Here is a 54,756-nt window from a genome sequence, read left to right on the forward strand (position 1 = left end):
CGCACAGCCGCCAGCGGCTGGGCCGGGCCCCGGAGGGGGACTTGCAGCGTCCCCCGCAACCGGATCCACCCCGCCATCCCACGGAAAGCCCGCTGTTGCTTTTGCTGTTGCCTTGGATTGAAGCAGGTGCAGGGCGCAGCCCTGCCGAACCAACCCTACCGCCCCGGCAACTGCGCGAACGCGCGCTGCATGCAGTCCTCACGCGGACACACCCGGCACCCCGGCCCGATCGATACCGAGTTCCCCGGGCTCTGCACATCCAGCCCCAGCGAATACACCAGTCGCTCGGCATGCTGCAGATCGCAGCCCAGCGCCACCGCGAAGGTCTTGCGTGGCTGGCCATGGCCGACCGGGCCGCTGCTGACCTGCCGCGCCAGCCAGAAATGGCGGCGCCCGTCGGGCATGCGCGCGGTCTGGGTAAGGATGCGGCCGGGCTGGTTGAACGCCTCGTAGACGATCCACAGCGGGCACGAGCCGCCCACCTGCGAGAAATGGAAATCGGTGGCCGAATGACGCTTGGACACATTGCCGGCGCGATCCACGCGGATGAAGAAGAACGGCAGCCCGGGCGCACTGCGCCGCGCCAGCGTGCTCAGCCGGTGGCAGACCGCTTCGAAGCCGACGCCGAACTGATGCGCCAGCAGTTCGATGTCGTAGCTGCTGGCTTCGGCCGCACGCAGGAAGCGCATGTACGGCATCACCAGCGCGCCGGCGAAATAGTTGGAAAGACCGATCCGTGCCTGCGCGATGCGCGCGTCGTCGGTGAACCCGGCGCGCGCCACCACCGCATCGATCTGCGGCAGGTAGCCGTGCAGTGCCAGCTCGGCCGCCATCTGGAACGCCTGCTGGCCGGGCTCCAGGTAATCGGGCAGCCACAGCCGCCGCGCACCGGCATCGTATTGCCGCTTCTCGCGCCCGGCCTGCAGTGCGGCCACTTCCACCAGCACGCCATGGCGGTCGGCCAGCAGCTGGCGCAGCCGCGGTGCCACGTGCCCGGGCGACAGCCCCCACTCGGCGAACAGCTGCTCGGCCAGCTCGTCCAGCTCGGGAATGTGGTTGTGCATGCGGTTGAAGAATTCGCGTACCTGGTCGCCAGCGGGCAGGGTGCTGCCGGCACCGGGCTCGCCCAGCTGGAATTCCAGCGCCGCGGCATGCTCGCGCAGCGCCAGGTGGCGGCGGTGCAGGTCCAGCAGCGCGCGGCTGACCTGCGGCAGGTTGCCGGCCAGCGCGCGCAGTTCGGTGGCGCTGACCTCGGCCAGGCCCAGATCGCGCAGGGTCTCGCCCAGCGCTTCCTGCAGGGCGGCGGGCTCATCCTCGTCGAACAGTGCGGAAACGTCGCCCAATACCTCGCCCAGCTTCTTCTGCACAGCCGGGGTCAGTGGGCGCTTGTTGCGCTCGATCTGGTTCAGGTAGCTGGCCGACAGCCCCAGCGCCCGTGCCAGATCCGCCTGGCTGTAGCCGCGCTGCTCGCGCAGCCGCAGCAGGCGCAGGCCAAGTTGTCGCTGGGGGGCTGAATAATTCACAGAATTAACATGAATCGTCTGGCGTGTTGGCCAGATTAAGCGGATTCAGGCCGGAAATCGAGGAGGGTGCTGTGAATAATGCCAAGCATCTTTCGAGCCAGTGGGATTGTCGTCATGACTGTTGCAGCGCCCCGTATCCGCATGCTGATCGATGGCCAGTTCGTCGAATCGGCCACCTCCCACTGGCAGGACGTGATCAATCCGGCCACCCAGGACGTGCTGGCCCAGGTGCCGTTCGCCACCACCAGCGAAGTGGATGCCGCCGTTGCTGCCGCCAAGGAAGCCTTCAAGACCTGGCGCAAGACCCCGATCGGCACCCGTGCGCGCATCTTCCTGAAGTACCAGCAGCTCATCCGCGAGAACATGAGCGAGCTGGCCCACATCCTCACCGCCGAACAGGGCAAGACCCTGCCCGACGCGGAAGGCGATGTGTTCCGCGGCCTGGAAGTGGTCGAGCACGCCGCTGCCATCGGCAACCTGCAGCTGGGCGAGCTGGCCAACAACGTGGCCAACGGCGTGGATACCTACAGCATCATGCAGCCGCTGGGCGTGTGCGCCGGCATCACCCCGTTCAACTTCCCGGCGATGATCCCGCTGTGGATGTTCCCGATGGCGATCGCCACCGGCAACACCTTCATCCTCAAGCCGTCCGAACAGGACCCGATGGTGACCATGCGCCTGGTTGAACTGGCGCTGGAAGCCGGCATCCCGAAGGGCGTGCTGAACGTCGTCCACGGTGGCGAGGAAGTGGTCAACGCGATCTGCGACCACCCGGACATCAAGGCCGTGTCGTTCGTCGGTTCCACCCGCGTCGGCACCCACGTCTACAACCGTGCCTCGCTGGCCGGCAAGCGCGTGCAGTGCATGATGGGCGCCAAGAACCACGCCGTGGTGCTGCCGGACGCCAACAAGGAGCAGACCCTCAACGCGATGGTCGGTGCCGCCTTCGGTGCCGCTGGCCAGCGCTGCATGGCGGCCTCCACCCTGGTGCTGGTCGGTGAAGCACGCAACTGGGTGCAGGACCTGGTCACCAAGGCCAAGACCCTGAAGGTCAGCGGCGGCACCGTCGCCGGCACCGACGTCGGTCCGGTCATTTCCTGCAGCGCCCGCGAGCGCGTGGAAGGCCTGATCGCCTCGGGCGTGGAGCAGGGCGCCAAGCTGGTGCTCGATGGCCGCAAGCCGCAGGTCGATGGTTTCGAGAAGGGCAACTTCGTTGGCCCGACCATCTTTGCCGGTGTCACCACCGACATGCGCATCTATCAGGAAGAAATCTTCGGGCCGGTGCTGGTCATCCTCGAAGCAGAGACGCTGGAAGAGGCCATCGCGATGGTCAACAGCAACCCGAACGGCAACGGCACCGCACTGTTCACCCAGTCCGGCGCCGCAGCGCGCAAGTTCCAGGAAGACATCGACGTCGGCCAGGTCGGCATCAACGTGCCGATCCCGGTGCCGGTGCCGCTGTTCTCGTTCACCGGTTCGCGCGCGTCCAAGCTGGGCGACCTGGGTCCGTATGGCAAGCAGGTGGTGCTGTTCTACACCCAGACCAAGACGGTCACCGCGCGCTGGTTCGATGACGAGACGCTCAGCCATGGCGTCAACACCACGATCAGCCTGAAGTAACGGCAGGAGCAGCCATGAGCCACTCGATGACGACGGAACTGGAAGAAGCGCAGCAGGCGTACCGCGAAGCTGCGCGTGACTTCGCACAGGCCGAACTGGCGCCGCACGCCGCGCGATGGGATGCGGAGGGCATCTTTCCGCGCGAGGCGATCGCCAAGGCCGGTGAACTGGGCTTCTGCGGTCTGTACATGGACCCGGAAGTGGGCGGCAGCGGTCTGAGCCGACTGGACGCCGCCGTCGTCATCGAGGAGCTCGCCAATGTCGATCCGTCGACCGCGGCGTACATCAGCATCCACAACATGGCCTCGTGGATGGTGTCCACGTGGGGCCAGCCGGCGCTGCGCGATGTGTGGGGCACCGATCTGTCTTCGGGCACCAAGCTGGCTTCGTACTGCCTGACCGAACCGGGCGCCGGTTCCGATGCGGCCTCGCTGAAGACCACCGCCGTGCGCGATGGCGACTTCTATGTGCTGAACGGCTCGAAGGCTTTCATTTCCGGCGCCGGTGCCACCGAACTGCTGGTGGTGATGGCGCGTACCGGTGGTGCCGGTGCCGGCGGTGTCAGCGCCATTGCGGTGCCGGCGGACCTGCCGGGCATCAGCTTCGGCCGCAAGGAAGAGAAGATGGGCTGGAACAGCCAGCCCACCCGTGGCATCACCTTCGAAAACGTCCGCGTACCGGTCAGCCACCTTCTGGGAGAGGAAGGCGGCGGCTTCAAGCTGGCGATGAAGGGACTCGATGGCGGCCGCATCAACATTGCCGCCTGCTCGCTGGGTGCGGCGCAGGGCGCGCTGGATGCCGCGCGCCGCTACATGGGCGAGCGCCGCCAGTTCGGCAAGGCGCTGGCCGAGTTCCAGGCACTGCAGTTCAAGCTGGCCGACATGGTCACCCAGCTGGTGGCTGCACGGCAGATGGTGCACACCGCCGCGCGCAAGCTCGATGCCGGTGCCAGCGACGCCAACGTGTGGTGCGCGATGGCCAAGCGCTTCGCCACCGATGCCGGTTTCAACGTCTGCAACGAAGCACTGCAGATCCACGGTGGCTACGGCTACATCCGCGAATACCCGATCGAGCGCCTGCTGCGTGACTGCCGCGTGCACCAGATCCTGGAAGGCACCAACGAGATCATGCGGGTGATCGTTGCCCGTCACCTGCTCAACACCGAAGAGGAACTGCGATGAAGGATTGGCGTACCCAGGAGCACGTGGGGCTGAAGGTGGAGGTGGATGGCCACACCGCCGTGGTCACCCTGAACAACCCGCCTGCGCATACCTGGACTGTGCACAGCCTGTCGGCGCTGCGTGATCTGGTCGGCGCGCTCAACGCAGACCGCGAGATCTACGCGCTGGTGATCACCGGTGACGGCGAGAAGTTCTTCTCCGCCGGTGCCGATCTCAACCAGTTCGCCTCCGGCGACAAGGCCGCTGCACGTGAAGCCGCGCGCCGCTTCGGTGAAGCCTTCGAAGCGCTGTCCGGTTTCCGTGGCGTGTCGATCGCCGCGATCAACGGCTACGCCATGGGCGGTGGCCTGGAATGCGCGCTGGCCTGTGACCTGCGCATCATCGAAGACCACGCCCAGGTCGCGCTGCCGGAGGCCACCGTCGGCCTGCTGCCGTGCGCCGGTGGCACCCAGAACCTGCCGCGCCTGGTCGGCGAGGGCTGGGCCAAGCGCATGATCCTGCTGGGCGAGCGCATCAACGCCGACACCGCACTGCGCATTGGCCTGGCCGAAGAAAAGGTCGGCAAGGGCGAAGCCAAGGCGCTGGCGCTGGAATGGGCGAAGAAGGCCGGCAAGCAGAGCCCGACCAGCATCGCCGCCTGCAAGACCCTGGTGCAGGCCACCCGCACCGGCACCCACGCTTCGGCGCTGGTGGCCGAACGCGAAGCCTTCGTCGATCTGTTCGACACCGCCGACCAGGTCGAGGGCGTGACCGCCTTCCTGGAAAAGCGCGCTGCGCAGTGGAAGAACGCATGAGCACCGATACCGTTGCCGATGACGCACCGGTGCTGTTCGAAGAGCGCGCCGCCCGCAATGGCACGCGCATCGGCATCGCCACGCTCAACGCGCCGCGCACGCTCAATGGCTTCTCGCTGCCGATGGCACACCTGCTGCTGAAGCAGTTGAATGCCTGGGCCGACGACGATGGCATCGCCATGGTGGTGCTGCAGGGCGCTGGCGAAAAGGCGTTCTGCGCCGGCGGCGACCTGCACAGCCTGTACAAGAGCATGGTCGCCTTCCGCGAGGCCGGCCGCAGCGACATCCGCGAGAACGACTACGCGGCCGAGTTCTTCGACGTCGAGTACCGCGTCGATTACCTCATCCACACCTACGCCAAGCCGATCCTGTGCTGGGGCCATGGCATCGTGATGGGTGGTGGCATCGGCCTGATGTCCGGTGCCAGCCACCGCGTGGTCAGCGAGCGCTCCAAGCTGGCCTTCCCGGAAATCACCGTCGGTCTGTTCCCGGATGTGGGTGGTAGCTGGCTGCTGCCGCGCGTACCGGGCAAGGGCGGCCTGTTCCTGGCGCTGACCGGTGCGCTGCTCAATCCGGGCGACGCCATCTACGCCGGCCTGGCCGATGTGCACGTGGCCGAAGAACGCCGCAGCGCGGTGTTCGACGCGCTGCTGCAGGTCGCGTGGTCCAGCAACGCCGCACACAACCACGAACGGCTCAGCCATCTGCTGCAGTCGCATGCCAGTGACGCCGCCACCGGCCCGCTGCTGGCCAATGCGGCGCAGGTTGATGCGTTGTGCGAAGGCGATGACCTGCAGGCCATCATTGCGCGCATTGCCGGTCTGCAGACCGACGATGCCTGGCTGCAGGCAGCACAGAAGACCCTCGCCGCCGGTGCACCAGGCTCGGCACGGTTGTCGTACGAACTGCAGCGCCGCAGTGCCGGCCAGGGCCTGGCCGCGATCTACCGCCTGGAGTACATCGTCGCCCTGCATTGCGCCGCCCACGGTGATTTCGCCGAAGGCATCCGCGCGCTGCTGATCGACAAGGACCGCAATCCGCAGTGGAACCCGGCCACTCTGGCCGAGGCCACCGGCGCGTGGGCCGACACCTTCTTCGCTTCCCCCTGGGCCGATGCCGCGCATCCACTGGCCGACCTGGGCACTCCCCTTGTTGAAAGGAGCCTTGCATGAGCCGCATTGCATTCATCGGGTTGGGCAACATGGGTGGCCCGATGGCCGCCAATCTGGTCAAGAACGGCCATACCGTGCGCGTGTTCGATCTGGTCCCGGCCGCGGTGCAGGCCGCCGTCGATGCCGGCGCCAGCGCGGCCGCATCGGCGCGCGAAACCCTGGCCGATGCCGAGGTGGTGATCTCGATGCTGCCGGCCAGCCGCCACGTCGAAGGCGTGTACCTGGGCGAAGACGGCATTCTTGCCGCGATTCCGGCCGGCGCACTGGTCATCGACTGCAGCACGATCGCACCGGCCAGCGCCCGCAAGGTCTCTGAAGCCGCCGCCGCACGTGGCCTGCAGATGATCGACGCACCGGTGTCCGGCGGTACCGCCGGTGCCCAGGCCGGCACCCTGACCTTCATCGTCGGTGGCGAAGAGGACGCGCTGGAGCGCGCGCGCCCGGTGCTGCAGGCAATGGGCAAGAACATCTTCCACGTGGGCGCCAGCGGTGCCGGCCAGGTGGCCAAGCTGTGCAACAACATGGCGCTGGGCGTGATCATGGCCGTCACCGGCGAAGCCATCGCACTCGGCGTGGCGCACGGGCTGGATCCGAAGGTGCTGTCGCAGATGATGGCGGTCAGCACCGGCCGCAGCTGGGCCACTGAAGTGTGCAACCCGTGGCCGGGCGTGCTGGAGAATGCGCCGGCTTCGCGCGGCTACAGCGGCGGTTTCGGCAGCGACCTGATGCTCAAGGACATGGGCCTGGCGGTGGAAGCGGCGATGAGTGTCGGCGCCTCGATCCCGCTGGGCGAAGTGGCCCGCAACCTGTACTCGATGAACCACCAGGCCGGCCGCGGCAAGCTGGATTTCTCCAGCGTCGTGCAGCTCATTACGAGCGAGAAGTGACCTGGTAGTGCCGGCCGCTGGCCGGCAACCTCATGCCCCCATGTGGGACAACGAAGGTGGGATGGGCGGATGTTCGGTTTCGACCGGCATCCGCCCATTTTTTTGCTTTGGCGCGGGTAGTGCCGGCCGCTGGCCGGCATCACCCCATCAGGCAACGATCAGCGTCACGTCGATGTTGCCGCGCGTGGCATTCGAGTACGGGCACACGATGTGGGCCTTCTGCACCAGCTCTTCCACCTGCTCGCGCGGCACGCCCGGCACGTTGATGGTCAGCTCGGCCTCGATGCCGAAACCGGTCGGGATCTGGCCGATGCCGACCTTGCCGGTCACGGTGGTGTCGGCCGGCAGCGCGACCTTGGCCTGGCCGGCCACGAACTTCAGCGCGCCCAGGAAGCAAGCCGAGTAGCCGGCCGCGAACAGCTGTTCCGGGTTGGTGCCCGGGCCGCCGGCGCCGCCCAGCTCGCGCGGGGTCGACAGCTGGATATCCAGCACGTTGTCGGAGGAGACGGAACGGCCTTCACGGCCGCCGGTGGAGGTGGCCTGGGCGGTGTACAGAACCTTTTCGATGGACATCGGGATGCTCCTGGTCGGTGGGTGGGTGTTGCGATGGAGCCTACTTTGCCCGGTTTCCGCGTACGTTGGGTTGCAATGCGTACGAAAAATTTGATTGATCGTCCTGCCAGCCTAGATCGTCCATTCGCGGTCGGTGGTGAACATGATGGTCAGCCAGCGGTCCGGCGAGGCCTCGCCCAGTGCATCGCCGATCTCGTCGCGCAGCTGGTCCCATTCCACCAGGGGCCGCGGCGGGTCGTTTTCCGGTACCACGAAGAACAGCTCGATCTGCTCGCCACGCCCCACCTGGGCCACGTAGCTGCGGTGCTCGACGAAGCCGTGCTTGGCCACGATCCCGCGTGCCACTGCATCCACATGGGCTTGCAGTTCCGGCGGGGTGACCAGCAGGATGCCGGCCAGCGCCCGGCGCACCGTGCCGAGCGGGGCGATCATCACCAGCACGCAGACGAAGGCGAGGATGGCCGGGTCGATGTACGGCCCGACCCAGGCCCACGAGGTGCCCTGCACCAGCACGCCGCCGAGGAAAGCCAGCAGGTAGCAGGCCGACATGCTGGCCGCGATCACCCAGTTCTTCGCGTCCAATGCGATGAACTCCGAGCCGATGCGGCGGTTGGCGCGCAGGATGAACCAGGCCAGTGCGCCTTCGCCCACGATCGACAGCCCGGCGAAGGCAATGGCCGGGCCGAGGGCGATGTGGCGGCCCCCGGACATCAACGCGTCCACCGCATTGACCAGCGCATACAGCGCCGCACCGATCATCAGTGTGCCGCTCACCCCCAGCACGATCGGCTCCAGGTGCCAGAAGCCCATGGTGAAGCGCTGGTTGAGCCGCGATTGCAGCGCATCGGTCTGCGTGGACAGCGCGATCAGGCGTGCCACCAGCAGTGACAGCCAGGTCATCACCACGTCGATCAGGCCGTAGATGCCGTCGAAGATGATCAGCGAGGAATTGGCCAGCAGGCCGAACACCACCGCCGCCGCGGCCAGCACCAGAGAGGCGGCGATCGACAGGCGCAGCACGCCCTGTTCGGTGGTGGGGTCGAAGAACTGCGGGCGGTTGGCGGCCATGGTTCAATTGTAGAGCGGAGCCAGGCTCCGCTGCCTTTCGCTGCCTTCGCCGGCCAACCGCGCTACCCCCGTGGGGCCGCTTCCCGTAGACTGCGCCCCTCCCACGTACCGACGCTCGCCTGCAGTGATCACGCCACCCTGACCCTTGCCGCACATCGGCAGCCGGCCCGCCCGGCTCAGGAACCCGTGTCTTTCCACTGCAGCGCCATGCGGCTACGCCCGCCTGCGCGCGGAGCTTTCCCATGCAAACGTCCTACCCCCTGCGCCAGCAATGGCTCGGCAACATCCGTGGCGACCTGCTGTCCGGCATCGTCGTCGCCCTGGCCCTGATTCCCGAGGCCATCGCGTTCTCGCTCATCGCCGGCGTCGACCCCAAGGTCGGCCTGTATGCCGCGTTCTCGATTGCCGTCATCACTGCCATCGCTGGCGGCCGCCCCGGCATGATCTCCGCCGCCACCGGTGCGATGGCGCTGGTGATGGTCGACCTGGTCAAGGACCATGGCCTGCAGTACCTGTTCGCCGCCAGCATCCTGGCCGGCCTGCTGCAGGTGCTGGCCGGCGTGTTCAAGCTCGGCTCGTTGATGCGCTTCGTCTCGCGCTCGGTCATCACCGGCTTCGTCAACGCGCTGGCGATCCTGATCTTCCTGGCGCAGATGCCCGAGCTGATCGGTCGCGGTCCTACGGTCTACGTGCTGTGCGCCGCCGCGTTGGCGATCATCTACCTGCTGCCACGGATTACCCGCGCGGTGCCGTCGCCTCTGGTGGCCATTGTGGTGCTGACCGCCGTGGTGATCGGCTTCGGCGTGGACGTACGCAGCGTCGGCGACATGGGCCAGCTGCCCGAGAGCCTGCCGCATTTCCTGCTGCCCGATGTGCCGCTCACCTGGGAGACGCTGCGCATCCTGCTGCCGGTGTCGGCCACGCTGGCCGTGGTCGGCCTGCTCGAATCGATGATGACCCTGCAGATCGTCGAGGACATCACCGAGACGCCCAGCGAGCGCAACCGCGAATGTGTCGGCCAGGGCGTGGCGAACACGGTTACCGGCTTCCTCGGCGGCATGGCCGGTTGCGCGATGATCGGCCAGTCGGTGATCAACGTGACCTCCGGTGGCCGCGGCCGCCTGTCCTGCCTGGTGGCTGGCGTGTTCCTGCTAGTGCTGGTGGTGTACGGCAGCGATCTGGTACGGCAGATCCCGATGGCGGCGCTGGTGGCGGTGATGATCATGGTCAGCATCGGCACCTTCAGCTGGCGCTCGCTGCGCGACCTGCGCACGCATCCGCGCAGTTCCTCTGCGGTGATGCTGCTGACCGTGGTGGTCACCGTGGCTACCCACGATCTGGCCAAGGGCGTGCTCAGCGGTGTGCTGCTGTCGGCCCTGTTCTTCGCGCGCAAGGTTGGCCGCATGCTGGACGTGCAGCGCGACGATGCCGGTGACACGCAGGTCTATCGCGTGCGCGGGCAGGTGTTCTTCGCCTCGGCGGGGCAGCTGGGTGCAGCGTTCGATTACCAGCACGTGGCGCCGAAGGTGCAGATCGATCTGCGCGATGCCCACCTGTGGGATCTGACTGCCGTGGCCGCGCTGGAGCGGGCGCAGGAAAAATTGGCCGCGCACGGTGCGGAGGTGACGGTGGTGGGGCTCAATGCGGCCAGCCAGACGTTGATCGAGCAGGTGGGTGGCGCGCGCGCGGTGCATTGAGTCCGCAGCGCGCACCAGGTAGCGCCGGGCCATGCCCGGCGAGCGCAGTGGCTGCGATCAGGCGGTGCCAGCGGGTTGCTTGTCGGCTTGCACGATGAGATGCACCCCGAGCGCTGACAGTACCCGCTGCACGGTGTCGAAGCGTGGGTGTGCTCCGGGGCGCAGCGCCTTGTACAGGCTCTCGCGTCCAAGACCGGAGACCTCGGCAACGCCGCCCATGCCACGGGCACGTGCCACTGTTCCGAGTGCCTCTTGGAAGTGGCCCGCATCACCTGCTGCCAAGGCCTCGCTCAGATAGGTGGCGATTGCGACGTCATCATCCAGATAGTCGGCGGGATCGAAGGGAATCGTCTTCAGCTTGCTCATGGGGAGAGTCCTGGGAACGGCATGGAATCGAATGGTGGCTACAGCAACTCCGCGAGCCTGACCGCTTTCTCGATATCGCGACGCTGGCTCGACTTGTCGCCACCGTGCAGGAGCACGACGATGGATCTCCCGCGGCGTGTGAAATACACGCGATATCCCGGTCCATGGTTGATACGCAGTTCGCTCACGCCGTGACCCACCGATCGAACATCTCCCTCGAGACCGCGGGCGACGCGCTGCAGGCGTTCCACGATCACGGCCCGGGTCCCGCTGTTATTGAGCCCGCGCAGCCAGCGCGTGAACGTCTCTGTTGCCTGGAGGGTTGCCATCCATGAATCGTATCCATAAGGATACATCGTTCAATTGGTATCTGCGTCAATGCGTGGCGTACTGCGCTGAACCCGCTGGTCGTATCCATGGGGAACGCGAATCCCAAGCTCCCCGAGGGCAGGAAGCGTCTGCCGCCGCCGCCCAGCCCGCCCCGGCCGCCAGCGGGAGCCGGGCCCAACCGGCGCTCGCCGCGCGGCTGACCGGGCGCATTCAGCCGCGCGGTGTAAACTATTGATCTCACTGGCAATGCCAGTCTCCACGATCAATGTCCCGATGACGTCCGCCACCGCCCGTTACGCCGATTCCCTGCGCCTGTCCGTTGCCCCGATGATGGACTGGACGGACCGCCATTGCCGCGTGTTCCATCGCGTGCTGGCGCCGGGCGCGCGCCTGTACACGGAAATGGTGCACGCCAACGCGGTCATCCACGGCGACCGCGAGCGCCTGCTCGGCTTCGACCGCAGCGAGCAGCCGCTGGCGCTGCAGCTGGGTGGCAGTGATCCGGTGCTGCTGGCGCAGGCCGCGCGCATCGCCGCCGAGTGGGGCTATGACGAGGTCAACCTCAACTGCGGCTGCCCGTCCGACCGCGTGCAGGCCGGGCGTTTTGGCGCCTGCCTGATGCGCGAGCCGGCGCTGGTGGCCGAGTGCGTTGCGGCCATGGTCGATGCGGTTGATATCCCGGTGACGGTGAAGTGCCGCCTGGGCGTGGACGAGGACAACGACTACGACGTGTTCGCCGCCTTCGTCGACCGTCAGGTCGCCGCCGGTGCGGCGATGGTGGTGGTGCACGCGCGCAACGCGTGGCTGAAGGGCCTGTCGCCGAAGGAGAACCGCGAGGTTCCCCCGCTCAAATACGACTGGGCCTACCGCCTGAAGCGGGAGCGCTCGGCACTGCCGGTGGTGATCAACGGCGGCCTGGCCAGCATCGAGGCGGTGCAGGCGCAGGCCGCGCACGTCGATGGCGTGATGCTGGGCCGCGCGGCCTACCACGACCCCTACCTGCTGCATCAGCTGGAGGCGCTGCACACCGGCGCCCCGCTGCAGGCCCGTGGCGACCTGCTGCGCGCGATGCGCCCCTACATCGAGGCGCGGCTGGGCGAAGGCCTGGCGCTGAAGCACATCACCCGCCACCTGCTCGGCCTGTTCCACGGCCAACCCGGTGGGCGCGCATTCCGCCAGGTGCTGAGCGAGGGCGCACACCGCCCCGGGGCCGGCTGGAGCCTGATCGAACAGGCCTTGGCGGTCACCGACCGCGAAGCTGATCGCGCCGCAGCGTGACCGCAGTCACATTCCTGACTTGACAAGGGACGGCGATTCGTCCCGAATGTTCACTTAGCTGAACGACTCGGGCGCAGGGCCGGAAAAGTTCAGACCGGATTCACCGCTGTAAACCAAGAATTTGCAAAAGATTTGTAAAACGCTGGGTTTCGAACCCGGCGCCGGATTTACGACTTTTGAACGAATCGCCGTGCTCGGCTAGGATCGCATCGATGTCTTCCGCTCCCTTCCACCGCCGCATTGCCCTGGCCACCTGCGTGGTCCTGTCGGCTGTGCCGCTGTCTTCGGCGCTGGCGCAACAGCCGCCGCGCGGCGACCAGGGGCGGGCGGAGATGATGGAGCGGGGCGAGCGCGGCAACCGTGGCGACGAGCGTTCGCTGTCCGATGCCGTGCGCCGCGTGCAGCGCACCACCGGCGGCCACATCCTCGGCGCCGAGCGCGTGCCGTTCGATGGTCGTGATATCAACCGGGTGAAGTACATGGACGATCGGGGCCGGGTCCGCTACATGGACGACCCCGCGCCGTCGCGTTCACAGCCGCGCACGCCGCGGTCGGATATGTCATCACTACGCGGCGATAACCCCTGAACAGGGATAGTTGTCGCTATCAACCCGTACCCCACAGGCCTCCGGGCCATACCCAGGACACTAGGGAGAGTTCATGCGTATCCTTCTGGTCGAAGACGAAGCCCCGCTGCGTGAGACCCTGGCAGCCCGGCTCAAGCGCGAAGGCTTTGCCGTCGATGCTGCGCAGGACGGCGAGGAAGGCCTCTACATGGGGCGCGAAGTCCCGTTCGATGTCGGCATCATCGACCTCGGCCTGCCCAAGATGTCGGGCATGGAGCTGATCAAGGCCCTGCGTGACGAAGGCAAGAAGTTCCCGGTCCTGATCCTGACCGCGCGTTCGAGCTGGCAGGACAAGGTCGAGGGCCTGAAGCAGGGCGCCGACGACTACCTGGTCAAGCCGTTCCACGTCGAAGAACTGCTGGCCCGCGTCAACGCGCTGCTGCGCCGCGCCGCTGGCTGGAGCAAGCCGACGCTGGAATGCGGCCCGGTTGCGCTGGATCTCGCCGCCCAGACCGTCAGCGTCGCCGGCAGCAATGTCGACCTGACCAGCTACGAGTACAAGGTGCTGGAGTACCTGATGATGCATGCCGGTGAACTGGTCTCCAAGGCCGACCTCACCGAACACATCTACCAGCAGGACTTCGACCGCGACTCGAACGTGCTGGAAGTGTTCATCGGCCGCCTGCGCAAGAAGCTGGACCCGGATGGCGAGCTGAAGCCGATCGAGACCGTGCGCGGCCGCGGCTACCGTTTCGCGATCCCGCGCAACGAGGGCTGAGCCGGCTCACCCTGGCGATTACACGATGTCCGGCCGTCTGTGGTTCTTCCGACGCTGGCGGCCGCGCTCACTGCAGGCGCGCCAGATGCTCGCCGCGTCCGTGGGCCTGGTCGCGTTCCTGGCGCTGGCCGGTTACGCGCTCGACGCCGCCTTCGCCGATACGGCGAAGGCGAACCTGCGTGAGCGCCTGAAGAACTACGCGACGGCCTACGCGGCCGGCATCGACTTCACCCGCGACCGCTCGCTGTACATCCGCGAGCAGCCGCCGGATTCGCGCTTCGACGTGCCGGGCAGTGGCCTGTACCTGCAAGTGGTGATGCCGCACGGCAAGGGCAACTCGATGTCCGCCGAAGGCCCGATGCTGCCCACCGTCGGCGGCGGCCTGCTGGCGCCACGCCAGGAAGTGTTCGAAGGCCCGCTGCCGATGATCCAGATCGACGGCAGCCAGGGCTCGGTGTACCGCTATGGCCTGGGCCTGGTGTGGGACGCCGACGCCGATCCCGCCACCGAATTCCCGTACACCATCTACGTGATGGAAGACTCGCGCGCGCTGGGTGCGCAGCTGCGGGTGTTCCGTGGCCGGGTGTGGTTCTACCTGGGCGGCATCGGCCTGATCCTGCTGCTGCTGCAGACCGTCATTCTGCAGTGGAGCCTGCGCCCGCTGCGCCGCGTGATCACCGAGCTGACCAAGGTGCAGCGTGGCGAGACCGCGCGCATGAGCGAGCGCCACCCGCGCGAGCTGGAACCGCTGACCGACAGCATCAACGCCTTCATTGAAAGCGAGCGCGAAAATCTCGAGCGCCAGCGCAACACCCTGGCCGATCTGGCACACAGCCTGAAGACGCCCATTGCGGTGCTGCGCACGCAGATGGACAGTGGCGCGGGCGATGGCGCGCTGCGCGAGGAGCTGGACGTGCAGCTGCAGCGCATGAACAACCTGGTCTCCTATCAGCTGGCACGTGCTGCGTCGTCGGGCCACAAGCTGTTCTCCGCGCCGCTGCCGATCGAATCCAACGCCGAGGAAATCGTGCGTGGCCTGGAAAAGGTCTACGCCTCGAAGGGCGTGCTGTGCGAGTTCGACATCGACCCGGCCGCGCGCTTCCATGGCGAACCGGGTGACCTGCAGGAACTGCTCGGCAACCTGCTGGAAAACGCCTTCAAGTGGGCCAACCGCCGCGTGCTGCTGACCGCGCAGCCGCTGCCGGCACCGAACGCGCGCCGCGCCGGCCTGCTGCTGGCGGTGGACGACGATGGCCCGGGCATCGCCCCGGACGACATCGGCAAGGTGTTGCAGCGTGGCGTGCGTGGCGACGAGCGCGTGCAGGGCCACGGCATCGGCCTGTCGATCGTGCAGGACCTGATCAAGGATTATCGCGGTGAACTGGCTGTAGGCCGCTCCGAGGAACTGGGCGGCGCCCGTTTCGAAGTGCGCCTGCCGCCGGGGCCGTAATCCGCGCGTTCCCGTCCGCCGGGCATCGCCTGGCGCAACAACGCGTGGCGTTCCGGTGGTAGTGCCGGCCGCTGGCCGGCAACCTCATGATCTTCGGTGGCATTGCCAGGTTGCCGGTCAGCGGCCGGCACTACCGTGTTTCGATCGCCGGCGGCTTGCCATAGAACCGCCGCAGCTGCGCGGCCACCTCCGGCAACGCCTGCTGCAGCAGATCCGGCGCGGAGAAGTGGTACTCGCTGGTCACCGCGAAGAACTCTTCCGGCGCTTCGGCCGCATACGGATCGATCAACGTCTCTTCGCCGGCATCCACCCGCACGCAGAAGGCATCGTAAGCCTGCTGGAACGTGGCCGCCCACTCGCGCTGCCATGCGCGCGGCAGCGGCGGCGTGCCGTCCATCGCACCGTCCAGTGCATCCAGCTTGTGCACCATCTCGTGCACCGCCACGCAGTAGCCCTCGTGCGGCGCCGCCAGGTCGGCCTGCACATCGGCCCAGGACAGGATCAACGGACCGCTGTCCCACGATTCGCCAATCAGTTCGTCATCCCACTCGTGCAGCACGCCGGCCGCATCCATGTGGCTGCGGTGCACGCGGAACGCATCCGGGTAGACGATCAGCTGCGACCAGCCTTCCAGTCCTACCTCGCCGAATTCCAGCAGCGGCAGGCAGCACAGCGCGGCCAGCAGCACACCATCGCCGGCCTGCAATTGCAGGTCACCAATCGGGGTAATGGTCTTCTCATGCAGGAAGCGCGTGGTCAGCACACGCAGGCGTGCGCGGCGTTCGTCGTCCAGTCCGTGCAGCCAGGCTGCGCGGCGGCAGGCGTCATCCCAAAGTGCATCGTCGATCGGCCGCGGCGCAGGCCGCAGCCACTGCAGCAACGACTTGATCAGCGGAACATTCCCGGCAGGTAGCTGTGCCACTTCGGCGCGCGGATGCGCGGCAGCATGTCGTCGTCGCTGCCACCGCCACCGGTGGTGGTGCTGGCTGCCGGGCGTACCGGCGCCGCCTTGGTACTGGCGGCCGATGCGCTGGCGGTGGGCGCGCGCTGCGAGGCGGCATCGCCATTGGAGGACACGCAGGCCCCACGGCTGTCGTCCAGCGCTGCTGTCGCAGACGCCGCGAAGGGCATCAGCAGCAGGATCAGGCAATGGGCATAACGGCGCATTGACGACATCCACGTTAAGGGAGGGTGAGTTCCCGATTCTAGCCCGAACCCGGCGCCCCGTTGGAAGCCCCCGCGAAACCCAGCGTGGCGGGCGTCGCTGGCGGCTTTCCCGCATAATTCCTTCCTGACTTCGTGGAAGCTGCCGTGGACGATCGCCAATTGCTGGCCAAACTCGCTGCCGGTCGCCTGTCCGGCGACGCCCTGGCCCGTGAGCTGGGTCAGACCCGGGCGGCCATTTGGAAGCGTATTCAAGGACTTAGGGCCGCCGGTGTGGACATCGAGGGTCGTGCTGGCGAAGGCTATGGCCTGACCCGCCCGGTCGACCTGCTGGACCCGGACGCGATCCGCGCCTGCCTGCCTGCCGACGTCCAGGCCCTGCTGCACGACCTGCAGGTGGCCTGGACGGTGGACTCGACCAACGCTGAATTGCTGCGTTGCAGCGCGCCCCAGCGCGGGGTCAGCGTCCTGCTGGCCGAACGCCAGACCGGTGGCCGTGGCCGTCGTGGGCGTGCCTGGGCCTCGCCGCTGGCCGCGCATATCTACCTGTCGGTGCTGCGCCTGTACTCCGGTGGCCTCGGCCGCTTGGCCGGGCTGAGCCTGGTGGCCGGTATCGCCGTGGCCGAAGCGCTGCACGATCTGGGCTACACCCAGGCGCAGCTGAAGTGGCCGAATGACCTGATCGTCGATGGCAAGCGCAAGCTGGTCGGCCTGCTCGCAGAAGGTGGTGGCGAATACGCCGGCCCGGCACGCGCGGTGATCGGCATCGGCATCAACACACACATGCCGCCGTCGTTCGCCGAACAGATCACCCAGCCGTGGGTGGACCTGGACACGCTGGCCGGTAAGCCGGTGGACCGCAACGTGGTCGTTGCTGCCGTGCTGACGCGCCTGCTGCCGGCGCTGGAAGAATTCGATCGCGAAGGTCTGGCGCCATTCCTGCCGCGCTACGCCGCGTTCGACATGCTGGCCGGCCGCGAAGTGCGCGTGGAACTGGACGGGCAGTGGCAGCACGGCACCGCACTTGGCTTGGCTGACGACGGCGCGCTGCGCGTGCGCATCGATGGCCAGGAACGCCTGCTGCACGCCGGCGAAGTCAGCGTGAGGGCGGCATGAGCGATTGGTTGTTCGACCTCGGCAACTCGCGCTTCAAGTTCGCGCCGTTGCAGGGTGACCGCGCCGGCGACGTACAGGCCTGGGCGCACGGCGCCGAAGGCATGGCCGGACAGCCGCCGCACAGCCTGCCCAGCGGCACCACCGCGTTCGTGGCCAGCGTGGCCGCACCGTCGCTGACCAGCGCCATGCTGGACCAGCTGCAGCGCCGCTTCGAACACGTGCATGTGGTGCGCACCAGCGCCGAATGTGCCGGCGTGCGCATTGCCTATGCCAAACCGGAAAAGTTCGGCGTCGACCGCTTCCTGGCCCTGCTGGCCGCAGCCAAGGCGCAGCGCCCGGTGCTGGTGGTTGGCGTGGGCACCGCATTGACGATTGATCTGCTCGACGCCAATGGCCAGCATCACGGCGGGCGCATTTCCGCATCGCCCACCACCATGCGCGAAGCGCTGCACGCGCGTGCCGTGCAGTTGCCGGCCACCGGGGGTGACTACAGCGAGTTCGCCAACGACACCGCCGATGCGCTGGCCTCCGGCTGCGATGGCGCCGCCGTGGCGCTGATCGAACGCAGCGCGCAGCAGGCGCATGCGCTGCTGGGCGTGGCACCGTCGCTGCTGGTGCACGGTGGCGGCGCACCGGCGCTGATGCCGTTGCTGCCCGACGCCGACTACCACCCCTCGCTGGTGCTGGATGGCCTCGCCCGCTGGGCGGTGCACCAGCCCGCAGGCTAGTATCCGCGCATGCTGACCCGTGCCCTGATCGTCGTACTGGCCATCCTCAATCTTGGCGTCGCCTGCTGGTGGCTGCTGCGCGATGCACCGCAACCGCCCGCGCCGCCGCCGCAACCGGCTGGCGTAGCCGAGCTGCGGTGGGTGCCCGGTGGCGTGGATGCCGCTGCGGCCGCCCAGGCCACTGCTGCCGTCCCGACTGCACCGCTGATGGAGCGCGAACCGGCGGCGAAGACGGCTGTGGCTGCCACGCCTGCACCAGCTACGCCGGCCCAGCCGGAGGTCGCCAAGCCACAGGTGGCTGAGGCTACGCCGGTTGCTGCCGCTGCCAAGCCGGTAACGCCGCCTGCACCGGCCCCGGCGCCGGAGAAGCCCGCAACTCCGCCTGTGGCCGCTGAGCCGCCGCGCTGTGTCGCGCTCGGTCCGTTCGCCGACCGCGCTGCTGCGAGCAGTGCGCAAGGCAAGGCCGGCAACGTCATCAGTCAGGTGCGCCTGCGCGAACAGCCTGCTGCCAGCGGCAGCGCACGTTTCCGGGTGATGCTGCCGGCCGCCGCCAGCCGCGAAGAAGCCCAAGCCACGGTGAAGCGTATCGTCGCCGCCGGCCTGAGCGACTACTACATCATCAGCCAGGGCGAGGACATCAACGCCGTGGCGCTGGGCCAGTACCGCAACCGTGAAGGCGCCGAGCGCCGCATGGCGGCGGTGCAGGCCGCAGGCTTCCAGCCGCGCCTGGTCGCCAGCGGTGACGCCGGCCAGTGGTGGCTGGAAGGGCAGCTGGCGGCGGGCACGCAGCCGGCCCAGGCCCAGCAGCGCAGCGGGGCGGCACAGAGCCGGTCGCTGGAATGCACACGGTTGCGCTAGAATCCCCGGACCGAGGCGCTGCCGCCGGTGCACCACCCATGCCGCTTTAGCTCAGTTGGTAGAGCAACTGTCTTGTAAACAGTAGGTCATCCGTTCGATTCGGATAAGCGGCACCATCTTCGATTCCTTGGCATCCGCACATGTCCACGGGGAACAATCAACCCGCTGAAATGGCGGGTTTTTTGTGCGTTGCCGTTCCGGAAAGAATGCGGGTCTGCAGGCGTGTTCAACGCGACCTCGTAAGACCCCTTCTGAGTTGGTTGCAACGCTGGAGCATACGTTCGCCAGACTGTTCATTCATTCGAATGCGGCCATCGACGAGAAGGGGATAGGTCTCGAGACGGACACGATAGGCTGCTTGCGAAGACAGCTGCACTGCAGCGTCGTCCGTGCCGATGGCGGCTCCAGGCAGCGAATCCTCTCGAACAACGCCATTTACCTGAAGCTGTGCGCAGAGCCCGGCGTAGTAGGCGACGCGTTCATCAAGCGCCTGAGGGTGCCTTGTGGCATGACCCAGCGCATGGAATGTCTCGTGTGCGACCAGATCGACAAGGTTTGCAACTGTCCGTCCGCGGTCGTCATGTATCGAAGCCGCAAGTGCCAATGTCTTCCCACCCGAGAACGATCCCAAAGTACGCGACTGTATCGTCGCGGCGGTATCCGTTGGCGCGAGAAGAATCCGGTATCTGTTCGCCTTTGCTTCTATCCATGATTCGGAGAACTTCGCTGCTGCATCAATGCGCATGCAGGTATCGGCAACGTCAACCGGTGATCCAGCAGCCATCAAGAGCAGGATTTCGTGCTGGGTGTTGGGGCAGTGAAACGATTCCAGAGCGGGCAGGTCCTTGCGCCCTGGAACAATGGAGAGAGACCGGAAGTAGCGGAATGGCCCCAGAGGCGTGGACACCAGCTCGGTATAGCCATCCGGAGGGATGTCTTGTGGCAATCCAATCGTTGTGGCGCAGCCTGCCAGGATGGAGGCGGCGAATGCGACGAGTACGACTCCTTTCATCGCTTCTCCCAAAGGGGCGGGTGCTCAAGGTACACCCGCATCTCCTGTTGTTTACTACATCAGACCCTCACGCGCGCCGTCGCCGATATCGTCTTTCTCTTCTCCATCCACGCGAACGCGCTCGGCGGCGTGGTACAGCTTCGGCAGCGACAACAGGCCAACAGCGGCGCGATCCCTGCGCGACCATGAGCATCCATTCATACAGAAGCGCGATCGGGTGAAAAGTCCAGGCCTGGATCGGCAGTGCTCCATACAGCTTTCAAACTAATTGTATGGACCGGTGAGATTGATGCGGACAGGATCGTCTCTAGGCAATCAAAGCCCACCTATCTGCCTCAACAAGCACAACCGCATTGACGTGACTGTCGATTCGAGGGGTGCTCCAACGACCTTTATGCTCATTGCTGGTAGCCCAGCGTAACAGCGTGCGTAAGGTCCCACCATCGCCCCGACCAGGACCGTCCCTTGAAGCACGCAGCAGGTACATTGAACAGTGGCCGAAGCCGATGAGCTTCTTGGCGCGCCTCCTGATGCACGGGTTGGCATGCTTGGCGCTCCCAGTAGCCTTCGCTCAAGGCTACAGCTTCTGGGTAACGTGGATCGCCCCGCCCGTGGCGCGCGGTATTGCACTGGGTTTGGCAATGGAGCTGATTTTCTACTTCTTTGTTGCCCTCAACGTCTTCATGATTCTCTCTGGTAGCAGGAAGATCCGTTGCGGTCTGGCCGGCGCGGTGGTCGCAGCAATTCTTCTCTACCTGCTGCCGCAACACCCTATCCGTGGGCCTGGAATTGCCTTGCTCTGTGGCGGCCTGTGTTTGCTGGCGATTGCGTTGACGGATCCACTCGAGACCCTGCTGCGCAAGCTGCGACCCTCCGCGGAAGGTGATCCGTGACTGTCATTCTCACCGGATCCGTCCCTTTGTCCAAACACTCGCGATAAGCCGCGTCTCTCTGACGCATTGGATTGGCTGCCCCGTCTATCGCCGCCGCGCAGCAATGCAGGTCGCGACAATCCCCACCTATCCCGACTAAACACACCCGGCGCGATTCGGGAACACAATGAGCAGAGGTCACGATGAGCTGCATCGACGACATCGAGCGTGAGGTCGACAAGATCGAACTCAATAGCGCAAAAGGCCGGCCAGTCATCAGGCTTGGGCTGATTGCCACGCTCTACTTTCGACATGGCCACCAGCCTGCGGTCAGAAAGAAGATAGCGGCCTGCTTCAGCGAGTTCCATGCGGAGTTCGGTGGCGTCCTTCGCGCGATCGTATATCGGCGTCGTGGTCGGTTGACGCCCGAGAAATTGCACGGCGCGCTGGAGCGATTCAGCGCGGAGGGGGAAGGTCGTGAGCTCAACATCAACAGTGCGAGGTCGGTGCATGAAGCGGAATCGCATTGCCTGCAGGTGCTGACAGAGCGAGAAGTATGTGAGTCCGTCAGCCGCTCATACATCAAAATTACAATGCCTTGGCAGATGCTGAAGAGCCAGGATGATGTTGATCGCTTTCAGGCATGGGTGATGCGACTAGCCGACCGCGTCGATGCTGAGCATGGCTATGCCGGTCTGTCTCCTGTGCTGCCTTACGACTTCGACAGTTGTTCACACCTGGAGTATGCGATCGCGCGGACGTATCCGGGCCTGGAGGCCGATACGCACGCCTATGCAGCTTCGCTCAAGCTGGCCGGCTTCATCAAAGGGATCAACTGGCTCACCCTCGTGAGTCGCGCTCTGCTGGAGAGGTTGGGCGGATTGGATCTGGTTCGAACCGATCTTTCGTCGCACGAAGGCATCCAATGCCTGGAGTATGCCGGTGGATTGGCGATCAGGGCGGGTGCGCGGCCCGAGCTTGGCTGAGAGACTGAGCCGCCTGTGAGATACGTAACTGTCAATCGGGTGATGAGGCCATTGCGCTCGCCGGACCAAGACGAACTGCAATCCTACTCTTTCGATGGCGAGGACCGTGACAAGGACCCATCAAGTCGCTGGTACGCAAGGTTTGACCAGAATTGATGCGGGAAGCGCCCACCATTGATTCGGTGGGATAGTCAGTCTAGAGGCCTGCGCGGCGACGCACCCTGCAAGAAGGTAGAGTGCGCCGGGCATGATGAGCGCAGCGGCTTCGCTAGCGCGCTATCTGCAGGACTCGGGCCACTGGCTCGCTACCTTCAACCGAAGCGCTTTGCAATGCTGTATCAGCTCAGGCTCGGAAGAATCTTTGCGTCGCACCTTCAGCTCCTTTGCAAGCTCCTTGGCACCGACTACCTCATGCGGAGAAATCCTTGCCACGCATCCGCGATAGTGCGCAACGAAATCATCGCATTCTGCGATGCCGTTCATTCCATCCGCGACGGTGGACAAGGTCTGATAGGGCCAATCCTCGACCGCCATCCAGGCCTCTTTGAGTACTGTTCCGATATCTTCTCCAACCTGGGCTTGAGGCAGCACGCCGTTCATGCGATTGCTCTGCCAGGTAGCATCATCCGGTGCCATCAGCAGCCGTGTGATGCCGTGAACTTCTCGGAACGGCCCATCACGCAGCGTGGTGAGATACTTTGGCCAGAAGGTTTCGCCGTTCGAATCCTCATCATTGAAGATCGCTGCGTCGAAGAGGCTCTGCAGAGGCGTCACATCAGCGACATTGCAACTGAAGCTGACATCAGCGATACGATAGCCATCGGAAATGCGGTGCCAAACGTTGCTGTGCGTAGCACGACATTGCGTGTTGCGAAAGACCGTTGCGATAAACGCATCGGTGGACTCGGCAACGCTTCCGTTGTTCTTTGCCGAGGAGAAGTGTTGCAGTGGGAAGTGGGGGCTCGCTACCGGAAACACCTTGGACATGAATGCCTTGTTCTCACTCATGCTACGGAGCGTTATCAGAGAGGCGTCGACGTCCGAGACCAGCTGCTTCCTGGCAGCCTGGTCATCCTCCATGATAGTGCGCGCGTAGAGGTCAAAGGTCTGCTCGGCCGTCAGCGGGGCCGGGCCTGCATTTGCGAGAGTCGGGGTGAGCATCAGGATCGAGGTCAAAACATGGCGGGATGAGATCATCATTGGACAGCTCAAATTCTCGGGAAGTGCAGGCAGACGCAGTGGGCGAAACGATATCGAAGTCGGTTACGCCTGTAGCGTCGGAGCAGCATTGCGGAGCGAAGGCAGCGTAACGGCTACCTGGACGGGGGTTTGAACATGAGACGTTCACTCGTCCCAACGGGTGGCTCGACACGCGGCTGGGCATGATTTTCCATCGCACGCATCGCTCCAAGTGGCTCTGATATGCCGTCCAAGCGCTCGGCAGTCCTCCGTCAGCTCGTCCTCGGGGAGCTGCTTCTTCAGACGATTCAAGTGCTTTGCCAAGTCAGTGGCGCCTGTCAGTTCCTGCGGTGCAAGCAGTGCAGCGCATTGGCGATAGCCGTCCACCAGCTCATCACACTCTCTTATGAGCGTACGTTGATTGAGATAGGAGAGGCGTTCTGTAGAGTCGCTGATGTATGTCGTACTCCATGCGCGATCCAGGAGCCTGCCCATCTCGGCCGCGATCTGGTCGTCAAATACTCTGCCAAAGCGAACCCCGCTGTACGGCTCGCTGCGCCACATGGTGCTCCCGGGCGCGGCTACGAGTCTGGCCGTACCATGCGCCTGCCGGAAAGGACCGTTTTCCAGCAACGTCGTATATGCCGACCAGAAGCGATTGGAAGTGCTTTCCTGTTCGGTGATGAATGCTGCATCGTAAAGATTGCGCAACCGCTTGATGTCCGGGACCTTGCAACTGAAGCGGACATCGGCAACGCGATAGCCGGTTTCGATCCGATGCCAGATCTGGCTGCTTACTGCTCGGCATTGGCTGTTGCGCAGGACGGCTGCAGTCCACGCGTTCCTTGCCTCTTCAGCGTTGCCATCGCGCTCGAATGCATGATCCGGCATGGACCTGATCAGCTCGCTGGCGAGTATCTCGCTTGGATATGGAAGCTTGAGGTCCTGTCCACGGGCACTAAGCTCGCGTAGAGCGTCCTCATCATCCTCCAGTGCAGCACGTGCGTACAGGTCAAACGTCGCTTCAGGAGTGGGGGAGCTGGGGCTGCCCGCAGCAGGCAATGCAAAAAGCGCTAAGCAACAGATGAGAATTCGCATAGAGACTGGACGTTGGCGAAGGATCGGAGCGTGATCCGATGGTTCTTGACTGTCTATGCAACTATTCCGAAATAGCACTGGTTCGGGCAGGGCGCAGTCGTGAAAGCAGGGATTCACCACCATGCGACAGCGTGCTGCTCACCGTGGTCCGGCTACCGGCCAACTGTGTCACCCTGCGGTGACGAGCATTGGCGAGGCGGTGCACTGGCCAATGCTATCCTTGGCTGCCTGCTCACGTGGCGTACCGGTTCACGGGCGTCCACACGTTGTTTCTTGATACCGTCGGCGCAATGCTGGTGCCTTCGCATCACACCTTCGCGCCCTGTAACTTCAGCTGGTCGATCCTCGTTTGCGGCTCTCATTGGATGCTGCCCGCGATCCACTAGAAGCGCTTTCGCTTGTTCCTCTGGGTAAAGTCGAAGTTGATGAACAACAATTCAAATGGTGCAGGTAGCCACAAGTCTGGGCGGGCTGCACGAGGCGTCTTGATTTGCCTGGTTGCGTTGCTTCTATTGCTGTTTGCCAGCTGGCTGATGGTGCGGCAGATGGCTTCCGATGCCGGGAAAGAGCTGCGCAGCGCCGACAGCCAGAATGGCAGCTGCGTGCTCAAGACCTATACGCGGCGCTACAGTGCCATCGGACTCGCGGGGCGTATCGCATCGCCGTTCGGCAGCAGCTATTACTACCGGGTCTATAGCCGTGACGGACAGTTGTTGGCCACCTCGGAGTAGACACTATGGGAGCGCGAGTTTGGGGATATGGATGCCCACTGGATCAATCGAACTGCGATGTATCCCGGCCAAGACGGCTGGGCGGGTTGGAGGTTGGCGCAATGCGACTGATGAGAACGCAGGGTATTGCGTGTTTGTGTGAGGTGATCAGAGCGAGTAAACGCTGATCCCGGCAACGCGTTCTCGCTTTCGTTCTTGCCAAGTTCTCCAGCTTGGCGTGCGGCCAGCGATCTGAATTTTCCTGCGGGCTGCTGTTGCGGTGGAATTGTCCACCAATCTTCTGAGGAGCGTGGATTTTAGGCTACGGCCAGTAGCGTAGGAAGTTAACTTGTCTGCTGGCTAGAGGCGACAAGGGTTCACAGCAGCGCGATATCGAGAAGGCCAGGGAGATTGCGCGTGCCCTGTGAGCATCGAACTGGCTGTAGGCGAAATGACTCAATACTGAAGTACCGGAGCTGTCCCATCATGGCCATCAAGAGAAAAGTTGAACTCAAATCATTTGATGTGGCCGAGCATCTTCGGACGCCGGAGGAGATGGCGGCTTATCTCGACGCCTGCATCGAAGAAAGCGACGGTGATTCTGCATTTATCGCCAAGGCGCTCGGCGATATCGCTCGCGCTCAGGGCATGAGCAAGGTTGCGCGTGCGGCGGGCTTGTCGCGTGAGAGTCTGTATCGCGCACTGTCGGGCGAGCGCAGCCCGGATTTCGCGACCATCCTGAAGGTGACCCGGGCCTTGGGTGTGCGATTGCACGCCAGCGCTGTGTAAAGCATCAGGGCATTTCGCTCACGCTCGGCGATCTCAGAAAGTCTGGCGCGAACAGATTCAATCAAACCGGATGATGCGGATCAAGCCTCTTGTCGACGATCCGTCTCCGAAGGCGGCCAATGTGCCACAGGGGAACGCCTCCTTCGCACCTTCGTAATTGATGAATGAGATCGTGCAGTGTATCCGCGTGCCGGGACGGATTCGGGTGATGGCTCTGTCATTCAAGACGAAGCTATACCACATGAGTTCAGGACTCATGGAACGCGCCATGGGGCGTGCGGTGGACGCGATCATCTCGGCAACAGCGCCGCCGCGCGAATCCACTTCGTCCAGCCGCAGCTCAACGAGAACAGGTTTCAGGTTTGGGTAGGGTGTGCTCATTCCAGCAGCGGGTCTGCCTGATTCGTTAGCCGGGGTTGCGACGCGTTGTACCTGCACGTTGGGGATCTCAGCATTCCCCATTACTGAGCCCCGCCCACCTGCAACGCCACATACTCCGCCAACCCCCGACAGGCCAATATCAGCCCTTCGCGCGTGCCATCGCCGATATCGTCTTTCTCTTCCCCGTCTACGCGCACGCGCTCAGCGGCGTGATACAGCTCCAGCAGCGACACCAGGCCAACCGCAGCGCGGTCCCGGCGTGCGGCGGCCACTGCCTGGCCGGGTGTGCTGGCGGGCCCCGTCCACGGCTGTCCGTCGGCGGCATCACCGGCGCGGATGCGCTGCAGGCAGCCGGGCAGATTGATCGGCGCGGGTGCCTCGTTCGCAGCGGCGAAGGCCGCTTCCAACGGCTGCGCCAGTTCCGGCGGCAGGCGCAGGGCGGCCTCGCCCAGGGTTGCGGTCAGGTAGGGGTGATGGGCGTTGGACATGCGGGCATCCTCGTCAGGAACAGAGGTGCCACCCGAAGAGGGTGGCGGGCGATGCGTGGCTTCCAAGACCGGAGATCGATAAGCCGGCGGGCACAGGGCCCCCACGCACCGCCCGCCGTCGATCGGCGAACGGATTGCCAGCCGACGCCGCTCTTGGGAGGACGACGCCGGCTGGCAAGCGTATACAGCTTCAATCAAACGGGCTTGGAAGTCCCGACCACCTTTGCGGGTGGCGATTCATCATGCGCACGCCAAATCCCCGCCTACCAGTCGATTGTTTCGATGGCATCGGGTGATCTGAAAGGAAAAATGAATTATCGCGATTGGCTTGTTCTGCGCAGTTGCATGGCAAAAGCGACATATCGCGCAGCGCTGGAACGTGCGGGCAAATGGCCCATCGCCGCGCAGCCACCTGCGCGCAGGGCGAAACGACGTGTAAAGCCAACTTAACTGCCCGCGCAGTTCACCCACCGGATCATCATAAGCGGCCAATGGCATCGGTGCTGCACGCCGGTACAAAGTGGCCCCGGCGTTGCGATGACACTAAGCTGCCGGGCCTGTGCCAACCCTATGGAAGCCCCCCCATGTCCCACCTCCTGGCCAAGGCGGCCGAACAACAGGATCTCGACCGTATCGATGCGCTGCTGGATGCCGGCGCGGACATCGAGTGGCGGTACAAAGGCACCGGACGCACGCCGTTGTTGTCGGCGGTGATCGCCGGAAAGGCTGACGCGGTGGCGCGGCTGCTGGACCGCGGTGCCAACATCGAGCATGCCTGCACGGCGGTGGGCCTTACCGCACTGGGATGGGCGACCGAGCGCAACGACGCAGACATCGGACGCCTGCTGATCGCGCGCGGCGCCTCGCTGAACGTGGCCTCGCCGGAACTGCATCGCACACCGCTGATGGTGGCGGCGCAGGGCGGTCATCTGCCGATGGTCGAGCTGTTGCTGGCTGGCGGTGCTGATGTTGCACGCGTGGATTTCGAAGGACGCAATGCGCTGTCGCTGGCCGGAGCGCGCGGGCATGCGGCTGTGGTGCAGTGCCTGCAGGCAGCGGGCGCACAGATGCCACCGGTGTTGGAGGAGGCGCCGCCGCTTGTGTGGCCTGAACCGGCCGCAGAAGGGGAACCGGCAGCCGTGGTGCGTGGCTATATGCTGGCCTGCCATGCGTGGGAAACGCGTGGTTACCGTGATGCCAAGGCCGGTGGAGACCTGCTCGGTAGTCCATCATTCCAACAGGAGCGCGCGAACATCCTTGCGGCCTGGTGTACCGACCGGAAGCGGGTGTATTCCACGGGCATGTCGGTGGGCAATCCGCCGGTGCACGTGCCGGAGGATCTGCTGGCCGCCGTCGGTCAGCCGACGGCCTCCAAGGCCGAAGTGCTGGTACGTGACCATGCACAGAAATCCCGCGCGCTACGTTACGAACGCCTGTTCGTGCTCAAGCGCGTGGCAGGGCAATGGCGGATCGACGTGCTGAAGAAGCGCCTGTTCCGCACCGAAGCGTGGTCGTCGGCGATTCTCTGAGCGCGACCCGCCGCGCGTCAGCCACACGTCTTCCGCAGCAATACCCACGTCAGCATCAGGGCGAACGTTCCGACCAAGGTCAGCCCGAACCACAGCGCGGCCACTTTTACGTTGCCGATCAACGCCGACAGCATACGGTGCAGTTCGCTCTTCAGGATTGGATATTCAGCGTGTGCCTTGCGCAGACGCTGCCAACCCAACCCGAGGAATACCAGGGTCGAGAACGGCACCAGCAGGAGCGCCATCTGGATCAACCAACCGTTCGGCGTCGCATCAACCGTGCTGTTCAACAGAACCGCAAAAAGGGCGATGGGCAGTGCCACGATGAAAAAGCGCGGCCAGGCAGTGTTGACGAAGGGCGACATCGCAATCTTCCATGAAGGGCGGTCGGGTCCGCGCGGCATCATGCCATGCCAATGCCCTGCTGCACCGCCGCGAGTGGTGTCACACAGCTCTGGCTAGACTGTGCTTCTTTTTCCCCCCGCAGGAGGCACCCATGGCCCATCCCATCTCCGTATCCCTGATTGGCGTTCCCACCGACGTGGGTGCGGGCCATCGTGGTGCCCGGCTTGGCCCGGAAGCGCTGCGCGTGGCGGGCCTGCCGGAGGCGCTGGAGGCGCGCGGCGTGGACGTGCGCGACCTGGGCAACCTGCATGGCCCGCGCAATCCGTGGACCGCGCCGGTGGAAGGCTACCGCCACCTGGATGAAGTGGTGGCGTGGAACCATGCGCTGATGGAAGCCAGCTATGCCGAACTGCAGGCTGGCCGCATGCCGATCATGCTCGGCGGCGACCACTGCCTGGGCATTGGTTCGATCACTGCGGTGGCGCGCTGGTGCCGCGAACAGGGCAAGACCCTGCGCGTGCTGTGGCTGGATGCGCATTCGGACTTCAACACCAGCGATGTGACCCCGTCGGGCAACATCCACGGCATGCCGGTGGCCTGCCTGTGCGGCCTTGGCCCGGATGCGCTGACCCGCCTGGGCGGCACCTCGCCGGCGATCACCCCGGCGCAGATGCACCAGATCGGCATCCGCTCGGTGGACCCGGAAGAAAAGCGCCTGATCAAGACCCACAAGGTGGATGTCTATGACATGCGCTACATCGATGAGAACGGCATGAAGCGCGCGGTGGAAGCCGCACTGGCCGGCATCGACGAGAACACCCATCTGCATGTCAGCTTCGATGTGGACTTCCTCGACCCCAGCATCGCGCCGGGCGTGGGCACCACTGTGCCGGGCGGGGTGAACTACCGCGAGGCGCAGCTGGTGATGGAGATGATCGCCGACACCGGGCGCATGGGTTCGCTGGACATCGTCGAGCTCAACCCCTTGCTGGACAAGCAGAATGCCACCGCCGAACTGGCCGTGGACCTGGTCGAAAGCCTGTTCGGCAAGTCCACCCTGATGCGTGACTGACGGCGCCGCCTGAACGGATCTGTGATCCGTTCACGCCCGCTCCACGCCACTGCCGCCAGATTGCACTTCACGCGGCGGTGGTGGGCGTTGGCCTTCTCCCGCCGAGCGAAACAATCCCATCCGCGAATGAAGCGGTGTAGCGGCAAACCCAAGGAGAAGCCCATGAAGCGCGTAGTTGCCCTGATGCTGTTGTCGATGTTCTCGGTGGCCCTGCTGGCCGGCTGCAACACCATTGCCGGTGCCGGCAAGGACGTGCAGAAGGCGGGCGAGAAGGTCGAGGACACCGCGAAGGGCCGTTGAGCCCTGCACGGAACGGAAAGAGAAAAGGCCGGGGATTTCCCCGGCCTTTTTTTGCGCGTGCTTTTCGCTGCGTGCTGTCGAAGCGGAGTGAACCATTCAAGCAGGTGAGCATCTATTTCATTGCCGGTTGACCGGTATTCAACAGCCGCTGCGCGAAGCTGGAGCCACGGTAAGAACGCCGTTGCAACCAAGGACTCCCAGCAATGAACAAAGACATCATTTCCGGCAAGTGGTCGCAGCTGAAGGGCAAGGCCCAGGCCAAGTGGGGCGATCTGACCAACGACGACTTCGACGTGGCCGAAGGCAATGCCGAGTATCTGGCCGGTCGCCTGCAGGAACGTTATGGCTGGGCCAAGGACCGCGCGGAGAAGGAAGTGCGTGAGTTCCAGGACGCCGTGAGCAAGGACTACCCGGACTACAAGTAAGCACTTCGGTTTCCCCCACGGCACAACGCCCGCACCGAGAGGTTGCGGGCGTTGTGTTGTCTGGGCGGGACGATCAGCGCGCCGGCGGGTCCGGCACGTAGCGGTTGGGGAAGGCCTGTGGTTCGCGCGGCAGGCGCGACGGCGAATCCACCAGGATGCCGCGTGCGCGCAGGTTGCGGGCGCTGTCGTAACGCAGCTGCAGTACCTGTGCGGGGCTGCGGCTGGCGCGTTCGAAGTCGGTATCGCGCACCGAAGACTGCTCGCGTGCACCGTGGCCGGTGCCCAGCGCTGGCGCCTGCGACTTGCTGGCATAGCCCTCGATGCGGCTGCTGCTGGCGCTGGCATCGGCCGACGCTTCCGCCGCCGGGGCTGGCAGCGGCAGGCCACGGCGCAGGATCGGATCCGGACGCCAGCGGCGCGCTTCCTCGAACACCGCTACGCCCACCACGCCGATGTTGTCCGGGCGGCCGGTGCGGCTGGCATAACTGCCGCTGGGGCTGCTGAACACGAACTGCGCCACTTCGTCCTGGCTCTTGCGCCAGCCGGTGATGTCGGCGCGCTGGCCGGGATTGAGCACGTAGCCGGTCTGCGAAGGATCGGCATCTTCGCCGGAGATGACGTTGACGCCGTCTACCGACAGCACCACCAGCACCCGGCGCGGGCTGTCGTTGTACAGGCGCACGGCATAGCGGTGGCCGCGCTCGCCGGCCACCCAGCGCTGGCCCTCGGCGGGGTAGCTGCGCAGTTCGGTGCCGCGGTCGCGGTCGACCAGGGCCATGCGCACGGGGCCGCCCTCGTACACCGGCGGCGGCATCGGGGCCGGGCGGAAGCCGGCCAGGGGCAGGATCAGCAGCAGGGGCAGCAGGCGTTTCATCGGGCGTCTCCAGCGGGGTTGCGTGAATGAACGCACCGCAGGCCCTGACGGGGTTGGTGGCGTGCAAGGTAAACTGGCCCCGTTCATCGAAGGTTACCCCACGCAGTCATGACGACCCGAGTCCTTACCGGCATCACCCCCTCCGGCACGCCCCACCTGGGCAACTACGTTGGCGCCATCCGTCCGGCCATCGCGGCCAGCCGCGCGCCGGGGATCGAGAGCTTCTTCTTCCTGGCCGACCTGCACAGCCTGATCAAGTCCCAGGACCCGCAGCGCACCCAGCGCGCGACCCTGGAGATCGCGGCCAGCTGGCTGGCCTGCGGCCTGGACCCGGAACACGTGTGGTTCTACCGCCAGAGCGACATCCGCGAGACCACCGAGCTGATGTGGTTCCTGACCGCCATCGCCAGCAAGGGCATCCTCAACCGTGCGCACGCCTACAAGGCGGCGGTGGACAAGAACCGCGAGGAAGGCGTGGACGAGGACGCAGGCGTCAGCGTCGGCCTGTTCATGTACCCGGTGCTGATGGCCGCCGACATCCTGATCTTCAAGGCCAACCAGGTACCGGTGGGCCGTGACCAGATCCAGCACATCGAGATGGCGCGTGATTTCGCCCAGCGCTTCAACCATGTGTACGGCAAGGAGTACTTCCCGCTGCCGGACGTGGTGATCGACGAGCAGGTGGCGACGCTGGCGGGCCTGGATGGCCGCAAGATGAGCAAGAGCTACCACAACACCATTCCGCTGTTCGTGCCGCGCGAGGAGCTGAAGAAGCTGGTGTTCTCGATCCTGACCGACTCGCGCGCACCCGGCGAGCCGAAGGACACCGAGGGCTCGGCGCTGTTCCAGATGTACCAGGCGTTCGCCACCCCGGAACAGACCGCGGAATTCGCCAAGGCGTTCGCTGCCGGCATCAGCTGGGGCGATGCCAAGCAGCAGCTGTTCGAGCGCATCGACAGCGAGCTCTCGCCGCTGCGCGAGCGCTACAACGCGCTGATGGCCGAGCCGGAGAAGATCGAGGCGCTGCTCAAGCGCCGTGGCCAGCAGCTGCGCGAGCAGCTGGCGGCACCGCTGCTGGACGAGCTGCGCCATGCGGTCGGCCTGCGTGATCTGTCCAGCGCGGGCGATATCGCCAGCGAGGATGCCGGCGTAGCTCGCGTGGCACCGCCGCTGTTCAAGCAGTACCGTGAAAAGGATGGCCGCTTCTACTTCAAGCTGACCGCTGGTGACGGCACCCTGCTGATCCAGAGCGAAGGCTTCGATTCGCCGCGCGATGCCGGCCAGCTGATCGCGGTGATCAAGCAGGCCGAGCAGGGTGACCAGCTGCAGAGCGAGCTGTTCAAGCTGGACGCCGAGGTGGACGCCGTGCTGGCGGCCCTGGCCATGCTGCGCGAAGCGTAAGGGTAGTGCCGGCCGCTGGCCGGCAACTGCACGTTCCCCAGGCTCCCGGAAATGCCGGCCAGCGGCCGGCACTACCCGTGAACGAAGGTCATGGCATGATGTCCGCGCGCCTCCGGCGCAATGACATGGAGTCTGCGATGGCCTGGTTGTCGCTGCTGCTGTTCCTGCCCTGGTTCCTGCTGCTGGGCAGCCTGTACTGGCTGTTCCCGCGCCAGCCGCGTACCGCGCGGCGGCGCCTGTTCGATACCACCACCTTGGTGCTCGCATTCGCGCTGAGCATCGTGTCGATGCTGTGGGGCTACCGCATTGGCGTGGTGCAGCCCGGCGCCGGCCCGATCTGGCCGCAGGTGCTGGCGGTGCTGTACGCCTACGGCGCGTTCCTGGCGGTGCTGGTGTTGGCCCTGTTGCTGCGGCCGCGGTTCGCATTGCGCTCCGGCTGATCGGTAGTGCCAGCCGCTGGCCGGCACATGCATTCTCCTGACTATCCCGAGGTTGCCGGACAGCGGCCGGCACTACCCGACCAAAGCCGCATCGAACCCGGGCCGCCTGCGCGCCTACCATGGGGGTCTGTTCCCGATCCTGCCAGGTGCGTGCCGATGACCGCCGACCCCAGCATCCACACCATCGATACCGGTTTCCAGCGCCCGGATTTCGACGCTGCCTATCTGATCGTTGAAAACGGCCGCGCTGCGTTCGTCGACTGCGGCACCGGTCTGTCGGTGCCGGCGATGCTGCAGGCGCTGGCAGAGGCCGGCCTGGACGTGGAGGCAGTGGACTGGCTGCTGCTCACCCACGTGCATCTGGATCATGCAGGCGGTGCAGGCCTGCTGATGCAGCAGTTGCCGAATGCGAAGGCGGTGCTGCACCCGCGCGGTGCGCCTCACATGATCGATCCGACCCGCCTGATTGCGGGTGCCACGGCGGTGTATGGCGCCGAAGAGATCGCGCGCAGCTATGGCCGCATCGAGGCGATTCCGGAGCACCGTGTGGTGGCGGCCGAAGACGGCCACCGCATCGATCTGGCCGGCCGCGAGCTGGTGCTGCTACATACCCCGGGCCACGCGCTGCACCACTACTGCGTGTGGGATGCGCGCAGCCGCAGCTGGTTCACCGGCGATACGTTCGGTATCTCCTACCGCGAGCTGGACAGTGCGCAGGGTGCTTTCATCTTCCCCACCTCATCGCCGGTGCAGTTCGATCCGGAGGCGATGAAGGCCTCGATCCGGCGCATGCTCGATTACGCGCCGCAGGCGATGTACCTGACCCACTACGGTCGTGTGGAACAGGTGGAGAAACTGGCCGACGACCTGTTCGAGCAGATCGATGCGATGGCCGCCATCGGCCGCCAGTGCGATGGCCGACCGGACCGCCACCGCTGCCTGCTGGCCGCACTGCAGGCGCTGTACCTGGAACGCGCACAGCTGCATGGCTGTGCGCTGGACGATGCGGCGGTGACTGCGGTGCTGGCGATGGACATCGAACTCAACGCGCAGGGCCTGGCCTGCTGGCTGGACCGCATCAGCAGGTAGATCCACGTCATGCGTGGATGACGTGGACCCAGGCTGCGCCGTGATGTCACGACCACGTTACACTCTGGTGACTTCCAAGCTAGCCGTGGTACTGCCGTGAATCCGATGCGCGTGTTGCTGCTGTCGTCCTGCCTGTTTGTCGGTGGCCTGGCCCATGCGGCCAACGACCTGCCCGGCGGCGGTATCGATCCGCAGGCACTATCGCGCCACGTGCATGTGCTGGCGTCGGATGAATTCGAGGGCCGCGCGCCGGCCACCGAGGGCGAAGAGCGCACGGTGCAGTACCTGATCGAGCAGTTCCGCAGCTACGGCCTGCAGCCGGGTGGCGTGGATGGCAGCTGGGTACAGCCGGTGCCGCTGGTGCGCGCACAGCTGGAGGGTGCGGCCAAGGCCAGCCTGTCGCTGAAGCAGGGCAAGCGCGCGCTGGCCAACGGCGTGGACGTGACCCTGCAGAGCCTGCAGCCGCGCAAGCGCGTGCAGATCAAGGATGCGCCGCTGGTGTTCGTCGGCTACGGCATCGACGCGCCGGAACGCCAGTGGAACGACTACAAGGATGTGGACCTGCACGGCAAGATCGCCGTCGTGCTGATCAATGACGCCGATTTCGAAGCCGATGCGCCGGGCGCGTTCGACGGCAAGGCGGTGACCTACTACGGCCGCTGGACCTACAAGTTCGAGGAAGCCGCACGCCGTGGCGCCGAAGGCGTGCTGATCGTGCACGAGACCGCGCCGGCCGCCTATGGCTGGGCCACGGTGAAGAGCTCGGGTACCTCGCCGCTGTTCGACATCGAGCGCGGCCAGGCCGAGGCGATGGCCCAGCACACCCCGCTGCGTGGCTGGATGCAGCGCGAACTGGCCGAGGCGATCTTCGCCGACGCCGGCCTCGACTTCGATGCCGAGAAGCGCAAGGCGATGCGCGCCGACTTCCGCCCGGTGGCGCTGGACAACGCGAAGCTGAGCGTGGACTTCGCACTGAAGCGCGAGCAGGTGGTGACCCGCAACGTGGTGGCCAAGCTGCCCGGTGGCGAGCATGGCGACGAGGCGGTGATCTTCTCCGCGCACTGGGATGCCTTCGGCATCGGCCAGCCGGACGCCAAGGGTGACCGCATCCGCCGCGGCGCGATCGACAACGCCACCGGTGTGGCCACCGTGCTGGAACTGGGCCGGGTGTTCGCCGCCGGCCCGCAGCCGCAGCGCACGTTGTACTTCGTGGCACTTACCGCTGAAGAGAAGGGCCTGCTGGGCGCCAGCTACTACGCCGCACACCCGCTGGCGCCACTGGACAAGACCGCCGCAGTACTGAACATCGAGATGTTCAGCCCGGATGGTGCGACCCGTGACATCGCCTCGTGGGGCAAGGGCCGGGTCTCGCTGGAGGGTGACCTGGAGCGCGTGGCCAAGGCCCGCGGCCGCAGCTACAGCCCGGACCCGAACCTGGAAGCCGGCTTCTTCTACCGTGCCGACCACTTCGCCTTCGCCCGCCTGGGCGTGCCGGCGATCACCATCGGCCCGGGCCTGGATAAGCTGGACGGCGGCGTTGAAGCCGGCCGCGCGCTGCGCGAGAAGTACTTCGCCGACTGCTACCACCAGGCCTGCGATGCGTGGACGCCGAGCTGGGACCCGAGTGGCCACGCCGCCGACACCCTGCTGGTCTACGACCTGGGTGCCGAGCTGGCCAACAGCCGCCGCTGGCCGACGTGGGAAAAGGAATCGGAGTTCCGCGGCGCGCGCGACAAGAGCGAAGCGGCCCGCCGTTGAGGTAGTGCCGGCCGCTGGCCGGCAACTCCCTGCTCTTTCCGGAGGTTCATGAGGTTGCCGGCCAGCGGCCGGCACTACCGAAAGAATGTGGCGTTGCCGGCCAGCGGCCGGCACTACCGAAAGAATGTGGAGTTGCCGGCCAGCGGCCGGCACTACCGAAAGAGGTGGCGTTGCCGGCCAGCGTCCGGCACGCCCGGGTATTCGTCAGCGCCGGCGCAGCAGCTTCCACGCGCCCCAGCCACTGGCGGCGAGCGCTGCCAGATAGCACGCCACCATCGTGCGCAGTCCAACCGGCGACCCGGAATTGATGCCGCGGTGCAGGCGCAGCTGCAGCGAGCTGTGGCCGCTGCCCAGGTCCACCGCCAGCTGCAGCGCCAGCGCGGCGCAGAACACCAGCAGGGCAATCCCGAATCCGATGCGCGGCCACGCGGCCTGTGCGTTGGGGCGGCGCAGCAGCCAGGCCAATGCCGTGGCTGCGGCCAGCGTCGCCGCGATCCACATCAGAGGCGTGGCGGGAGACGCAGCGGCCACCGGCATTGCACCGGTGGCCGCGATCAGGTCAACGCGCTTACTTGCGGGTGCCGTCGAGCCAGTTCGGGCCCTTGTTGGTGAGGAAGAACACATAGACCACCAACGATACCGCGATCGTCGCGGTCACGTAGATGGCGAACCAGTCGACGTGGCCGGTCTTCAGCGCGCCCTGGTAAAGCAGCGGGGCGGTGCCGCCGAACAGCGAGTTGGCCAGCGCGTAGCCCAGGCCCACGCCCAGTGCGCGCACATGGGTGGGGAACAGCTCGGCCTTCACCACCGCGTTGATGGAGGTGTAACCGGTGCGTTGGGGCGGCGCAGCAGCCAGGCCAATGCCGTGGCTGCGGCCAGCGTCGCCGCGATCCACATCAGAGGCGTGGCGGGAGACGCAGCGGCCACCGGCATTGCACCGGTGGCCGCGATCAGGTCAACGCGCTTACTTGCGGGTGCCGTCGAGCCAGTTCGGGCCCTTGTTGGTGAGGAAGAACACATAGACCACCAACGATACCGCGATCGTCGCGGTCACGTAGATGGCGAACCAGTCGACGTGGCCGGTCTTCAGCGCGCCCTGGTAAAGCAGCGGGGCGGTGCCGCCGAACAGCGAGTTGGCCAGCGCGTAGCCCAGGCCCACGCCCAGTGCGCGCACATGGGTGGGGAACAGCTCGGCCTTCACCACCGCGTTGATGGAGGTGTAACCGGTGAGGATGACGAACGCCATGGCCAGGGTCAGGAAGGCCAGGGTGGCGTCATGCTGGTGCGGCAGCTGGGTGATCAGGTACCAGCTGTACAGCACGCCGCCGACGCCGAAGAACACCAGCAGGGTCTTGCGGCCGATGATGTCCGACAGCCAGCCACCGACCGGCTGCAGCACCATCAGGAACGCCAGCACGCCCAGGTTGATCAGGGTGCCGGTCATCGGGTCGTTGCCGGCGAAGGCGCTCTGGATCATCTTCGGGCCGTTCACCGAATAGGTGTAGAAGGCCACGGTGCCGCCGGCGGTGATCAGGAAGCACAGCAGCAGCGGCCGCCACTGGTGCACGAACAGTTCGTACATCGAGCCGGACTTCTGTGCCTTGCCCTCGCGTGCGGCCTCGATGGACGACTCCGACAGCGACTCGTCCATGCCACGACGCAGCCAGAACACCACCACTGCGGCGATGCCACCGATGCCGAAGGCGATGCGCCAGCCCCACTCGGAGATTTCCGGCTTGCCCCAGAAGGTCAGCATCAGCAGTAGCGTCAGCTGGGCCAGCACATGACCACCGACCAGGGTGACGTAGTGGAAGGAGGACAGGAAGCCGCGGCGGCCGGGAATGGCGGCCTCGGACATGTAGGTGGCGCTGGCACCGTACTCGCCACCGGTGGCGAAGCCCTGCAGCAGCCGCGCGAACAGCAGGATGACCGCGGCCCAGATGCCGATGCTGGCGGCGGTGGGGGTGATGGCGATCAGGAACGAACACAGCGCCATCAGCGTGACCGACACGGTCAGTGCCAGGCGGCGGCCATGGCGGTCGGCGAAGCGGCCGAAGAACCAGGCACCGATCGGGCGCATCAGGAAGGTCGCCGCGAAGATCGCCCACACGTACATCGTGGAGTTCTTGTCGTCGGGCGAGAAGAACTGCGATTCGAAGTACACGGCGAACACCGAGTACACGTAGACGTCGTACCACTCCACCAGGTTGCCGGCGGAGCCTTTGAGGGTGTTGGAGATCGACCGCCGCAGGGCGGCGCGGTCGTTCGCGGGGACAGCAGGTTGGGACGTGGTGCTCATCTGGGTGGGAATCCTCGATGCGGCGCGTCCGTGCGCAGGGAAAACGGCGCCCGGCCTTGGGGCGGCGCGGCCGGGCAGCCCTCTTGGTACTGCATCGACCGTCAACACGGGGTAGCAGACCAGAGCAGGGTGCATGGATGGATGACAGCGTGCCACCGTATGGGGTCCCGGACCATACTCAAAACGTCCTAGAATCCGCCTTCCCCCGGCTCCCTGGTGTGTCATGTCGGCTCCCCCCTCTTCGTCTGCGGCTGCCCCCCGGGGTGGCCTTGTCGCGCTGGCACTGCTGCTGGTCTACGTGGTCTGGGGCTCGACCTACCTGGGCATCGCCAAGGCCCTGCACGGCGGCGCACTGCCGCTGACGATGGTCTCCGGCAGCCGGTTCATCATTGCCGGTGGCCTGATGTTCCTGGCCTTGCGCCTGTTCTGGAAGATGCCGAACCCGACCCTGCGGCAGTGGCGCAACCTGGTCATCATGGGCGTGACCATGCTGGTGCTGGGCAACGGCATGGTGGTGCTGGCCGAGCGTGAGGTGTCCTCGGGCCTGGCCGCCACGGCGGTGGCCTCGGTGCCGCTGTGGATGGCGCTGTTCTCGGCGCTGCGCGGCCAGCACGCCAGCCGTGGCGAATGGCTGGGTATCGCCATCGGCTTCCTGGGCGTGGTCTGGCTCAACGCCGGCAGCAGCCTGACGGCCTCGCCGACCGGGCTGGTGCTGCTGCTGATCGCGCCGATCGGCTGGGCCTTCGGTTCGGTGTGGGCACGCGGGCTGGATCTGCCGGGCCCGTTCATGACCGCTGCCGGGCAGATGCTCTGCGGCGGTGTGCTGCTGGTGCTGATCGGCCTGGCGGTGGGCGAGCGCCCGACCACGCTGCCCGATACCGGTGGCCTGCTGGCGATGGCCTACCTGTGCGTGTTCGGCTCCATCGTCGCGTTCACCGCCTACGTGTGGCTGCTGCAGAACGTGCGCCCCGCGCTGGCGGGCAGCTACGCGTACGTCAATCCGGTGATCGCGGTGCTGCTGGGCGCACTGCTCAACGGTGAGCGGTTCGGCTGGCGCGACCTGTTGGCGATGGTGGTGATTCTTCTGGGTGTGGTGGTGCTGACGATGGCAAGGACGAGAAAGAAATGAGCATGGATGAGAAAGAACAACGCCGGGGCCTGCTGGTCACCGCCTCCACCTTCGTGATCTGGGGCCTGGTGCCGGTGTACTGGCACCTGCTCAACGAGGTGCCCTCGTTCCAGATCATCGCCCACCGCATCATCTGGAGCACCGTGCTGGTGCTGGGCTGGCTGCTGCTCAGCTCGCGCCTGGGCTGGTGGCAGAAGATCGCCGCACAGCCGCGCGCGCTGCCGATCCTGCTGGTGTCGAGCCTGACCATCGCCTTCAACTGGGGCCTGTACATCTGGGCGGTCAACGCCGGCCATGTCATCGAGACCAGCCTGGGCTACTTCATCAACCCGCTGGTGAACGTGCTGCTGGGCGTGCTGGTGCTGAAGGAACGCCTGCGCCGCCTGCAGTGGGTGGCGGTGGCGATGGCGGCGGTGGGCGTGGCCTGGCTGACCATCGACGCCGGTACACCGCCGTGGATCGCGCTGGGCCTGGCCTGTTCGTTCGGCCTGTATGGCTTGCTGCGCAAGCTGGTTTCGGTCGACCCGGTGGCCGGCCTGGGCGTGGAAAGCATGTACCTGTTCCTGCCGGCGCTGGCCTTCGCGATCTGGGCCGAGAATGGCCACGGTGGCGCGTTCTTCCATGGCTGGGGCTGGCGCAACGACCTGCTGCTGATCTTCGGCGGCGCAGTGACCGCCGTGCCGCTGATCGGCTTCGCCTACGGCGTGAAGCGCATTCCGCTGTCGCTGGTCGGCATCCTGCAGTACATCGCGCCGAGCCTGCAGCTGCTGCTGGGTGTGTTCTTCTTCCACGAAGCGTTCGACACCGCAAAGGCGATCGGCTTTGCCGCGATCTGGGCCGGCCTGGTGCTGTTTGTCGGCGACAACATCCGCACGATGCGCGCCAAGCGCTAGCGCCGCGCCTGCTCGGCTGACACGTGTGCACAAAAAAGAGCGGCGCCCCGAGGGGCGCCGCTCTGCTTCCATCCACAGCCAGGAGAGAGTTGGCTGTGACGGGAACGCGGTTGCAGGCTTAGAAGCGCTGCTGGTACTTCATGTACATGAAGCGGCCGATGTCGAAGCCACCGTAGTAGGTGAAGCTGCTGTTCGGCTGGCTGTACATGATCGGACCCTGGTGGTCGAAGACGTTGTTCACGCCCAGCGACACGGTGCCGTCCCACGGCAGGCTGTAACGCACCTGCAGGTCGTGGAAGGTGTTGGAGCCCACCTTGTTGGTCGGCGATGCACTGGTGTACGACGAACTGAAGCCCGGCAGGTTGCACTCGTCCATGTACGAGCACTTCTCCTTCATGCTGGAGTAGTAGCGCGCGGTCCAGCCGATGCCGAGGTCGCCGTACTGCCAATCCAGGTTGAAGGTCGAGCGGACGCGGAAGTCGCCGCCCCAGCTGGTGCGCTGCTCCACCGGCGTGGTCGCGGCGTTGTCGTTGCGCTGCTTCAGGTAGTCGGTGTAGGTGGTGTTCCAGTTGATGGCGAACTGGCCGAACGTGGTTTCCGGCAGACGGTAACGCACGTTGACGTCATAGCCGGCGGTTTCGCGGAAACCGGCATTGACCAGCGAGCGGTCCAGGCTGTTGACCTGGCCGTTGCTGCCACGGGTGAAGCGGCCACAGGCGGCGTCCGAACCCTGCACATAGCACTGCTCGAGAATGCTGTTGGCGGTCTCGGAGACGATGGCGTTGTTGATGCGGATCTTCCACCAGTCGAGGCTGACATCCAGGCCGGCCACGAAGTCCGGGCTGTACACCAGGCCCACGGTCCAGGTCTTGGCGGTTTCCGGCTTCAGCGCTGCGTTGGAACCCGAGTTGAAGTCGACGGTCGACTGCTGGCCCGGCTTGGTGGCAACGGTGCCATCGCTGTTGAGCTGGCGGAAGTTGGCCGGCACCTTCAGCGCCTGGCAACGGGCAGCAACGGTCGGGCTGGTGGCCGCGGTACCGAACGAGGTATCGCACGGATCGGTGAACGAATCGCGGGTGCTGACGGTACCGCCGTACAGGTCATCCACGGTCGGCGCACGGAAGCCGGTGCCATAGGTTGCGCGGACCAGCAGGCTGTCGATCGGCTTCCACTTCAGGCCGAACTTGCTGTTGGTGGTCGAACCGAAGTTGTTGTAGTCCGAGTAGCGGCCGGCCACGTCCAGCGACAGCTCGCGGGCGAACGGCAGGTCGGCCAGCAGCGGCACCTGCAGCTCCAGGTAGACCTCGTTGAGCGAGTAGTCGCCACGCGTCGGCTGGCCGCTGGTGCCGGCGATCTCACCCTTCTGCACCCGCATGTCCGGCGTGTAGCTGGCTTCTTCGCTGCGATGCTCGAAGCCCATCGCACCCATGATATCGCCGGCCGGCAGGGTGAACAGCGAACCGGAGATGTTGGCGCTGGCGACCTTGGTGGTGCTCTTCATCTTGTCGACGAAGCGGGCGAACAGGTAGTCTTGCACGTCCTGGTTGCTCAGCGAGCCCGGGCCGGTGTAACCCATCGGTGCAGCCGGGTTCCACGGCACGCAGCCGGCGATCACCGCACCCGGCGAACCACAGCGGGCCACGCTGCCATCCATGAAGGACGGGCCGACGGCCTGGTTGACGTGCGGCTGGTACATGCTGCCGGTACCGATGCGCTCGCCTTCATTGCGGTTGTACATGTAGCTGACGTTCCAGTCCCAGTACCGCGAACCGGTTTCGAAGCTGCCTTCCAGGCCGACGCTGGCGCGCTTGGTTTCCAGATTGTTCTCGGTGCCGCGCGGCAGCTCCTCGGAGCGGTGTGCGAACAGCACGTCCTGGCCCCACAGGTTGAACGTGCTGTCCTTGGACAGCGCGGCACGGCTACCGTTGCGTGCCTGCGCGGCACTGACCGAGTACGGGTAACCGGCCAGGTGCTTGGTCGACTCGCGCTTGCTGTACAGCGCGTCGGCGACGATGCGCAGGTTGTCGGTGATCGAGAAGCCACCGTTGGCGAACACCGAGGTGCGCTCCAGGCCGGTCAGCAGGCTCATGTTGGTCTTGCTGTTGGCACCATCGGCCGGATCCGGCGCATGGAAGTTGCCGGCCTTGCTCGGGTCTCCGCCCGGGCCCACGGTCAGGTTCTTGCCACCGACGGTGACGTAGCCCCACGGGGTGTTGCCGTTGAGGCCATCGTTCGGGTGGCGCGGGCCGTTGGTGTAACGGCTGAACTCGCGGTCCTTGCCCAGCACCTCGTCTTCCTTGGTGCGTTCGGCACCCACGGTGAACCAGCCGCGGTCGAAGGTCTTGCCGAAGGTTGCGCTGTAGGAGCGCTTCTGGCCGTCACCCTGGCCGTACTGGCCGACATAGACGCTGGCTTCGCCACCGTCGAAGTTCTTGCGGGTGATGATGTTGACCACGCCGGCGATGGCGTCCGAGCCGTACAGCGCGGACGCGCCATCGGTCAGCACTTCCACGCGCTCGACGATGGCCGACGGAATCGAGGCCAGGTCGGAGTAGCCGCCGGCGCTGACGCCCATGCGGCGGCCGTCGATCAGCACCAGACTGCGTTCCGGGCCGAGGTTGCGCAGGCTGACGTACATGCCGCCGAAGTCGCGCGAGGAGGTCAGCGAAGACGCGCGGCTCATGCTCGGCGAACCAGCAGCGGGAATGTCCTGCAGGATGTCGGCGACGTTGACGTAGCCCTTCTTCTCGATCTCGGCGCGGTTGAGCGCGATCACTGGCTGTGCGGTCTCGACACTGGCCTGGCGGATGCGCGAGCCGGTGATTTCGATGCGGTCGAGGGTGGTGGTGGCGTCGCCGGTGCTCTGTGCGAAGGCGGGGGTGGTGCAGCTGGCGGCCAGCGCGATGACGATCGCGTTGCGCAGCGGAGTGGTCTTCAGGGACATCCGTGAAATCTCGTGTTTCAGGAAAAACATGCGCCCGTTCTATGGGCGCGTGGGGTGCTGCAAACCAACGTGGGGGCGCGATTCTAGAATGTTTCCATTCGTAACTGTTTATCGCTGTGCCGCAGATGTGCGCGAAAATGAATCGCAACCAACAATCCACAGATGTGATGTGCGCAACGTCACGTGCGTTGCGTTGGCGATGGGCAGAGGCATCGATAGCGGCGGATTTCCCGCAATCTGTAGCAGTGCGTGTGCGCAGGCATCCATCCACGCATGGCGTGGATCTACTGGACGTACTGGTTCATCACCCGGCCTGGATGCATCGCCCTCGGTAGATCCACGCCATGTGCGGATGACGCGCAAGAAAAAAGGGACGGAGCCTTCGCTCCGTCCCCTGCGCAATGCGCGTTGTATCGCTGCGTGATGCTCAGGTTTCGCGCAACGCCGTGGTGATCGGCAAACGCGCCGCGCGCAGCGCCGGGAACAGGCCGCCGACCAGGCCGATACCCAGCGCCCATTTCAGGCCGGTCCACAGCAGTTCCGGCGACACATGGAACTTGAACACCACTGCGCTGAAGTTGCTGCCGATGGTGGACACGCTGTAGCCATTGAACAGCAGCCATGCCACCGCACACCCCAGCAGGCCACCCAGCAGGGCCAGCAGCATTGTTTCCAGCATCACTGCAGTCACCACCGGCAAACCGCGGAAGCCGATCGCGCGCATGGTGGCGATCTCGCGCGCACGCGTGGCGACCGCCGCGTACATGGTGTTGAGCGCGCCGAACACCGCACCGACCGCCATGATGGTGCCGATCACCTTGCCGAGGATGTCGATCAGCTTGGTCAGCCCGCCGCCCTGCTTGCTGTAGTAGACGCGGGTGGTTTCCACGTCCAGTTTCAGGCGCGGGTCGGCGGCGACGGCGGCCTTGAACTGCTCGAAGCCGGCCTTGCCATCGGTGCGCACGCTGATCGACTGCCACGCACTGCGCTGGTAGGTGGTGGCCAGCGTATCGGCGTCGGTCCACAGTTCCGAATCATGCGCATCGCCGGTGGCGAACACACCCACCACGGTCCAGGTCTGGTTGCCCAGCGTCAGCGTCTTGCCCACATCCAGATCGCGGAACTGGCCCTTGGCGCCCTGGCCGACCACGATCTCGCGCAGGCCGGTGGCGAACGTGCGGCCTTCGACGATCTTGACCTTGTCATGCACCGCCCACGCCTGCGGGCCGACGCCGCGGAACTGCGCGTTGACGTCGGTGCCATCGGACTTCGATACCAGGTTGACCACCTGCGACAGCTCCGGTGACAGCAGCGGCCGGCCTTCGGCATCGCGGCTGATGCCGGGCAGGGTGGACAGCGTCGGCACCTGTTCGCGGGTGATGACCGAGTTGATTTCGGCCTGCGAGCCGCCGCGCAGCACGATGGCGGTGGTGTCATCGCCGGTGTTGTTGAGCGTGGCCTGGAAGCCTTCGCCCATCGCCAGCATCGCCACCAGCACGCCGACCACGCCAGCGATGCCGACCACGATCACCGAGGACGCGCCCCAGCGCTGCGGCAGGCTGGCCACGCCGATGCGGGTGGCGGCCAGTGCAAGTCGCCCACCGCGGGTCAGCAGCAGCCACAGTGCCACCAGCACGGCCACGGCCAGCACGCCGATCCACGGCAGGCCGATCCACAGCACCAGGCCGAGCACCAGCAGCAGCACCGTCACGCCGTTGCCCAGCCACTTCTTGAGTTTGCTCTTGAACATGTCTGCGTTCTCCTCAGCGGCCGGCCAGTGCGTCGACGATCTTCAGGCGCTTGGCACGCAGCGCCGGCAACAGGCCGACGATGATGCCGATCACCACGATCAGGCCCAGCCCCATCAGCCAGGTCGGCGTCGGCACGTGCGGCGGCAGCATGCCGATGCTCTTCGGGCTGATGACCGGCAGGATCAGCGCGGCTAGGCCCATGCCGATCAGGCCACCCAGGCCGATCAGCAGCACCGACTCCACCATCACCAGGGTCAGCACGGTGCTGTCCTTGAAGCCCAGCGTCTTCAACGTGGCCAGTTCGGGCACGCGCTCGCGCACCGCCTGCGCCATGGTGTTGCCGGTCAACAGCAGCAGGGTGAAGAACACCGCGCCCATGATCGACGTGACGATCATGCCGATGTCGGCAAACTGCTTGACGAACGCCTGCTGGAACGCCGATTCGGACTGGGTCTTGGTCTCGTGGTCGGAGTTGGCCGAGATCGCGTCGATCGCCTGCGCCACCCGCGAGGCATGGTCCGGGTTGTCCAGGGTGATCGTGTAGTAGCTCACCTGGTTCTTGATGTAGTCGTTGGATTCGTCGAAGTACTTCCAGTTCATCATCAACTGGCGTTCTTCGTTGCCCGCTTGTGTGCGGTCCTTCGAGCGGAAGATGCCCTTCAGTTCCAACGGCCAGTCATTGCTGCCGCCACGCGGGAAGATGGTTGCCTGCAGCGGGATGGTGTCGCCGATCTTCCAGCCGAACTGCTTGGCCAGGGTCTCGCCGACGATGGCACCGGTGCGGGTCTGCTTCCAGTCCTCCAGCTGCGCCGGATCGATCTGCAGTTCACGGTAGACGTCGAAGTAGTTGGGTGACACCGAGAAGTTCGGGAAGAAGTTCTTCGGGTCCTGGTAGATGCCGCCGAACCACATGCCGTAGGCCACGTCGCGCACGCCGGCCACCTGCCGCACCTGTGCTTCCAGGCGGATCGGCAGCGATTGGGTGATCGACAGTCGTGAGGCCACCACCAGCCGATTGGCGCCCTCCACGCTGCCGCCGGAATTGAACGCCACGCGTACCGAATCGAGCATGCCGAACAGCAGGAACGCGGCCACCACCGAAAGCAGGGTCAGCAATGTACGGGTGCGGCTGCGGAACAGCTGCGCCCACACCAACGAGAAATATTTCATCGCCGTGGCCTCCGTCAGTGGGCCAGCGGCGCGTCGGCCAGCTCACCCTTGTCCAGGTGTACCGTGTGCGTGGCGTACTCGGCGGCCTTCGGGTCATGGGTGACCATGATGATGGTCTTCCCGTGCTCGCGGTTGAGCTGCTGCAGCAGGCCGAGGATCTCCTCGGCAGACTGGCGGTCGAGGTCGCCGGTCGGTTCGTCGCAGATCAGGAAAGTCGGGTCGGAGACGATTGCGCGCGCGATCGCCACGCGCTGCTGCTGGCCGCCGGACAGTTCATTCGGGCGGTGGCTGCGGCGGTCGGCCAGGCCGACCAGGGTCAGCGCGATCTCGGCGTTGCGCTTGCGCTGCGTCGCATTGAGATGGGTCAGCAGCAGTGGCAGTTCCACGTTCTTCTGCGCGGTCAGCATCGGCATCAGGTTGTAGAACTGGAACACGAAGCCGACGTGGTGGCTGCGCCAGGTCGACAGCTGGCCGCCACTCATCTGGTCGATGCGCTCGCCTTCGATGCTGATCTCGCCGCCGCTGGGGTTGTCCAGACCACCGATCAGGTTGAGCAGGGTGGTCTTGCCCGAGCCGGACGGGCCCATCAGCGCAACGAAGTCGCCGCTGGCGATGTCCAGGTCGATGCCGTGCAGCACCTGCACTTTCTCGGGGCCACGCTGGTAGGTCTTGGTGATGTTGCGCAATGAAACCAGGGTCGACATGGGTGGTTCTCCACGGAAGGCGGGAAACGGGGAAGCGCACCTGCGGTGGCCGCAGGCGTGCGTCGAGCGGTGTTGCCGGCGGCGCCCATGGGCGCCAGGCCGTTACTGCGCTTGTTTCTGTTGCACCTTGGCGCCGTCGCGCAGGGTGTCCGGCGGGCTGACCACCACCGATTCACCCGCGCTCACGCCCTTGAGGATCTGGCGGTCTTTGCCCATCGCCTGGCCGGCCTCGACCGTGCGCTGCTGTACGCGGTTCTCATCACCCAGCACGAAGGCCACCGAGGCGCTCTCGCGCTGCACCACGGCGCCCGCCGGCACGCGCACGCCCTGCGGCTTGGCGGCCGCCTGCGGCTGCGCCTGCTCCAGGAAGCTGACGCGCACGCCCATCTCCGGCACGATGCGCGGGTCTTTCACCTTCAGCGCCACGCGCACTTTCACCGTGGCCTTGCCGCGGTCGGCGGTGGGGATGATGGCGATCACCTCGCCGGGAATCTTCCATTCCGGGTAGGCATTGAGCGTGGCTTCCACCGGCATCTTCGGCTGCACGCGGCCGATGAAGGCTTCGCCGACCTCGACTTCGATCTCCAGCGAGTCCATGTCGACGATGGTGCCGATGCCGGTGCGGGTAAAGCCGCCGCCGGCCGACAGCGGCGAAACGATTTCGCCGGGCTGCGCAGCCTTGGCGGTGACCACGCCGGAAAACGGCGCGCGCACGATGTTGTTGTCCACGCCCAGGTCGGCGATGGCCAGCTGGTCGTTGGCGACCTTGACGTTGCGTTGCGCGGTGTCCAGCTGTGCACGCAGGCTGTCGCGCTGGGCCACGGCCTGGTCGTACTGCGAGCGCGACACCAGCTGCTGGCCGACCAGTGCCTGCAGGCGGCTGGCTTCAGCGGCGGCCTGCTTCCGCTGTGCTTCCAGCCCGGCCACCTGGCTGCGTGCGGCCTGCAGCTGCGAGGCATACAGGCTGCGCTGCGCGTCGGCATCGATCGGGTCCAGCGTGGCCATGATCTGGCCCTGCTCCACGCGCATGCCTTCCTCGATCATCACCTCGCGCACCTTGCCGGTGATTTTGGCCGAGACCGTGGCCATGCGTCGCGCAACTACATAGCCGCTGGCGTCGAGCACCGAACTGCTGGCGCTGCCCTGCTGGATGGCCACCGCTGGCGCGGTTTCCACGTCCACCGCTGGCGTACGCCCGAATAGGGCGAAAGCGACAGCGGCCAGCAGCAACACGACCACGATGATCGCGATCCACAGCCAGCGGCGGCCACCACCACTGCCACTCCCTCCGGAGGCGGGCGGCGGGGACTTGCGGTCGATACGGAGTTCCTTCAACAGCTCGGCAGAAGCGTTCATTCGTTCCATCACAGACGTTCGGGCGGGTGTGGCCGGAAGAGCGGACGGCGGCGGTTCCGGCGGTGGAGCGTGCGGCACAGCATGAAGGCAGGCACAGCGATGACGGCAGTGACAGCTGTCACCCGATGACACTGACGGCGGCAACTGCGAAATGTGACCACGGCGGCACAGGATGGCAACGTCCCCGCTACCGGTACCGCCCATGGATCCGATCGCCCCGTCGCTGGCCCGCCTGCAGCAGGTGCAGGTGCGTTACCGCGACCATACCGCCCTGCATGGCATCGACCTGCAGGTCCGCGCTGGCCAGGTGCTGGCGCTGCTGGGCCGCAACGGTGCCGGCAAGAGTACCGCGATCAGCGTGCTGTTGGGTCTGCGCCGCGCCGACGCCGGACAGGTCGAGCTGCTTGGCGGTGACCCGCAGCAGCGCGCCAGCCGTATCGGCCTGGGCGTGATGCTGCAGAGCACCAGCCTGCCGCCGATGCTGCAGGTGGACGAACTGGTGGCGCAGGCCAGCGCCTGCTATCCCGACCCGATGCCGTTGCAGGAGGTGCTGCAGCGTGCTGGCCTGCAGGCGCTCGCGCGCCGCCGCTACGGCCAGCTGTCAGGTGGCCAGCAGCGCGCCGTGCAATTCGCCATCGCGCTGTGTGGCCGCCCGCGCGTGCTGTTCCTGGACGAGCCCACCACCGGCCTGGACATCCAGGCGCGGCAGGCGATGTGGCAGGCGATCCGGCAGCTGTTGGCCGAAGGCTGTGGTGTGCTGCTGACCACCCATTACCTGGAGGAAGCCGAAGCGCTGGCGCAGCAGGTGGTGGTGCTGGAGCAGGGCCGGGTCCTGGCCGACGCGCCGCTGAGCGAGCTGCGCCTGGCCGATCGGCCGCGCCGCATCCGCTGCCGCAGCGGGTTGCCCATTGCGGACGTGCAGCAGTGGCCGGGCGTGCAGGAGGTGCAGCGCGACGGCGAGCATCTGCAGCTGCTGGCGAGCCCGGCCGAGCCGGTGGTAGCACGCCTGTTGGCCGCCGATGCGCAGCTGCGCGAACTGGAAGTACAGGGCGCGGCGCTGGCCGACGCCTTCCTCGACATGACCCGGGAGGCCGCATGAACACCCTTGTCCGTACCACCGGATTGCCGCTGCCTGCATGGCGACAGGCACTACGTCCGTACCGCGCCGAGCTGATGGCCGAACTGCGCCGCGCCTGGCGCACGCCGGCGTTCGCGGTGCCCTCGCTGCTGTTCCCGGTGCTGTTCTATCTGCTGTTCGGCGTGCTGCTGGGGCGCGGTCATGCGCCGTTGTACCTGTTGGCCACCTACTGCGTGTTCGGCGCGATGGCCCCGGCCCTGTTCGGCTTCGGCGTGCAGTTGGCGCTGGACCGGGAAGGCGGCCTGCTGACCCTCAAGCGCGCGCTGCCGATGCCGGCGGCGGCACCGCTGCTGGCGCGGCTGGCGATGGCGGTGATGTTCGCGCTGCTGGTGGCGTCGTTGCTGATCGGCGTGGCGCGTGTGCTCGGTGGTGTGCAGCTGCACGCCTTGCAGGTGCTGCAGCTGCTGGCGGTGGCGGGCCTGGCGGCGCTGCCGCTGGGGGCGATTGGCCTGCTGATCGGCAGCCATGTCAGTGCCAGCGCGGCACCGGCGATGGTCAATCTGGTCTACCTGCCGCTGGCCCTGCTGTCGGGCCTGTGGCTGCCGCTGTCGGCGCTGCCCACGCTGTTCTCGACGATGGCCCCACTGTGGCCGACCTGGCATCTGGCGCAGCTGGCGCTGCCGGTGGTCGGGCTGCCGTCGGTGGGCAGCGTGGCCGGCCATCTGCTGGTGCTGCTGGCGGTCACGGTGGTCGCGCTGCTGCTGGCACGCCGTCGCCTGCGCCGGATCGGCTGAACTGGCATGATCGGCAGCGATCGTCCTCGCCTGGATTCTCCCGTGTCGTCGAGCTGGCTTGCGTCCCTGCTGCGCCCCGCACCGGATTCGGCGGTGGCCGAGCTGCTGCGACGTGGCAAGTCGCCCTGGAGCGGAGCGATCCACCTGCTGTGGTCGGTATGGATCTTCCTCACCCCGGTGCTGGGCAATGGCTTCACGCTGCGCTGGCTGCTGCTGACCCTGCTCAGCTATCCGTTGTTCCTGCTGCTCTATGCCAGGGTGATGCTGTCGCCAAGGCACCATGGGTGGCGCTATGCGCTGGGCATGATCGTGCTGGCGCTGGTACTGCTGCCCTGGTACCCCTCGGGACTGAGCTACTTCGTGTTCGGCTGCGTGATGATCCGCATGAGCGGGCGCAGCAGCTGGTGGGCGTACCTGCTGCAGCTGACCGCGCTGAACCTGCTGTTCTGCGGCACCGCGCTGTACTTCGGCTATCCGTGGCAGGCCATGGTGTGGATGCCGGCGGTGTCGTTCATCGTCGGGCTGGTGGTGAACGTGGAGGCCCTGAGCCAGCAGCGCGACGTTGCCCTGCAGCTGTCGCAGGACGAGGTGCGGCGACTGGCCACCACCGCCGAGCGCGAGCGTATCGGCCGCGACCTGCACGACCTGCTGGGGCACACGCTGTCGCTGATCACGCTGAAGCTGGAGCTGGCACGCAAGCTCTACGATCGCGATGACGCGCGTGCGCGGCAGGAGATCGGCGAGGCCGAGGACATTGCACGCGAAGCGCTGGCACAGGTGCGCAGTGCAGTGACCGGCATCCGCGCCAGCGACCTTGCTGGCGAGCTGGCATCGGCGCGCCTGCTGCTGGAATGCCAGCAGGTACATCTGCAGTACACGACGCCACCTGCGATGCCGGTGGAGGTGGAGCGCGGGCTGGCGTTGGTGCTGCGCGAGGCGGCGACCAACATCGTGCGCCATGCGCAGGCGACCCGGGTGCAGGTGGATTTCATCCTTGAGGAACGACAGTTGGCGATGCAGATACGCGATGACGGCCGTGGCGGCGTGCAGGCCGAGGGCAATGGGTTGAGTGGCATGCGTGAGCGGGCCGCAGCACTGGGTGGCCAGTTGACGCTGCAGTCGCCGCGCGGGGCGGGCACCGTGCTGACGGTACGCGTGCCGTTGATGGTCGCGACCACGCCGCTGTCGCCCACGTCGTTGGCGCAGGACGGTGTCGCATGATCCGCATCCTGCTGGCCGAAGACCAGGCCATGGTGCGCGGCGCACTGTCGGCGCTGCTGGGCCTGGAGCCGGACATCGAAGTGCTGGGCAGTGCTGCCGATGGCGAGGCCGCCTGGCGGATGCTGCAGCAGCTGCAGCCGGACATCCTGGTCACCGACATCGAGATGCCGGGCCTGAGCGGGCTGGAGCTGGCGCAACGCATCGCCCGCCACGAACTGCCGATCAAGGTGGTGATCGTGACCACCTTCGCCCGTGCCGGTTTCCTGCGCCGCGCGCTGGAAGCTGGCGTGCTGGGCTACCTGCTGAAGGACGCACCGGCCGAGAACCTGGCCGATGCCCTGCGCAAGGTGAAGCAGGGCATCCGCGCGATCGACCCGCAGCTGGCACTGGATGCGTGGTCGCAGGCCGACCCGCTGACCGACCGCGAACGCCGCGTGCTGCGGCTGGCGGGCGAGGGCCGCACCGCCAGCGAGATCGCCGAGCAGCTGGGGTTGTCGCACGGTACGGTGCGCAATTACCTGTCCGAGTGCATCGGCAAGCTGGGTGTGGCCAATCGGATTGAGGCGTATCGGCTGGCGCGGCAGAAGGGGTGGTTGTAGCGGATCATTTCCGCGACCGCGGGGGGGTGTCACTTTCTTTGCTCGTGCACCACGCTGCAGGAGCAGCGTGGAACGGCGTAGCCGGCCCGCAGGGTGGCGCACATGGATGTGCGCCATCAAGAAAGTAACCAAAGAAACGCTCCGCCGGCCGCGAGCCGGCGTGCTGCGCACGCCGGTGCCCTGCGCTCCTCGGTCCGTCGAGGGACGGCGCGGGAACTCGCTGCGCTCAGACACCCGCACCTCTTCGCCCTCGCCGGACCTGCGGTGCTCGGCTCGCTTGAATGCGGACTGGAAGGTCAAGGTCAAGGTCAAGGTCAACGGCAACGGCAACGGCAACGGCAACGGCATCCACGCATGGCGTGGATCTACTGGGTGCAGCTGTGGCATTTGACCTTGGGTCCGCCTTGAGCGAGCCGAGCATCGCAGGGGAATCAGGGGCGAAGAGGCGCCGCTGCTTGAGCGCAGCGAGTTCGGCGCCGTCCCCTGATTCACCGAGAAGCACGGGGCACCGGTGCGCAGCACCGGCTCGCGCTCTGGCGGCGCGTTTCTTTTGGTTACTTTTCTTTTCGCGCGAAAAGAAAAGTGACACCCCCCGCGGTCGCGGAAACGATCCGCCGGGAACTCCCGGCGAACCCGATCAATCCTTCCCGCGCGCCATCGCCTGGAACACGCCATCGCGCCGCACCCACAGGTGGAACAGCGCCGCACCCACATGCATCAGCACCGTGGCGAACAACACATAGGCCAGCAGGCTGTGCGCGTTACGCAACGCGGCATACAGCGCCGGGGTGTGCGGTACGATCGGCGGCAGGTGCAGGCCGCCCCACAGCACGATCGGGTAACCGCCGGCCGACAGCATCGCCCAGCCGATCAGCGGCATCGCCAGCATCAGCGCGTACAGCATCCAGTGCGAGGCCTTGGCCGCCATCACCTGCCACACCGGAAGATCCGCCGGCAGTGGCGGCGGGCGATGGCGCAGCCGGTTGTACAGGCGCAACAGCACCAGTACGCCGATGGCGATGCCCAATGGGCGGTGCAGGTCGATCAGCATCGGCCGCAGGTGCAGCGAGGCGACCATGGTCACGCCGATGAACAGCATGGCGATGATCATCAGCGCCATGGACCAGTGCAGCACGCGCGCGAGCAGGTTGAAGTGGCCGTTGCCGGTGCTCATCGTGCGGCCTCCTTCGGTTGCTCGACGTTGCCGGTGGCGCGCTCGCGTTCGCGGCGGTTGAAGGACTGCGAGTACACGGCGGAGCGGGCCGCCAGGATCGGATCGTCACTGCCACGCACGCCACTGGGCAGGATCAGCGGATCGAAGTTGATCTGGCCGCACGCGCCCTGTTCCTGCGACTGCGTGCGGTCCAGGCTGAGTACGCCGGCCACCACCTGATCACGCGACTCAGGCCACGGCACCGACGGATCATCGATGGCATCGCCGGGCTCGGCGGTGGTCACGACCAGGTTCCAGCGCACCGGGCCGCTGGCCAGGCGCTGCTGCAGTTCCTGGCTGAGGAAATCGACGCTGGCGTTCTTGCGCGTTTCCGCATCCATCTCCACCACCGGCGCCTGCGGCTGCCAGCGCCAGCGCACCGCGCGTTTCTGGCCCTGCGCGTTGGTGAACCAGAAGCTGTTGACGCTGTTGAAGGTGGTGTCAGCCCAGCTGCTGGTCCACGGCGCGGTCTTGGCCCACTGCTGGAACGCTTGTGCACTGGGGTATTTCGCCAGCACCGCGGCCATTTTCTGCGGGTCGGGCTTGCCGGTGGCCGGGTCCGGGATGGAGGCGCGCGTCTGCTCGTAGAACGCCTCGGCGTTGGGCACGGCGAAGAACGGGAAGCTGTTCATCGCCATGCGCCATTCCTGGCCATCATCGCTGACCATCTGCACCGCGAGGCTGCGTACGCGCGCGGTGTTGTCGGCGCCGTACGGGTCGCCGCCGCCGATCGACAGGCGGCCCATCACCGGCACGCGGCGCTGCGAGAATACCCGTGCGCTGGACAGGGTGGGGGCCTGCGCACTGGGTTCGAACCAACCGCTTACACACGCGCCCTTGCTGTGCGCACGGCGGAAGCCCGGATGGGCCGGGCCGGTGGCCTCGATGGTGTCGGTGAAGCGCTGCGCGGTCAGGCGGCCGCCAATCCAGCCGGCCAACCAGGCGAAGGCCAGCGCCACCGCACCCAGAATGAGTGCGATCAGTGCGATCCAGAGCAGGGGGGAATGCTTGCGCGGCGCGCCCGGTGTCTGGCCGGCGCGGGTGTAGCGGAAGAGCGACATGGTCGGAGTCCTGCCTTCACGGAGCGTGTGGGTGGTCGACCCACACATCCTCGCAGAACCCTTCCAGGCCCGGTATTCAATTTTTCGTCAAGTTTGCCGGGGACGGCGTGCCGACCAAGGTCGGCACCCACCCGATCAGCTGTAGCGCTGCTTCAGCATCGCCCACGCCGAACGCAGCGCCAGTGCTTCACCGCCAGCCGGCCGGCCCGGGCGTTCGCCGTCGTTCCAGGCATACACGTCCAGATGCGCCCAGCGCTGGCCGTCTTCCAGGAAGCGTTCCAGGTACAGCGCGGCGGTCACCGAGCCGGCCATGCGCGAACCGGCGTTGGCCAGGTCGGCGATGCCGCTGCTCAGGTAACGCAGGTAGGGGCGCCACAGCGGCATGCGCCAGACCGGGTCGCGGGTCGCGTCGCCGGCCTGCAGCCACTGCTGCGCCACGCTGTCGTCGTTGCTGAAGAGCGCCGGCAGGTCCGGGCCCAGCGCGATGCGCGCAGCGCCGGTAAGGGTGGCGAAGTCCAGTACCAGGTCCGGCTTCTGTTCGCTGGCGAAGGTCAGCGCATCGCACAGGATCACGCGGCCTTCGGCGTCGGTGTTGTCGATCTCCACGCTCAGGCCCTTGCGGGTGGCGATCACTTCGCCCGGGCGGA

At 66.0% G+C, this 54,756-nt stretch carries 55 protein-coding genes, 1 tRNA gene and 2 pseudogenes (1 of these 58 only partly in view); 32 read left to right on the top strand and 26 right to left on the bottom strand.

Annotation, left to right across the window (positions count from 1 at the left end; genetic code table 11):
* Positions 1-155: 155 nt before the first annotated feature.
* Positions 156-1,523: a short-chain fatty acyl-CoA regulator family protein gene (locus QRO95_RS00005; protein ID WP_182267060.1), complete on the bottom strand. Its 1,368-nt coding sequence runs from the start codon at positions 1,521-1,523 to the stop codon at positions 156-158.
* Positions 1,524-1,637: 114 nt separating this feature from the next.
* Between QRO95_RS00005 and QRO95_RS00010 the strand changes: the two genes are divergently transcribed.
* From QRO95_RS00010 to mmsB, 5 genes are read left to right on the top strand one after another with little or no spacing between them, the layout of a single operon-like run.
* Positions 1,638-3,143, top strand: coding sequence for a CoA-acylating methylmalonate-semialdehyde dehydrogenase (locus QRO95_RS00010; RefSeq protein WP_285301383.1), 1,506 nt, complete (start codon positions 1,638-1,640; stop codon positions 3,141-3,143).
* 14 nt (positions 3,144-3,157) lie between these two features.
* Positions 3,158-4,324, top strand: coding sequence for an acyl-CoA dehydrogenase family protein (locus tag QRO95_RS00015; protein ID WP_285301384.1), 1,167 nt, complete (start codon positions 3,158-3,160; stop codon positions 4,322-4,324).
* Positions 4,321-5,118 carry an enoyl-CoA hydratase gene (locus tag QRO95_RS00020; protein WP_049399842.1) on the top strand — a complete coding sequence of 266 codons (798 nt, stop codon included), beginning with the start codon at positions 4,321-4,323 and terminating at the stop codon, positions 5,116-5,118. The genes QRO95_RS00015 and QRO95_RS00020 overlap by 4 nt, the downstream gene beginning before the upstream one ends.
* Positions 5,115-6,290 (top strand): enoyl-CoA hydratase/isomerase family protein, encoded by a 1,176-nt coding sequence (locus tag QRO95_RS00025; RefSeq protein ID WP_285301386.1) that lies wholly within the window; start codon positions 5,115-5,117, stop codon positions 6,288-6,290. The genes QRO95_RS00020 and QRO95_RS00025 overlap by 4 nt, the downstream gene beginning before the upstream one ends.
* Positions 6,287-7,177 (top strand): 3-hydroxyisobutyrate dehydrogenase, encoded by an 891-nt coding sequence (gene mmsB, locus QRO95_RS00030; RefSeq protein ID WP_057500038.1) that lies wholly within the window; start codon positions 6,287-6,289, stop codon positions 7,175-7,177. The genes QRO95_RS00025 and mmsB overlap by 4 nt, the downstream gene beginning before the upstream one ends.
* A 147-nt stretch (positions 7,178-7,324) precedes the next feature.
* On the opposite strand, the gene QRO95_RS00035 is transcribed toward mmsB, so the two are convergent.
* Together QRO95_RS00035 and QRO95_RS00040 are read right to left on the bottom strand one after the other, a co-directional pair.
* Positions 7,325-7,750, bottom strand: coding sequence for an organic hydroperoxide resistance protein (locus QRO95_RS00035; protein ID WP_004153735.1), 426 nt, complete (start codon positions 7,748-7,750; stop codon positions 7,325-7,327).
* 111 nt (positions 7,751-7,861) lie between these two features.
* Positions 7,862-8,818 carry a cation diffusion facilitator family transporter gene (locus QRO95_RS00040; RefSeq protein WP_285301390.1) on the bottom strand — a complete coding sequence of 319 codons (957 nt, stop codon included), beginning with the start codon at positions 8,816-8,818 and terminating at the stop codon, positions 7,862-7,864.
* 242 nt (positions 8,819-9,060) lie between these two features.
* Between QRO95_RS00040 and QRO95_RS00045 the strand changes: the two genes are divergently transcribed.
* The gene (locus tag QRO95_RS00045; RefSeq protein WP_285301391.1) at positions 9,061-10,515 is read left to right on the top strand and encodes a SulP family inorganic anion transporter; all 1,455 of its coding nucleotides are present in this window, start codon (positions 9,061-9,063) and stop codon (positions 10,513-10,515) included.
* 57 nt (positions 10,516-10,572) lie between these two features.
* Here the strand turns inward: QRO95_RS00045 and QRO95_RS00050 are convergent, their stop codons facing one another.
* Positions 10,573-10,881: an addiction module antidote protein gene (locus QRO95_RS00050; protein ID WP_004136660.1), complete on the bottom strand. Its 309-nt coding sequence runs from the start codon at positions 10,879-10,881 to the stop codon at positions 10,573-10,575.
* Between the two features lie 38 nt (positions 10,882-10,919).
* Complete coding sequence (locus QRO95_RS00055; protein WP_153856750.1) at positions 10,920-11,210, bottom strand: type II toxin-antitoxin system RelE/ParE family toxin; 291 nt, start codon at positions 11,208-11,210, stop codon at positions 10,920-10,922.
* Positions 11,211-11,457: 247 nt separating this feature from the next.
* Here QRO95_RS00055 and dusA point away from each other — a divergent pair, with 247 nt between their 5' ends.
* The 4 genes from dusA (at position 11,458) to QRO95_RS00075 (ending at position 15,283) form a co-directional block, all read left to right on the top strand.
* Positions 11,458-12,489, top strand: coding sequence for a tRNA dihydrouridine(20/20a) synthase DusA (dusA, locus tag QRO95_RS00060; RefSeq protein WP_285301394.1), 1,032 nt, complete (start codon positions 11,458-11,460; stop codon positions 12,487-12,489).
* 212 nt (positions 12,490-12,701) lie between these two features.
* Positions 12,702-13,076: a hypothetical protein gene (locus QRO95_RS00065; protein WP_049399851.1), complete on the top strand. Its 375-nt coding sequence runs from the start codon at positions 12,702-12,704 to the stop codon at positions 13,074-13,076.
* 73 nt (positions 13,077-13,149) lie between these two features.
* Positions 13,150-13,833 (top strand): response regulator transcription factor, encoded by a 684-nt coding sequence (locus QRO95_RS00070; RefSeq protein WP_004136763.1) that lies wholly within the window; start codon positions 13,150-13,152, stop codon positions 13,831-13,833.
* Positions 13,834-13,858: 25 nt separating this feature from the next.
* Positions 13,859-15,283, top strand: coding sequence for a sensor histidine kinase (locus tag QRO95_RS00075; RefSeq protein ID WP_032128221.1), 1,425 nt, complete (start codon positions 13,859-13,861; stop codon positions 15,281-15,283).
* Between the two features lie 130 nt (positions 15,284-15,413).
* Here QRO95_RS00075 and QRO95_RS00080 read toward each other — a convergent pair whose 3' ends face one another.
* Both QRO95_RS00080 and QRO95_RS00085 read right to left on the bottom strand, forming a co-directional pair.
* Complete coding sequence (locus QRO95_RS00080) at positions 15,414-16,205, bottom strand: zinc-dependent peptidase (protein WP_285301397.1); 792 nt, start codon at positions 16,203-16,205, stop codon at positions 15,414-15,416.
* The gene (locus tag QRO95_RS00085) at positions 16,172-16,450 is read right to left on the bottom strand and encodes a hypothetical protein (RefSeq protein WP_032128189.1); all 279 of its coding nucleotides are present in this window, start codon (positions 16,448-16,450) and stop codon (positions 16,172-16,174) included. Before QRO95_RS00085 ends, QRO95_RS00080 begins: the two co-directional genes overlap by 34 nt.
* A 144-nt stretch (positions 16,451-16,594) precedes the next feature.
* Here QRO95_RS00085 and birA point away from each other — a divergent pair, with 144 nt between their 5' ends.
* From birA to QRO95_RS00105, 4 genes are all read left to right on the top strand, one after another.
* Positions 16,595-17,563, top strand: coding sequence for a bifunctional biotin--[acetyl-CoA-carboxylase] ligase/biotin operon repressor BirA (gene birA / locus QRO95_RS00090; RefSeq protein ID WP_285301400.1), 969 nt, complete (start codon positions 16,595-16,597; stop codon positions 17,561-17,563).
* Positions 17,560-18,291, top strand: coding sequence for a type III pantothenate kinase (locus QRO95_RS00095; protein WP_285301402.1), 732 nt, complete (start codon positions 17,560-17,562; stop codon positions 18,289-18,291). The genes birA and QRO95_RS00095 overlap by 4 nt, the downstream gene beginning before the upstream one ends.
* Before the next feature lie 9 nt (positions 18,292-18,300).
* Positions 18,301-19,149 (top strand): SPOR domain-containing protein, encoded by an 849-nt coding sequence (locus tag QRO95_RS00100; RefSeq protein WP_285301404.1) that lies wholly within the window; start codon positions 18,301-18,303, stop codon positions 19,147-19,149.
* Positions 19,150-19,189: 40 nt separating this feature from the next.
* Positions 19,190-19,265, top strand: a tRNA-Thr gene (locus tag QRO95_RS00105).
* A gap of 110 nt (positions 19,266-19,375) precedes the next feature.
* Here the strand turns inward: QRO95_RS00105 and QRO95_RS00110 are convergent.
* Positions 19,376-20,161: a hypothetical protein gene (locus QRO95_RS00110; RefSeq protein WP_285301406.1), complete on the bottom strand. Its 786-nt coding sequence runs from the start codon at positions 20,159-20,161 to the stop codon at positions 19,376-19,378.
* Positions 20,162-20,215: 54 nt separating this feature from the next.
* A complete protein-coding gene (locus tag QRO95_RS00115) occupies positions 20,216-20,362 on the bottom strand; it encodes a hypothetical protein (RefSeq protein ID WP_183080244.1) in 147 nt (48 codons plus the stop codon).
* Between the two features lie 410 nt (positions 20,363-20,772).
* On the opposite strand from QRO95_RS00115, the gene QRO95_RS00120 reads away from it, so the two are divergent.
* Both QRO95_RS00120 and QRO95_RS00125 read left to right on the top strand, forming a co-directional pair.
* Positions 20,773-21,054: a hypothetical protein gene (locus tag QRO95_RS00120; protein WP_285301408.1), complete on the top strand. Its 282-nt coding sequence runs from the start codon at positions 20,773-20,775 to the stop codon at positions 21,052-21,054.
* Between the two features lie 182 nt (positions 21,055-21,236).
* Positions 21,237-22,175: pseudogene (locus tag QRO95_RS00125) on the top strand (type VI immunity family protein).
* 120 nt (positions 22,176-22,295) lie between these two features.
* Here QRO95_RS00125 and QRO95_RS00130 read toward each other — a convergent pair.
* Both QRO95_RS00130 and QRO95_RS00135 read right to left on the bottom strand, forming a co-directional pair.
* Positions 22,296-23,219 (bottom strand): hypothetical protein, encoded by a 924-nt coding sequence (locus QRO95_RS00130; protein WP_285301410.1) that lies wholly within the window; start codon positions 23,217-23,219, stop codon positions 22,296-22,298.
* 144 nt (positions 23,220-23,363) lie between these two features.
* Positions 23,364-24,296 (bottom strand): hypothetical protein, encoded by a 933-nt coding sequence (locus tag QRO95_RS00135; protein WP_285301412.1) that lies wholly within the window; start codon positions 24,294-24,296, stop codon positions 23,364-23,366.
* Between the two features lie 425 nt (positions 24,297-24,721).
* Here QRO95_RS00135 and QRO95_RS00140 point away from each other — a divergent pair, with 425 nt between their 5' ends.
* The gene (locus tag QRO95_RS00140; protein ID WP_285301414.1) at positions 24,722-25,027 is read left to right on the top strand and encodes a hypothetical protein; all 306 of its coding nucleotides are present in this window, start codon (positions 24,722-24,724) and stop codon (positions 25,025-25,027) included.
* Positions 25,028-25,492: 465 nt separating this feature from the next.
* Positions 25,493-25,795 carry an addiction module antidote protein gene (locus QRO95_RS00145; protein WP_049431463.1) on the top strand — a complete coding sequence of 101 codons (303 nt, stop codon included), beginning with the start codon at positions 25,493-25,495 and terminating at the stop codon, positions 25,793-25,795.
* A 57-nt stretch (positions 25,796-25,852) separates the two neighbouring features.
* Here QRO95_RS00145 and QRO95_RS00150 read toward each other — a convergent pair whose 3' ends face one another.
* Positions 25,853-26,176 (bottom strand): hypothetical protein, encoded by a 324-nt coding sequence (locus tag QRO95_RS00150; RefSeq protein WP_285301416.1) that lies wholly within the window; start codon positions 26,174-26,176, stop codon positions 25,853-25,855.
* 80 nt (positions 26,177-26,256) lie between these two features.
* Positions 26,257-26,664, bottom strand: coding sequence for a hypothetical protein (locus QRO95_RS00155; protein ID WP_121505132.1), 408 nt, complete (start codon positions 26,662-26,664; stop codon positions 26,257-26,259).
* 584 nt (positions 26,665-27,248) lie between these two features.
* On the opposite strand from QRO95_RS00155, the gene QRO95_RS00160 reads away from it, so the two are divergent.
* The gene (locus QRO95_RS00160; protein ID WP_285301420.1) at positions 27,249-28,193 is read left to right on the top strand and encodes an ankyrin repeat domain-containing protein; all 945 of its coding nucleotides are present in this window, start codon (positions 27,249-27,251) and stop codon (positions 28,191-28,193) included.
* 17 nt (positions 28,194-28,210) lie between these two features.
* Here the strand turns inward: QRO95_RS00160 and QRO95_RS00165 are convergent, their stop codons facing one another.
* Positions 28,211-28,558 (bottom strand): hypothetical protein, encoded by a 348-nt coding sequence (locus QRO95_RS00165; RefSeq protein ID WP_285301422.1) that lies wholly within the window; start codon positions 28,556-28,558, stop codon positions 28,211-28,213.
* Between the two features lie 131 nt (positions 28,559-28,689).
* On the opposite strand from QRO95_RS00165, the gene rocF reads away from it, so the two are divergent.
* From rocF to QRO95_RS00180, 3 genes are all read left to right on the top strand, one after another.
* On the top strand, positions 28,690-29,610 hold the full coding sequence (gene rocF / locus QRO95_RS00170) for an arginase (RefSeq protein WP_032128182.1): 921 nt from the start codon (positions 28,690-28,692) through the stop codon (positions 29,608-29,610).
* Positions 29,611-29,772: 162 nt separating this feature from the next.
* Complete coding sequence (locus tag QRO95_RS00175) at positions 29,773-29,910, top strand: entericidin A/B family lipoprotein (protein ID WP_008266021.1); 138 nt, start codon at positions 29,773-29,775, stop codon at positions 29,908-29,910.
* Positions 29,911-30,113: 203 nt separating this feature from the next.
* Positions 30,114-30,335, top strand: coding sequence for a CsbD family protein (locus QRO95_RS00180; RefSeq protein WP_004153772.1), 222 nt, complete (start codon positions 30,114-30,116; stop codon positions 30,333-30,335).
* 73 nt (positions 30,336-30,408) lie between these two features.
* On the opposite strand, the gene QRO95_RS00185 is transcribed toward QRO95_RS00180, so the two are convergent.
* Complete coding sequence (locus QRO95_RS00185; RefSeq protein WP_285301424.1) at positions 30,409-31,209, bottom strand: hypothetical protein; 801 nt, start codon at positions 31,207-31,209, stop codon at positions 30,409-30,411.
* A 108-nt stretch (positions 31,210-31,317) separates the two neighbouring features.
* Here QRO95_RS00185 and QRO95_RS00190 point away from each other — a divergent pair, with 108 nt between their 5' ends.
* The 4 genes from QRO95_RS00190 (at position 31,318) to QRO95_RS00205 (ending at position 35,897) form a co-directional block, all read left to right on the top strand.
* Positions 31,318-32,610, top strand: a complete 1,293-nt coding sequence (locus tag QRO95_RS00190; protein ID WP_285301426.1) for a tryptophan--tRNA ligase — start codon at positions 31,318-31,320, stop codon at positions 32,608-32,610.
* Between the two features lie 137 nt (positions 32,611-32,747).
* The gene (locus QRO95_RS00195; protein ID WP_049421442.1) at positions 32,748-33,050 is read left to right on the top strand and encodes a hypothetical protein; all 303 of its coding nucleotides are present in this window, start codon (positions 32,748-32,750) and stop codon (positions 33,048-33,050) included.
* A gap of 156 nt (positions 33,051-33,206) precedes the next feature.
* Complete coding sequence (locus QRO95_RS00200) at positions 33,207-34,139, top strand: MBL fold metallo-hydrolase (RefSeq protein ID WP_285301428.1); 933 nt, start codon at positions 33,207-33,209, stop codon at positions 34,137-34,139.
* A gap of 105 nt (positions 34,140-34,244) precedes the next feature.
* The gene (locus QRO95_RS00205) at positions 34,245-35,897 is read left to right on the top strand and encodes a M28 family metallopeptidase (RefSeq protein WP_197616590.1); all 1,653 of its coding nucleotides are present in this window, start codon (positions 34,245-34,247) and stop codon (positions 35,895-35,897) included.
* Between the two features lie 204 nt (positions 35,898-36,101).
* Here the strand turns inward: QRO95_RS00205 and QRO95_RS00210 are convergent, their stop codons facing one another.
* The 3 genes and pseudogenes from QRO95_RS00210 to QRO95_RS00220 form a co-directional block, all read right to left on the bottom strand.
* Complete coding sequence (locus QRO95_RS00210; protein WP_285301520.1) at positions 36,102-36,398, bottom strand: hypothetical protein; 297 nt, start codon at positions 36,396-36,398, stop codon at positions 36,102-36,104.
* 67 nt (positions 36,399-36,465) lie between these two features.
* A pseudogene (locus QRO95_RS00215) lies at positions 36,466-36,729 on the bottom strand (alpha-ketoglutarate transporter); the annotation flags it as partial.
* A 132-nt stretch (positions 36,730-36,861) separates the two neighbouring features.
* Positions 36,862-38,196, bottom strand: a complete 1,335-nt coding sequence (locus QRO95_RS00220) for an MFS transporter (protein ID WP_010486964.1) — start codon at positions 38,194-38,196, stop codon at positions 36,862-36,864.
* Between the two features lie 223 nt (positions 38,197-38,419).
* Between QRO95_RS00220 and yedA the strand changes: the two genes are divergently transcribed.
* Together yedA and rarD are read left to right on the top strand one after the other, a co-directional pair.
* On the top strand, positions 38,420-39,325 hold the full coding sequence (gene yedA / locus QRO95_RS00225) for a drug/metabolite exporter YedA (protein WP_032128174.1): 906 nt from the start codon (positions 38,420-38,422) through the stop codon (positions 39,323-39,325).
* Positions 39,322-40,218 carry an EamA family transporter RarD gene (rarD, locus tag QRO95_RS00230; RefSeq protein WP_279912842.1) on the top strand — a complete coding sequence of 299 codons (897 nt, stop codon included), beginning with the start codon at positions 39,322-39,324 and terminating at the stop codon, positions 40,216-40,218. The genes yedA and rarD overlap by 4 nt, the downstream gene beginning before the upstream one ends.
* 118 nt (positions 40,219-40,336) lie before the next feature.
* Here the strand turns inward: rarD and QRO95_RS00235 are convergent, their stop codons facing one another.
* From QRO95_RS00235 to QRO95_RS00255, 5 genes are all read right to left on the bottom strand, one after another.
* Positions 40,337-43,162, bottom strand: a complete 2,826-nt coding sequence (locus QRO95_RS00235) for a TonB-dependent receptor (protein WP_285301434.1) — start codon at positions 43,160-43,162, stop codon at positions 40,337-40,339.
* Between the two features lie 427 nt (positions 43,163-43,589).
* Positions 43,590-44,912: an ABC transporter permease gene (locus QRO95_RS00240; RefSeq protein WP_164080595.1), complete on the bottom strand. Its 1,323-nt coding sequence runs from the start codon at positions 44,910-44,912 to the stop codon at positions 43,590-43,592.
* Positions 44,913-44,925: 13 nt separating this feature from the next.
* The gene (locus QRO95_RS00245) at positions 44,926-46,083 is read right to left on the bottom strand and encodes an ABC transporter permease (protein ID WP_285301438.1); all 1,158 of its coding nucleotides are present in this window, start codon (positions 46,081-46,083) and stop codon (positions 44,926-44,928) included.
* Positions 46,084-46,097: 14 nt separating this feature from the next.
* Entirely contained in the window at positions 46,098-46,787 is a 690-nt protein-coding gene (locus QRO95_RS00250; protein ID WP_164080593.1) for an ABC transporter ATP-binding protein, read from the bottom strand.
* A 102-nt stretch (positions 46,788-46,889) separates the two neighbouring features.
* Positions 46,890-48,143 carry an efflux RND transporter periplasmic adaptor subunit gene (locus QRO95_RS00255; RefSeq protein WP_285301441.1) on the bottom strand — a complete coding sequence of 418 codons (1,254 nt, stop codon included), beginning with the start codon at positions 48,141-48,143 and terminating at the stop codon, positions 46,890-46,892.
* A gap of 202 nt (positions 48,144-48,345) precedes the next feature.
* Between QRO95_RS00255 and QRO95_RS00260 the strand changes: the two genes are divergently transcribed.
* From QRO95_RS00260 to QRO95_RS00275, 4 genes are read left to right on the top strand one after another with little or no spacing between them, the layout of a single operon-like run.
* Entirely contained in the window at positions 48,346-49,242 is an 897-nt protein-coding gene (locus tag QRO95_RS00260; protein WP_285301443.1) for an ABC transporter ATP-binding protein, read from the top strand.
* Positions 49,239-50,015, top strand: coding sequence for an ABC transporter permease (locus QRO95_RS00265; protein ID WP_285301445.1), 777 nt, complete (start codon positions 49,239-49,241; stop codon positions 50,013-50,015). Before QRO95_RS00260 ends, QRO95_RS00265 begins: the two co-directional genes overlap by 4 nt.
* Before the next feature lie 6 nt (positions 50,016-50,021).
* Positions 50,022-51,236, top strand: a complete 1,215-nt coding sequence (locus QRO95_RS00270) for a sensor histidine kinase (protein ID WP_285301448.1) — start codon at positions 50,022-50,024, stop codon at positions 51,234-51,236.
* Positions 51,233-51,835, top strand: coding sequence for a response regulator transcription factor (locus tag QRO95_RS00275; RefSeq protein ID WP_005407733.1), 603 nt, complete (start codon positions 51,233-51,235; stop codon positions 51,833-51,835). The genes QRO95_RS00270 and QRO95_RS00275 overlap by 4 nt, the downstream gene beginning before the upstream one ends.
* A gap of 637 nt (positions 51,836-52,472) precedes the next feature.
* Here QRO95_RS00275 and QRO95_RS00280 read toward each other — a convergent pair.
* The 3 genes from QRO95_RS00280 to QRO95_RS00290 form a co-directional block, all read right to left on the bottom strand.
* Positions 52,473-53,009: a cytochrome b gene (locus QRO95_RS00280; RefSeq protein ID WP_012509795.1), complete on the bottom strand. Its 537-nt coding sequence runs from the start codon at positions 53,007-53,009 to the stop codon at positions 52,473-52,475.
* A complete protein-coding gene (locus tag QRO95_RS00285; protein ID WP_285301449.1) occupies positions 53,006-54,109 on the bottom strand; it encodes a catalase family peroxidase in 1,104 nt (367 codons plus the stop codon). Before QRO95_RS00285 ends, QRO95_RS00280 begins: the two co-directional genes overlap by 4 nt.
* A gap of 135 nt (positions 54,110-54,244) precedes the next feature.
* Positions 54,245-54,756, bottom strand: the 3' end of a protein-coding gene (locus QRO95_RS00290) for a M17 family metallopeptidase (protein WP_032128163.1). It continues 856 nt past the right edge of the window; 512 of the gene's 1,368 nt are visible here — the last part of the coding sequence; the start codon falls outside the window, past its right edge; it ends in the stop codon at positions 54,245-54,247.

Source organism: Stenotrophomonas maltophilia group sp. Smal13, assembly GCF_030236855.1.
GTDB classification, from domain to species: domain Bacteria; phylum Pseudomonadota; class Gammaproteobacteria; order Xanthomonadales; family Xanthomonadaceae; genus Stenotrophomonas; species Stenotrophomonas maltophilia_A.

Excerpts from the sequence above, each read along its gene's own strand:
- QRO95_RS00040 (WP_285301390.1), bottom strand. The coding sequence starts at position 8,818 with ATGGCCGCCAACCGCCCGCAGTTCTTCGACCCCACCACCGAACAGGGC.
- QRO95_RS00185 (WP_285301424.1), bottom strand. The coding sequence starts at position 31,209 with ATGAAACGCCTGCTGCCCCTGCTGCTGATCCTGCCCCTGGCCGGCTTC.
- QRO95_RS00220 (WP_010486964.1), bottom strand. The coding sequence starts at position 38,196 with ATGAGCACCACGTCCCAACCTGCTGTCCCCGCGAACGACCGCGCCGCC.
- mmsB (WP_057500038.1), top strand. The coding sequence starts at position 6,287 with ATGAGCCGCATTGCATTCATCGGGTTGGGCAACATGGGTGGCCCGATG.
- QRO95_RS00145 (WP_049431463.1), top strand. The coding sequence starts at position 25,493 with ATGGCCATCAAGAGAAAAGTTGAACTCAAATCATTTGATGTGGCCGAG.
- QRO95_RS00275 (WP_005407733.1), top strand. The coding sequence starts at position 51,233 with ATGATCCGCATCCTGCTGGCCGAAGACCAGGCCATGGTGCGCGGCGCA.
- QRO95_RS00015 (WP_285301384.1), top strand. The coding sequence starts at position 3,158 with ATGAGCCACTCGATGACGACGGAACTGGAAGAAGCGCAGCAGGCGTAC.
- QRO95_RS00245 (WP_285301438.1), bottom strand. The coding sequence starts at position 46,083 with ATGAAATATTTCTCGTTGGTGTGGGCGCAGCTGTTCCGCAGCCGCACC.
- QRO95_RS00045 (WP_285301391.1), top strand. The coding sequence starts at position 9,061 with ATGCAAACGTCCTACCCCCTGCGCCAGCAATGGCTCGGCAACATCCGT.
- QRO95_RS00150 (WP_285301416.1), bottom strand. The coding sequence starts at position 26,176 with ATGAGCACACCCTACCCAAACCTGAAACCTGTTCTCGTTGAGCTGCGG.
- QRO95_RS00180 (WP_004153772.1), top strand. The coding sequence starts at position 30,114 with ATGAACAAAGACATCATTTCCGGCAAGTGGTCGCAGCTGAAGGGCAAG.
- QRO95_RS00160 (WP_285301420.1), top strand. The coding sequence starts at position 27,249 with ATGTCCCACCTCCTGGCCAAGGCGGCCGAACAACAGGATCTCGACCGT.
- QRO95_RS00280 (WP_012509795.1), bottom strand. The coding sequence starts at position 53,009 with ATGAGCACCGGCAACGGCCACTTCAACCTGCTCGCGCGCGTGCTGCAC.
- dusA (WP_285301394.1), top strand. The coding sequence starts at position 11,458 with ATGCCAGTCTCCACGATCAATGTCCCGATGACGTCCGCCACCGCCCGT.
- QRO95_RS00165 (WP_285301422.1), bottom strand. The coding sequence starts at position 28,558 with ATGTCGCCCTTCGTCAACACTGCCTGGCCGCGCTTTTTCATCGTGGCA.
- QRO95_RS00135 (WP_285301412.1), bottom strand. The coding sequence starts at position 24,296 with ATGCGAATTCTCATCTGTTGCTTAGCGCTTTTTGCATTGCCTGCTGCG.
- QRO95_RS00095 (WP_285301402.1), top strand. The coding sequence starts at position 17,560 with ATGAGCGATTGGTTGTTCGACCTCGGCAACTCGCGCTTCAAGTTCGCG.
- QRO95_RS00155 (WP_121505132.1), bottom strand. The coding sequence starts at position 26,664 with ATGTCCAACGCCCATCACCCCTACCTGACCGCAACCCTGGGCGAGGCC.
- QRO95_RS00085 (WP_032128189.1), bottom strand. The coding sequence starts at position 16,450 with ATGCGCCGTTATGCCCATTGCCTGATCCTGCTGCTGATGCCCTTCGCG.
- QRO95_RS00175 (WP_008266021.1), top strand. The coding sequence starts at position 29,773 with ATGAAGCGCGTAGTTGCCCTGATGCTGTTGTCGATGTTCTCGGTGGCC.
- QRO95_RS00195 (WP_049421442.1), top strand. The coding sequence starts at position 32,748 with ATGGCCTGGTTGTCGCTGCTGCTGTTCCTGCCCTGGTTCCTGCTGCTG.
- QRO95_RS00025 (WP_285301386.1), top strand. The coding sequence starts at position 5,115 with ATGAGCACCGATACCGTTGCCGATGACGCACCGGTGCTGTTCGAAGAG.
- QRO95_RS00190 (WP_285301426.1), top strand. The coding sequence starts at position 31,318 with ATGACGACCCGAGTCCTTACCGGCATCACCCCCTCCGGCACGCCCCAC.
- QRO95_RS00250 (WP_164080593.1), bottom strand. The coding sequence starts at position 46,787 with ATGTCGACCCTGGTTTCATTGCGCAACATCACCAAGACCTACCAGCGT.
- QRO95_RS00065 (WP_049399851.1), top strand. The coding sequence starts at position 12,702 with ATGTCTTCCGCTCCCTTCCACCGCCGCATTGCCCTGGCCACCTGCGTG.
- QRO95_RS00235 (WP_285301434.1), bottom strand. The coding sequence starts at position 43,162 with ATGTCCCTGAAGACCACTCCGCTGCGCAACGCGATCGTCATCGCGCTG.
- QRO95_RS00130 (WP_285301410.1), bottom strand. The coding sequence starts at position 23,219 with ATGATGATCTCATCCCGCCATGTTTTGACCTCGATCCTGATGCTCACC.
- QRO95_RS00200 (WP_285301428.1), top strand. The coding sequence starts at position 33,207 with ATGACCGCCGACCCCAGCATCCACACCATCGATACCGGTTTCCAGCGC.
- QRO95_RS00205 (WP_197616590.1), top strand. The coding sequence starts at position 34,245 with ATGCGCGTGTTGCTGCTGTCGTCCTGCCTGTTTGTCGGTGGCCTGGCC.
- QRO95_RS00140 (WP_285301414.1), top strand. The coding sequence starts at position 24,722 with ATGAACAACAATTCAAATGGTGCAGGTAGCCACAAGTCTGGGCGGGCT.
- rocF (WP_032128182.1), top strand. The coding sequence starts at position 28,690 with ATGGCCCATCCCATCTCCGTATCCCTGATTGGCGTTCCCACCGACGTG.
- QRO95_RS00240 (WP_164080595.1), bottom strand. The coding sequence starts at position 44,912 with ATGTTCAAGAGCAAACTCAAGAAGTGGCTGGGCAACGGCGTGACGGTG.
- QRO95_RS00270 (WP_285301448.1), top strand. The coding sequence starts at position 50,022 with ATGATCGGCAGCGATCGTCCTCGCCTGGATTCTCCCGTGTCGTCGAGC.
- QRO95_RS00110 (WP_285301406.1), bottom strand. The coding sequence starts at position 20,161 with ATGAAAGGAGTCGTACTCGTCGCATTCGCCGCCTCCATCCTGGCAGGC.
- QRO95_RS00100 (WP_285301404.1), top strand. The coding sequence starts at position 18,301 with ATGCTGACCCGTGCCCTGATCGTCGTACTGGCCATCCTCAATCTTGGC.
- QRO95_RS00115 (WP_183080244.1), bottom strand. The coding sequence starts at position 20,362 with ATGAATGGATGCTCATGGTCGCGCAGGGATCGCGCCGCTGTTGGCCTG.
- QRO95_RS00020 (WP_049399842.1), top strand. The coding sequence starts at position 4,321 with ATGAAGGATTGGCGTACCCAGGAGCACGTGGGGCTGAAGGTGGAGGTG.
- QRO95_RS00265 (WP_285301445.1), top strand. The coding sequence starts at position 49,239 with ATGAACACCCTTGTCCGTACCACCGGATTGCCGCTGCCTGCATGGCGA.
- QRO95_RS00285 (WP_285301449.1), bottom strand. The coding sequence starts at position 54,109 with ATGTCGCTCTTCCGCTACACCCGCGCCGGCCAGACACCGGGCGCGCCG.
- QRO95_RS00255 (WP_285301441.1), bottom strand. The coding sequence starts at position 48,143 with ATGAACGCTTCTGCCGAGCTGTTGAAGGAACTCCGTATCGACCGCAAG.
- rarD (WP_279912842.1), top strand. The coding sequence starts at position 39,322 with ATGAGCATGGATGAGAAAGAACAACGCCGGGGCCTGCTGGTCACCGCC.
- QRO95_RS00010 (WP_285301383.1), top strand. The coding sequence starts at position 1,638 with ATGACTGTTGCAGCGCCCCGTATCCGCATGCTGATCGATGGCCAGTTC.
- QRO95_RS00070 (WP_004136763.1), top strand. The coding sequence starts at position 13,150 with ATGCGTATCCTTCTGGTCGAAGACGAAGCCCCGCTGCGTGAGACCCTG.
- QRO95_RS00075 (WP_032128221.1), top strand. The coding sequence starts at position 13,859 with ATGTCCGGCCGTCTGTGGTTCTTCCGACGCTGGCGGCCGCGCTCACTG.
- yedA (WP_032128174.1), top strand. The coding sequence starts at position 38,420 with ATGTCGGCTCCCCCCTCTTCGTCTGCGGCTGCCCCCCGGGGTGGCCTT.
- QRO95_RS00035 (WP_004153735.1), bottom strand. The coding sequence starts at position 7,750 with ATGTCCATCGAAAAGGTTCTGTACACCGCCCAGGCCACCTCCACCGGC.
- QRO95_RS00210 (WP_285301520.1), bottom strand. The coding sequence starts at position 36,398 with ATGTGGATCGCGGCGACGCTGGCCGCAGCCACGGCATTGGCCTGGCTG.
- QRO95_RS00050 (WP_004136660.1), bottom strand. The coding sequence starts at position 10,881 with ATGAGCAAGCTGAAGACGATTCCCTTCGATCCCGCCGACTATCTGGAT.
- QRO95_RS00260 (WP_285301443.1), top strand. The coding sequence starts at position 48,346 with ATGGATCCGATCGCCCCGTCGCTGGCCCGCCTGCAGCAGGTGCAGGTG.
- QRO95_RS00055 (WP_153856750.1), bottom strand. The coding sequence starts at position 11,210 with ATGGCAACCCTCCAGGCAACAGAGACGTTCACGCGCTGGCTGCGCGGG.